General features: G+C 71.3%; 53 protein-coding genes. 20 read left to right on the forward strand and 33 right to left on the reverse strand.

Features of this window, described 5'->3' with window-relative positions; genetic code table 11:
* Positions 1–197 precede the first annotated feature (197 nt).
* From cutA to O7632_RS26390, 3 genes are read right to left on the reverse strand one after another with little or no spacing between them, the layout of a single operon-like run.
* Positions 198–518, reverse strand: coding sequence for a divalent-cation tolerance protein CutA (cutA, locus tag O7632_RS26380; RefSeq protein ID WP_278118133.1), 321 nt, complete (start codon positions 516–518; stop codon positions 198–200).
* Positions 519–527: 9 nt separating this feature from the next.
* The gene (locus O7632_RS26385; protein ID WP_278118135.1) at positions 528–1,586 is read right to left on the reverse strand and encodes a 1-acyl-sn-glycerol-3-phosphate acyltransferase; all 1,059 of its coding nucleotides are present in this window, start codon (positions 1,584–1,586) and stop codon (positions 528–530) included.
* Positions 1,586–2,422, reverse strand: a complete 837-nt coding sequence (locus tag O7632_RS26390; RefSeq protein WP_278120415.1) for a patatin-like phospholipase family protein — start codon at positions 2,420–2,422, stop codon at positions 1,586–1,588. The genes O7632_RS26385 and O7632_RS26390 overlap by 1 nt, the downstream gene beginning before the upstream one ends.
* Before the next feature lie 239 nt (positions 2,423–2,661).
* Between O7632_RS26390 and O7632_RS26395 the strand changes: the two genes are divergently transcribed.
* Positions 2,662–4,236, forward strand: coding sequence for a serine/threonine-protein kinase (locus tag O7632_RS26395; RefSeq protein ID WP_278118137.1), 1,575 nt, complete (start codon positions 2,662–2,664; stop codon positions 4,234–4,236).
* 90 nt (positions 4,237–4,326) lie between these two features.
* Here O7632_RS26395 and O7632_RS26400 read toward each other — a convergent pair whose 3' ends face one another.
* From O7632_RS26400 to O7632_RS26455, 12 genes are all read right to left on the reverse strand, one after another.
* A complete protein-coding gene (locus O7632_RS26400) occupies positions 4,327–5,670 on the reverse strand; it encodes an ABC transporter ATP-binding protein (protein ID WP_278118139.1) in 1,344 nt (447 codons plus the stop codon).
* Positions 5,671–5,758: 88 nt separating this feature from the next.
* The gene (locus O7632_RS26405; RefSeq protein WP_278118140.1) at positions 5,759–6,811 is read right to left on the reverse strand and encodes a hypothetical protein; all 1,053 of its coding nucleotides are present in this window, start codon (positions 6,809–6,811) and stop codon (positions 5,759–5,761) included.
* 79 nt (positions 6,812–6,890) lie between these two features.
* On the reverse strand, positions 6,891–7,106 hold the full coding sequence (locus tag O7632_RS26410; protein ID WP_123605212.1) for a hypothetical protein: 216 nt from the start codon (positions 7,104–7,106) through the stop codon (positions 6,891–6,893).
* A gap of 17 nt (positions 7,107–7,123) precedes the next feature.
* On the reverse strand, positions 7,124–10,630 hold the full coding sequence (locus O7632_RS26415) for a cyclic nucleotide-binding protein (RefSeq protein ID WP_278118144.1): 3,507 nt from the start codon (positions 10,628–10,630) through the stop codon (positions 7,124–7,126).
* A gap of 125 nt (positions 10,631–10,755) precedes the next feature.
* Complete coding sequence (locus O7632_RS26420; RefSeq protein ID WP_278118146.1) at positions 10,756–11,241, reverse strand: SRPBCC family protein; 486 nt, start codon at positions 11,239–11,241, stop codon at positions 10,756–10,758.
* Positions 11,242–11,288: 47 nt separating this feature from the next.
* The gene (gene tnpB, locus O7632_RS26425; protein WP_278118148.1) at positions 11,289–12,671 is read right to left on the reverse strand and encodes an IS607 family element RNA-guided endonuclease TnpB; all 1,383 of its coding nucleotides are present in this window, start codon (positions 12,669–12,671) and stop codon (positions 11,289–11,291) included.
* A complete protein-coding gene (locus O7632_RS26430) occupies positions 12,668–13,246 on the reverse strand; it encodes an IS607 family transposase (protein WP_278118150.1) in 579 nt (192 codons plus the stop codon). Before O7632_RS26430 ends, tnpB begins: the two co-directional genes overlap by 4 nt.
* A gap of 138 nt (positions 13,247–13,384) precedes the next feature.
* On the reverse strand, positions 13,385–15,136 hold the full coding sequence (locus tag O7632_RS26435; protein ID WP_278118152.1) for a trypsin-like peptidase domain-containing protein: 1,752 nt from the start codon (positions 15,134–15,136) through the stop codon (positions 13,385–13,387).
* Between the two features lie 62 nt (positions 15,137–15,198).
* Positions 15,199–16,761 carry a HAMP domain-containing sensor histidine kinase gene (locus tag O7632_RS26440; RefSeq protein ID WP_278120417.1) on the reverse strand — a complete coding sequence of 521 codons (1,563 nt, stop codon included), beginning with the start codon at positions 16,759–16,761 and terminating at the stop codon, positions 15,199–15,201.
* 14 nt (positions 16,762–16,775) lie between these two features.
* Positions 16,776–17,477, reverse strand: coding sequence for a response regulator transcription factor (locus O7632_RS26445; RefSeq protein WP_278118154.1), 702 nt, complete (start codon positions 17,475–17,477; stop codon positions 16,776–16,778).
* A 116-nt stretch (positions 17,478–17,593) separates the two neighbouring features.
* Entirely contained in the window at positions 17,594–18,670 is a 1,077-nt protein-coding gene (locus O7632_RS26450; protein WP_278118156.1) for a lysophospholipid acyltransferase family protein, read from the reverse strand.
* A complete protein-coding gene (locus O7632_RS26455; RefSeq protein ID WP_278118158.1) occupies positions 18,667–19,440 on the reverse strand; it encodes a GNAT family N-acyltransferase in 774 nt (257 codons plus the stop codon). Before O7632_RS26455 ends, O7632_RS26450 begins: the two co-directional genes overlap by 4 nt.
* Positions 19,441–19,543: 103 nt before the next feature.
* On the opposite strand from O7632_RS26455, the gene O7632_RS26460 reads away from it, so the two are divergent.
* From O7632_RS26460 to O7632_RS26490, 7 genes are all read left to right on the forward strand, one after another.
* Positions 19,544–20,275, forward strand: coding sequence for a hypothetical protein (locus O7632_RS26460; protein WP_278118160.1), 732 nt, complete (start codon positions 19,544–19,546; stop codon positions 20,273–20,275).
* Positions 20,276–20,342: 67 nt separating this feature from the next.
* Complete coding sequence (locus O7632_RS26465; RefSeq protein WP_278118162.1) at positions 20,343–21,254, forward strand: ABC transporter ATP-binding protein; 912 nt, start codon at positions 20,343–20,345, stop codon at positions 21,252–21,254.
* The gene (locus tag O7632_RS26470; protein ID WP_278118164.1) at positions 21,251–22,078 is read left to right on the forward strand and encodes an ABC transporter permease subunit; all 828 of its coding nucleotides are present in this window, start codon (positions 21,251–21,253) and stop codon (positions 22,076–22,078) included. The genes O7632_RS26465 and O7632_RS26470 overlap by 4 nt, the downstream gene beginning before the upstream one ends.
* Positions 22,079–22,315: 237 nt before the next feature.
* Positions 22,316–26,296, forward strand: a complete 3,981-nt coding sequence (locus O7632_RS26475; protein ID WP_278118166.1) for a multifunctional oxoglutarate decarboxylase/oxoglutarate dehydrogenase thiamine pyrophosphate-binding subunit/dihydrolipoyllysine-residue succinyltransferase subunit — start codon at positions 22,316–22,318, stop codon at positions 26,294–26,296.
* A 13-nt stretch (positions 26,297–26,309) separates the two neighbouring features.
* On the forward strand, positions 26,310–26,489 hold the full coding sequence (locus O7632_RS26480) for a DUF6104 family protein (RefSeq protein ID WP_278118168.1): 180 nt from the start codon (positions 26,310–26,312) through the stop codon (positions 26,487–26,489).
* Between the two features lie 105 nt (positions 26,490–26,594).
* Positions 26,595–28,733: a phosphate acetyltransferase gene (gene pta / locus O7632_RS26485; protein WP_278118169.1), complete on the forward strand. Its 2,139-nt coding sequence runs from the start codon at positions 26,595–26,597 to the stop codon at positions 28,731–28,733.
* Complete coding sequence (locus O7632_RS26490) at positions 28,733–29,845, forward strand: acetate kinase (RefSeq protein WP_278120419.1); 1,113 nt, start codon at positions 28,733–28,735, stop codon at positions 29,843–29,845. The genes pta and O7632_RS26490 overlap by 1 nt, the downstream gene beginning before the upstream one ends.
* A gap of 42 nt (positions 29,846–29,887) precedes the next feature.
* On the opposite strand, the gene O7632_RS26495 is transcribed toward O7632_RS26490, so the two are convergent.
* Complete coding sequence (locus O7632_RS26495; RefSeq protein WP_278118170.1) at positions 29,888–30,052, reverse strand: hypothetical protein; 165 nt, start codon at positions 30,050–30,052, stop codon at positions 29,888–29,890.
* 92 nt (positions 30,053–30,144) lie between these two features.
* On the opposite strand from O7632_RS26495, the gene O7632_RS26500 reads away from it, so the two are divergent.
* Both O7632_RS26500 and O7632_RS26505 read left to right on the forward strand, forming a co-directional pair.
* Entirely contained in the window at positions 30,145–31,167 is a 1,023-nt protein-coding gene (locus O7632_RS26500) for a chlorophyllase (RefSeq protein WP_278118172.1), read from the forward strand.
* A gap of 124 nt (positions 31,168–31,291) precedes the next feature.
* A complete protein-coding gene (locus tag O7632_RS26505; protein ID WP_278112971.1) occupies positions 31,292–32,650 on the forward strand; it encodes an IS4 family transposase in 1,359 nt (452 codons plus the stop codon).
* A 33-nt stretch (positions 32,651–32,683) separates the two neighbouring features.
* Here the strand turns inward: O7632_RS26505 and O7632_RS26510 are convergent, their stop codons facing one another.
* On the reverse strand, positions 32,684–33,637 hold the full coding sequence (locus O7632_RS26510) for a zinc-binding dehydrogenase (RefSeq protein ID WP_278118174.1): 954 nt from the start codon (positions 33,635–33,637) through the stop codon (positions 32,684–32,686).
* A 156-nt stretch (positions 33,638–33,793) separates the two neighbouring features.
* Here O7632_RS26510 and O7632_RS26515 point away from each other — a divergent pair, with 156 nt between their 5' ends.
* A complete protein-coding gene (locus tag O7632_RS26515; RefSeq protein ID WP_278119920.1) occupies positions 33,794–34,927 on the forward strand; it encodes an IS701 family transposase in 1,134 nt (377 codons plus the stop codon).
* 190 nt (positions 34,928–35,117) lie between these two features.
* Here the strand turns inward: O7632_RS26515 and O7632_RS26520 are convergent, their stop codons facing one another.
* On the reverse strand, positions 35,118–35,423 hold the full coding sequence (locus O7632_RS26520) for a DUF1707 domain-containing protein (RefSeq protein ID WP_278118176.1): 306 nt from the start codon (positions 35,421–35,423) through the stop codon (positions 35,118–35,120).
* 149 nt (positions 35,424–35,572) lie between these two features.
* Between O7632_RS26520 and O7632_RS26525 the strand changes: the two genes are divergently transcribed.
* Complete coding sequence (locus tag O7632_RS26525) at positions 35,573–36,562, forward strand: hypothetical protein (RefSeq protein WP_278118178.1); 990 nt, start codon at positions 35,573–35,575, stop codon at positions 36,560–36,562.
* Positions 36,563–36,659: 97 nt separating this feature from the next.
* Here O7632_RS26525 and O7632_RS26530 read toward each other — a convergent pair whose 3' ends face one another.
* Together O7632_RS26530 and O7632_RS26535 are read right to left on the reverse strand one after the other, a co-directional pair.
* Positions 36,660–37,817 carry an NADP-dependent malic enzyme gene (locus O7632_RS26530; RefSeq protein WP_278120420.1) on the reverse strand — a complete coding sequence of 386 codons (1,158 nt, stop codon included), beginning with the start codon at positions 37,815–37,817 and terminating at the stop codon, positions 36,660–36,662.
* A gap of 155 nt (positions 37,818–37,972) precedes the next feature.
* A complete protein-coding gene (locus tag O7632_RS26535) occupies positions 37,973–38,347 on the reverse strand; it encodes a S24/S26 family peptidase (RefSeq protein WP_278118180.1) in 375 nt (124 codons plus the stop codon).
* 56 nt (positions 38,348–38,403) lie between these two features.
* Here O7632_RS26535 and sodN point away from each other — a divergent pair, with 56 nt between their 5' ends.
* The gene (gene sodN, locus O7632_RS26540; protein ID WP_278118181.1) at positions 38,404–38,811 is read left to right on the forward strand and encodes a superoxide dismutase, Ni; all 408 of its coding nucleotides are present in this window, start codon (positions 38,404–38,406) and stop codon (positions 38,809–38,811) included.
* A 137-nt stretch (positions 38,812–38,948) separates the two neighbouring features.
* On the forward strand, positions 38,949–39,362 hold the full coding sequence (locus O7632_RS26545; protein WP_278118182.1) for an ATP-binding protein: 414 nt from the start codon (positions 38,949–38,951) through the stop codon (positions 39,360–39,362).
* A 3-nt stretch (positions 39,363–39,365) separates the two neighbouring features.
* Here O7632_RS26545 and O7632_RS26550 read toward each other — a convergent pair whose 3' ends face one another.
* Complete coding sequence (locus tag O7632_RS26550) at positions 39,366–39,800, reverse strand: hypothetical protein (protein ID WP_278118184.1); 435 nt, start codon at positions 39,798–39,800, stop codon at positions 39,366–39,368.
* Here O7632_RS26550 and O7632_RS26555 point away from each other — a divergent pair.
* Positions 39,799–40,749 carry a diacylglycerol kinase family protein gene (locus O7632_RS26555; RefSeq protein WP_278118185.1) on the forward strand — a complete coding sequence of 317 codons (951 nt, stop codon included), beginning with the start codon at positions 39,799–39,801 and terminating at the stop codon, positions 40,747–40,749. The two genes, O7632_RS26550 and O7632_RS26555, sit on opposite strands and share 2 nt — an antisense overlap.
* A 424-nt stretch (positions 40,750–41,173) precedes the next feature.
* On the forward strand, positions 41,174–41,431 hold the full coding sequence (locus tag O7632_RS26560) for a WhiB family transcriptional regulator (protein WP_278118186.1): 258 nt from the start codon (positions 41,174–41,176) through the stop codon (positions 41,429–41,431).
* A gap of 136 nt (positions 41,432–41,567) precedes the next feature.
* On the opposite strand, the gene O7632_RS26565 is transcribed toward O7632_RS26560, so the two are convergent.
* The 6 genes from O7632_RS26565 to O7632_RS26590 form a co-directional block, all read right to left on the reverse strand.
* Positions 41,568–42,347: a CbiX/SirB N-terminal domain-containing protein gene (locus tag O7632_RS26565; protein ID WP_278118187.1), complete on the reverse strand. Its 780-nt coding sequence runs from the start codon at positions 42,345–42,347 to the stop codon at positions 41,568–41,570.
* Positions 42,329–43,090: a phosphoadenylyl-sulfate reductase gene (locus O7632_RS26570; RefSeq protein ID WP_278118189.1), complete on the reverse strand. Its 762-nt coding sequence runs from the start codon at positions 43,088–43,090 to the stop codon at positions 42,329–42,331. Before O7632_RS26570 ends, O7632_RS26565 begins: the two co-directional genes overlap by 19 nt.
* Complete coding sequence (locus O7632_RS26575) at positions 43,087–43,251, reverse strand: hypothetical protein (RefSeq protein ID WP_278118190.1); 165 nt, start codon at positions 43,249–43,251, stop codon at positions 43,087–43,089. Before O7632_RS26575 ends, O7632_RS26570 begins: the two co-directional genes overlap by 4 nt.
* 22 nt (positions 43,252–43,273) lie before the next feature.
* Positions 43,274–44,965 carry a nitrite/sulfite reductase gene (locus O7632_RS26580; protein WP_278118193.1) on the reverse strand — a complete coding sequence of 564 codons (1,692 nt, stop codon included), beginning with the start codon at positions 44,963–44,965 and terminating at the stop codon, positions 43,274–43,276.
* 303 nt (positions 44,966–45,268) lie between these two features.
* The gene (locus O7632_RS26585; RefSeq protein WP_278118195.1) at positions 45,269–46,792 is read right to left on the reverse strand and encodes a PAS domain-containing sensor histidine kinase; all 1,524 of its coding nucleotides are present in this window, start codon (positions 46,790–46,792) and stop codon (positions 45,269–45,271) included.
* A gap of 75 nt (positions 46,793–46,867) precedes the next feature.
* The gene (locus O7632_RS26590; RefSeq protein ID WP_278118196.1) at positions 46,868–47,950 is read right to left on the reverse strand and encodes an SIS domain-containing protein; all 1,083 of its coding nucleotides are present in this window, start codon (positions 47,948–47,950) and stop codon (positions 46,868–46,870) included.
* A 194-nt stretch (positions 47,951–48,144) separates the two neighbouring features.
* Between O7632_RS26590 and O7632_RS26595 the strand changes: the two genes are divergently transcribed.
* Positions 48,145–49,938 (forward strand): tetratricopeptide repeat protein, encoded by a 1,794-nt coding sequence (locus O7632_RS26595; RefSeq protein ID WP_278118197.1) that lies wholly within the window; start codon positions 48,145–48,147, stop codon positions 49,936–49,938.
* An 80-nt stretch (positions 49,939–50,018) separates the two neighbouring features.
* On the opposite strand, the gene O7632_RS26600 is transcribed toward O7632_RS26595, so the two are convergent.
* The 6 genes from O7632_RS26600 to O7632_RS26625 all read right to left on the reverse strand — a co-directional run bounded on the left by O7632_RS26600 (position 50,019) and on the right by O7632_RS26625 (position 54,209).
* The gene (locus O7632_RS26600; RefSeq protein ID WP_278118199.1) at positions 50,019–50,234 is read right to left on the reverse strand and encodes a biotin/lipoyl-binding carrier protein; all 216 of its coding nucleotides are present in this window, start codon (positions 50,232–50,234) and stop codon (positions 50,019–50,021) included.
* Positions 50,235–50,582: 348 nt separating this feature from the next.
* Complete coding sequence (gene rsrA / locus O7632_RS26605) at positions 50,583–50,864, reverse strand: mycothiol system anti-sigma-R factor (RefSeq protein ID WP_278118201.1); 282 nt, start codon at positions 50,862–50,864, stop codon at positions 50,583–50,585.
* A 5-nt stretch (positions 50,865–50,869) separates the two neighbouring features.
* Positions 50,870–51,526 carry a sigma-70 family RNA polymerase sigma factor gene (locus tag O7632_RS26610; protein WP_278118203.1) on the reverse strand — a complete coding sequence of 219 codons (657 nt, stop codon included), beginning with the start codon at positions 51,524–51,526 and terminating at the stop codon, positions 50,870–50,872.
* A gap of 475 nt (positions 51,527–52,001) precedes the next feature.
* Positions 52,002–52,679, reverse strand: coding sequence for an alpha/beta family hydrolase (locus O7632_RS26615; RefSeq protein WP_278118205.1), 678 nt, complete (start codon positions 52,677–52,679; stop codon positions 52,002–52,004).
* 122 nt (positions 52,680–52,801) lie between these two features.
* Positions 52,802–53,194, reverse strand: a complete 393-nt coding sequence (locus tag O7632_RS26620; protein ID WP_278118207.1) for a WhiB family transcriptional regulator — start codon at positions 53,192–53,194, stop codon at positions 52,802–52,804.
* Between the two features lie 253 nt (positions 53,195–53,447).
* A complete protein-coding gene (locus O7632_RS26625) occupies positions 53,448–54,209 on the reverse strand; it encodes an SOS response-associated peptidase (RefSeq protein ID WP_278118209.1) in 762 nt (253 codons plus the stop codon).
* Positions 54,210–54,257: 48 nt separating this feature from the next.
* Between O7632_RS26625 and aroA the strand changes: the two genes are divergently transcribed.
* From aroA to hisN, 3 genes are all read left to right on the forward strand, one after another.
* The gene (gene aroA / locus O7632_RS26630) at positions 54,258–55,559 is read left to right on the forward strand and encodes a 3-phosphoshikimate 1-carboxyvinyltransferase (protein WP_278118210.1); all 1,302 of its coding nucleotides are present in this window, start codon (positions 54,258–54,260) and stop codon (positions 55,557–55,559) included.
* Positions 55,560–55,748: 189 nt separating this feature from the next.
* Complete coding sequence (locus tag O7632_RS26635) at positions 55,749–56,807, forward strand: ribosome small subunit-dependent GTPase A (RefSeq protein ID WP_278118212.1); 1,059 nt, start codon at positions 55,749–55,751, stop codon at positions 56,805–56,807.
* A gap of 59 nt (positions 56,808–56,866) precedes the next feature.
* On the forward strand, positions 56,867–57,658 hold the full coding sequence (hisN, locus tag O7632_RS26640; protein ID WP_278118213.1) for a histidinol-phosphatase: 792 nt from the start codon (positions 56,867–56,869) through the stop codon (positions 57,656–57,658).
* The last annotated feature ends 13 nt before the right edge of the window (positions 57,659–57,671 follow it).

The raw sequence follows: 57,671 nt of genomic DNA on the forward strand, positions 1-57,671 counted from the left end.
CGGCGGCGGCCGAGACAGAGTGCGGATACTCAGCTTCGATCGGCCGAACGGACCAGGTACCGGGCCGGGCGGCAGAGCCATCGACCGCTCAACACCGGGTACCGAGTCGGGCAGGTACCGGATTGTCCGGGTACCGGGGCGCCTGGGGTACCGGACCGGCTCGGTACCGGATTGTCCGGGTACCGGGGTCGGCCGGGTCAGGGCCGGGTCTGTTCGTGGACCCAGCGGGCGTAGTCGGGATTGCCGGCTTCGATGACGGCGACGAGAATTTCCGGTACGTCGTACGGGTGCGCGGTCCGCAGATAGGCGACCAGCGGATCGCTGCGGTCGATGGCCGTCTTGAACTGGACCGACCACTCCTTGGTCGTCTCCACCCGGCCGTCCCACCAATAGGTGCTGGCCAGTGGTCCACCGACCTGCGCGCAGGCGGCGAACCGTCCGGCGACCGCCGAGGCGGCCAGCACGTCCGCCACTGATCTGGCATCCACCACCGTCGTGACAATGGAGATTTGTTCCACGGGCGAACCCTACGCCGTGAAGGTGTCCGTGTGGTGCTGCTCGATCCACGCGTCGATCCGGGCCCACCAGTCGAACAGCCACTCGATGCGTTCGTCGCGGCCGGCCGGGATCTGCTCCGGCGGCACCGACCAGAATCGCATCACGATCCGCTTGTCCATCGGCAGTTCCCGCCACACGTCGGCGATGGTGAGCATCCGGTCCAGGCCGGTATGCGCCACGAAGATGACGCCGGCGTCCGGGGCGGCGTCGAGGGCCGCCAGCAGGCCGCCGGGGCGGGGCGCGAGCACGTGCCGCATGGCTTGCGCGCGGGCGGCCATGCCGTGCAGACCGAGCGCGTGCAACCGGTCGATGGCCCGGCTGCGCCGGCCCGGGGTGAAGTTGCCGCCCTCGGGGAAGATGACGAACGCGTCGTTGGCGTCGAGCCCGGTGGCCAGGTGCGTCACCTGGGCCTCGACCGACTCACCGCCGTTACGGCCGTCACCGCCGTCACCGCCGTCGCGGCCGGCACGGCCCGGCGCGATGAACCGGTTGGGCAGCCGGTTCAGCAACACGTCGATCGCCGGATCCCACTGCAGGGTGTCCTTGAGCACGATGCGCGGCTCCCGGTCGAACCAGTTGACCAGGCCGTGGATCAGGATGAACGAGTCACCCGGTCCGGCGTGCCGGCACACCACCAACTCGGGACGGCCGGGCAGCGCGGTGTCCGGGTCGGTGCCGACCACCTCGATACGCAGCCGCAGCGCCCAGCGGGCGTGCCAGAAGAAGAACGTCAGGAACCATCCGGTGAGGACGTAGTGCGCCCGTTGGAACGCCGGTGAGCGGATCTTCCAGCCGCAGCCCGACGACACCCACAGGGCGAACAGGGCGACCAGCGCCGCCGCGTCCCAAAGCAGGTAGACCAGGGCGAGCCAGAACAGGCGGAGCACCCGCAGCCGGCCGGGCACCAGCAGCGAGGCGGCGGCCACCAGGACCGTCCAGACCGGCAGGGTGGTCACCACCACGACGGCGAGCAGCAGTACGGCGGGTCCGAACAGGACTCGGCGTACCCACCGGGGTGGCAGTGGCATCAGCAGCCGGTCACGTTCGTCTTGAGGTACCGCCGCGACGCGGTGTAGGCGCGGCTGATCCGTCGACCGATCGCGGTCATGTCGCGGTAGGCCCAGGGTGTGTCATCGCGTGGCTCTCCCCCACCGGTCGGCAGCACGTGGACCTCCACATCGTCGGGCAGCGCCGCAAGTTCGCGGGCGAACCGGTGCCGGCGGGCGATCTCGAACGCGACCTGCGCCACCTCCCAGGGCCGGCGCGGTGGGCTGAGGGGCCGCTCGATCCGGCCGACCTGCAGGACGAAGACGCGCTTGGCGCCGGCCTCGACGGCCTTGCCGATCGGGATGGAGTTGACGATGCCGCCGTCGATGAAATGCTCGCCGTCGATCTCGGTCGGCGGCAGCAGGCCGGGCACCGCCGCCGACGCGAGCACGGCCGGCACCAGCGGTCCGGCGTCGAACCAGTGTTCGGCGGCCCGTTCGATGCTCGCCGCGCAGCACTGGAACGGTACGGTCAGGTCGGCGAAGGTCGCGGTGTCGGCGAGTTCGCGTTCGAGCAGCCGGCGCAGCGGGCGCGGCGAGTGCAGATGGGTACGGGCGGCGAACCGGCGCAGTTGGCGGGCCATCGAGTCGCCGTACACCTCGCTGGCCTCCGGGGAGGCCCAGAGCCGGACCAGTCGCAGGGTGACCGCTTCGGTCGGGTCGGCGGCGACCAGCACCCCGTTGACGGCGCCGATCGACGTGCCGATCACCAGGTCGGGTCGGATATCCGACCGAAACAGGGCGCGCAGCATGCCGACCTCGACGGCGCCGAGCACACCGCCGCCGCCGAGCACGAACGCCACCGGGCCGCTGACCATGGCGTCCATCCTGGCACGTCCGGCACGGTGGCTCGGATCACGTCGGCCCGGCCCGGCCCGCCGGGCTCATCTCCCGATAACGGGCGAACCGGTTGCTGCCCGGTATTAGCAGCTAATAATCAATTGACAGGTATGTCAGCTTAAATAATAAATGTTTACCTGTTTAACGTGCCGTTGACAGGACGTGCCAATTCGCGCAGCCTGATACGACCTCCACTCCCCAGGCAGGTGCGACAACGATGGCATCGCTGCACGCCGGCGAACTGCTCGCCCGCAGGTACCGTCTCATCGATCGGATCGGTGCCGGCGGCATGTCCGTCATCTGGCGTGCCCGCGACGAGGTGCTCGACCGGGTGGTCGCGATCAAGGTGCTCGCCGCCTCACTGGCCGCCGACGCCCGGTTCCGCAGCATGGTCCGGGAAGAAGCCCGGTCCGCCGCCCAACTGATCCACCCGCACGTGACCGCCGTACACGACTACGGCGAGGCGGTCGGCACGGACGGCACCGTCACCGCGTTCGTCGTCATGGAACTGCTCGCCGGCGAGGAACTCGACGCCCGGCTGACCGCCGGCCCGCTGCCCTGGCCCGAGGCGGTGGAAGTCTGCGCACAGGTGGCGGAGGCGCTCGCCGCCGCGCACCGGCTCGGCATCGTGCACCGCGACGTCACCCCGGCCAACATCATGATGACCGCGGTCGGTGCCAAGGTCCTCGACTTCGGCATCGCCACTCACGTCGGCGCACCCGACGAGGACGAAGAAGGCGAAACCTTCGGCACCCCCGCGTACGTGGCACCGGAACGCCTCGACGGGACACCCGCGCAGCCCGCCACGGACACCTACTCCCTCGGCGTCCTGCTCTACGAGACGCTGACCGGACGGGTCCCGTACCCGGCCGACACCTGGGAGGACCTGACCCGCGCGCTCGACCACGACATCCCGCCGTTGGCGGTACCCGGACTGCCGGCTCAGGTGGCCGAGATCTGCCTGCGGTGTCTGGCCCGTGACCCCCTCGACCGGCCGACCGCACACCAGGTCGCTGTGACGCTGCGCGACCAACTGCTGCCGGCCGATCCGCAGGCGGCCACGATGCTCTCCCCGACCATCACCCTGCCGACGGTACGCGCCGACCGGCCGGCCGCAGTGCCGGCCGGCAGACCCGCCGGGGTGGTCATGGCCACGGAACGGGCACCGGCGGCGAGCGCGCCGGCAGTGGCCGGCCCGCCCCCACCGACGGCCGAACCGGCAGCCGTACCGAGGGCCGAGCCACCCCACGTCGGGCGACCGCGGTGGCTGTCACCGACGACGGCCGTCCTCGGCACGCTCGGCGTGCTCGGCGCGGCGGTCGTCGTCGCCGTCCTGCTGGTGCAATCAGGCGACGACCACCCCGCGCCGCTGGCCGGACCGTCGTACAGCAGCGCCCCGGTCGCACCCACCGGCCCACCCGCCACGCCACCGCCGACCCCCTCGGCGCAACCGACGGTCGGCCCGACCACCGCCGCCCCGACCACGGCCGCCCCGACGACCGTGACCACGCCGGCCACCGTACCCACCGTCACCGAGGCGATCAGTCAACTCGGCCAGGTCATCGACGAGGGACTGGCCGAAGGCGCGATCCGCCGCGACGCCGGCCTCGACCTGCAGAATCTGGTCCGCAACCTGCGGGTGGCGCTGACCAGCGGATCCGTCGACATCGACAGCGAGGTGGACCACGTGCGGCAAAAGGTGGCGGTCCGGGCCAACGAGGGCGCGATCACCTACGCGTACGCGGCGGAGCTGGACTCCGCGCTCGACCAGCTGGCCGGTGCCGCGACCTGACCCGGCCGCCTGACCTGGTGGCTCAGCCTGACCTGGTGGCTCAGCCTGATCCGGCGCTAGCCTGGTCCGGTGCTCAGCCTGATTGGTGGCTCAGCCTGATCCGGTGGCTCGACCGAGTCGGATCCGGTCACCGGACCGGTCGAACAACAACAGCCGGTCGAGATCCACCGCGAGCGTCATCGTGTCGCCCGGTCGGGGTCGGCCGGGCGCGGGCACCCGGACCACCACGTCGCCGTCGGTGACCGCGCTCACGCCGTCGGCCTCGGGTTCGTACACCGGGTAGAAGCCGTACTCGGTGCGGGCCGTGGCCGGCGGACCGGCCCGGCGGTGCTGCGGGACGATCCGGGCGATCGCCTGCCGCAGATGATGACCGGTCGGCGGATCCTCGGCCAGCAGCTCGGCCAGACGCACATCGGGATCGGGCAGGTCGAGACGTGTCTCCGCCCCGGACGTCGGCACACTGCCGGTGTCCACCCGGGCCAGCGACTCGTGGCCGAGGTTCTCCACGGAACGGACCGTGCCGCGCAACGTGGTCTGCGGCGGTACGGCGGACGTGACGACCGACAAGGCGTCGGCGCGCAGCGCCACCGTGACCCGCTCGGTGTGATGATCGGCCAGCCCGGCGAGCCGGGCGTCGTCCACCGGCAAGTCGAGCACCTGCGCGCCCAGGTCGACGACCAGCCGCTCCGGCTCGGCGTACACCGCGCCCTGCAACAGGCTGGTCCTCGGGTTGCCAAGGAAGGCCGCCACGAACACGTTCGCCGGATCACCGTAGACCTCCGCCGGCGGGCCGATCTGCTGCAGCCGGCCCCGACGCAGTACGGCGAGCCGGTCGGCCATGGTCAACGCCTCGGTCTGGTCGTGGGTGACGTACACGGTGGTGACGCCGAGCCGACGGGCCAGCGCGGTGACGTCGGCCCGCAGTTCCGCCCGCAGACCGGAATCCAAGTTGGACAACGGTTCGTCGAGCAGGAAGGCCTTCGGCTCCCGGACGATCGCCCGGGCCATCGCGACCCGCTGCCGCTGCCCCCCGGACAGCGCCGCCGGCAGGCGGTGCAGGTGCTCGACGATGCCGAGCTCGGTGGCGACCTGACGAATCCGTCGATTCACCGCCGGCCCGTGCCCCATCCGCAACGGGAACGCGATGTTCTGCGCCACGGTCAAATGCGGATACAGGGCGTAGTCCTGGAAGACCATCGCGACGCGGCGCTGCTGCGCGGACCGGCCGTCGACCACCTGCCCGTCGATACGCACATGCCCGGAGGTGGGCTCTTCGAGACCGGCCACCAGCCGGAGGATGGTCGACTTGCCGCACCCCGTCGGCCCCAGCAGGACCAGCAACTGGCCGGACTGGACCGTGATGTCGACCCGGTCCACGGCCACAGTGCCGTCATCGAAGACCTTGGTCAGCTCCTCGGTGGCGATAGCGACCATGCGATCACCTCCCGCCCCTATCGTCAGGGGCGAACAGGCATCGGCGCCAGTCCCTGTCGGCAGAAGGTGGACGACGGCCGTCGAGCGGTCAGCGCAGCTCCTCCGGCAGGTCGCCGAGGTTGCCGCCGATCAGCCCACCGCCAGCGGAACCAGCCGGCCGGGACGGCGGTGCCGGCGGCGGCTGCGGTGCCGGCGGCGGCTGCGGTGCCGGCGGGGGGTGATCGACGTGGCGGTCGAGCCATCCGTCGCCGTCGTCGTCGTAGTGGGTCTGGTCGAAGAAGCCGTCCCCGGTGGTGTCGTAGGAGGCCGATTCGACCAGGCCGTCGGCGTCGGTGTCGTGGCCGACGAAGTCGACCCGCCCGTCACCGTCGCGGTCGACCAGGATGTCGGCCCCGCCGTCGGCGCGGCCACGCACGATGTGCTGGTCCCAACGCCCGTCGCCGTCGGCGTCGACGCGGGTCCGGTAGCCCTCCGGCACCGGCGGCTCGGCCGGACCGAACCCATCTGCTGGCGGATCGGCCGGACCCGACCCACCCGCCGGCCACTCGGCCGGACCGAATCCGCTGGTCGGCACCGACGCCCGGCCCGACCAGGTCGCCGGACCCGGCTCGGTGCCGAACCCGCTGGTCGACGTCGGCGCGGCACCGAACGCCGTGTCGTCGGGCTGCCGCAGCATCGCGCCGATCTCGGCGCCGAACCCGCCGATGCCGCCACCCCCGCCCCCGCCGCCCCCGCCGGAGCCGCCGGTGGGCATAGGCCCCGCCGAGGAACCCATCCCGCTCACCGCTGGCGCCGCGCCGAAACCACTGGCGGCCTCCTGCTCCCCCGGGCCGCCCGCCGCCGGGCCCGGCCCCATGCCCTGCTCGGCCGGTGCCGAGCCCGAGGCGAATCCGCCCAGCCCGTCGAACCCGCCCAGCAGCCCGGTCACCGGACTGAGCAGACCAAAGGCGCTCGACTGGTTGGCCCGGGTCTCCACCGCGCTCGCGCCGGCACTGGTGGCACCCGACTGGGTCCGCAACAACTCGGCCTCGTCCGCGGTGAGCTGATATCCGGCGAGTACGGCGTCCGGGTCGGCCGCCAGCGTCGCGGCGAAGCCGGGATCGGTGAGCAGCCTTTCCAACACGGTGTCGAAGTCACTCATCGTTGAACCCCCTCATCGATGATGTCCGACCAGGGTATGCCAACGTCACCAGCTCGGCGGCGGGGCGAGTCAGGGCCGCTCAGTCGAGCTCCGGCATCGGCACCGGCTGCGGGCGCGGCCGGCAGGTCCCGCATTGCAGGGCGTCCTCCACGACCAGCCCTTCCGCCCGGCCCCGGCGCTCCGACCGGTGGACCTCCAGCAGGTACGGCCCGAACCGGGCGTGGTCCTCGCAGACCCCCCGGCCGCAGAACCGGCACCCGCCCCGGGCCGCCTTCGGGCAGAACCAACACAACACTTATATCTCCACTCGGGTCATCTGATCTCCGCGCCAGCGGCGGTCGCCCGACACGGGGCGACCGAGATCTTCGTTTCGATCGGCGAACTGGTCCTGCCCTGCCGGTCAGTGGCGATCACAGTGATCGCCAGTGATCCACCAGAGTTCGGCTCACCGGAGTAGTCGACCGGACCCACCGCACCGTAGTAGACCGGGCCGTCCGGGTTCATGCTGGTGCCGCCTTGGGCGAATCCGCTCCAGGAGAGCACCACGTTGACGCCGGGAGGATCCCCGGCGACCCGCACAGCGGCGCCGGCGGTCGTCGAATTCGGCCCGCCACACGGAGCACCGCCGGCGTCTTGTCCGATTTCCCCGCTGGGCTCGTTCACCCAGGAGATCACCAGAGGAGGCGGGGGCGTGGTCGGCGGCGCGGTCGTCGGCGGCGGGGGCGTGGTCGGCGGCGCGGTCGTCGGCGGCGGGGGTGTGGTCGGCGGCGCGGTCGTGGTCGACGGCCGAGGCGACGGCGACGGCGACGGCGACGGCGACGTACTCGGCGACGGGTCCGGCGCGGGCGGCGCGGTGGTCGGGCCGGGCACCGGCGGTGGGCTCGGGCTGAGCCCCGGCGTCGGCACCGGCTGGCTGGTGGCGGAGAGATCCGGCGACGGACTCTGCACCGTCGGCGCCTCCGGGGTCGGGGTACCGGCGGCAGGTGGCTCGCTGGCCGTCCCGCCCGGCGGGTCGATCACCGCGCCGTCGCCACAGCCGAGCCGCTCACCGGTGGCCTGCTGGGTCACCCCGTTGCGGCGTACCTCACCGATCGCGACCCGGACCTGCCCGGAGTTGACCGCGAACCAGGCCTCACCCCGGTTCGCCATCTCCTCGCCCCGGCTGGTCACGGTGAACGCCAGCGGCCGGAACGCGGCCGAGGTGCTGGCGGTGTCGGCGAGAACGCGCCCCCGGTCCAGGGTCAGTTCCGCGTTCGGTGCGACGGGCCGCGTACCAGTGCTCCACAACGCCCCGACCTCGGCCCGGACGCCCGCGCAGAGCACGGTGGCCGCGCCGCCGCGGAAAATCAACTCGCCGGTCGACCGATCGGCCACCTCGACGCGGTGGCCGGCACCGACGTACATCGCCGCCCCGTCGCGCAGCGTGACCGGTTCGCCGCCGGTCACCACCCGGACCGTGCCGCGCTCGACGCGCAGCAACGCCCGGTCGGCGGGCATCTCCGCCCAGGCCGGACCGGGCAACAGGTTCGTCCCGGTGATCAGCAACGCGAACAGCAGCAGGAGCAGGACCAGCCACCACAACCGGCGTTCGAACCGCCCGTCCACCTGGTCGTCACCGCCACGCGGCGGCGGTCCCGGCGGTGCCGCCAGCGGTGGATAGTCACCGGCCGGATGCACCCCGCTGGCCGGGGCGGCACCCTGGATCGCCGCCGCCGACGCCTCGGCGACTTGGGCCGGTGCCGCGCCGAGCAGCATCGGCAGGCCCGCCACCGCCGGCAACTGCCACAACCGGACCGGGGTACGGGTCACCGCCACCGCCTCCGGGGGTTCGGCACCCACCGGACCGATCATCGTGCCGCGACGCAGCTCGGTGCCGTCGGCGAGGGCGATCACCCCCGACTCCACCACGACGGCGTCATGCGGGCCGAGGAGCCGGACCGGGGCACCGGGCGGCAACCCGACCGGCCGGGCCCGGGACACCAGCCCGAGACGGTCCTCCCCGGTGAGTCCGGACAACGCCGGGGTCTCGGCGAACAGCGCCTCGGCGGCGGTCCGCTCCGCCGGCGGCGGTCCGGGCAACGGACCGATCACGCCAGCCACGACGGACGGCGGCAAGGCGAGCAACGTGGTACCGGCCGTATGCCAGCTCAACGCCGCCGGCCGGCCGGTGAGCACGCTCGCCAACCCGACCAGGCCACCCGGCCCGAGCCGCTCCCGGACGGTTCCGGCCAGGTCACCCAGGGCCCGGCCCTCCACCGCGCCGTCGACCACGACGAACACCGCCGGCTGCGCGGCACCGGCGGCGACGAGCTGTTCCCCGGTACGGGGATGCACCCAACGGGCCCGGGACGCCAACCGGCCCAACGCCTCCGGCGGCAGGACCCGCAGCGCGCTGGACCGCAACGCGTCGAGCCGGCGTGGGGTGTCCGAGGCGTGCCGGCGTTCGGCCCACCTGACCCGTAGCCGCCGGTAGCGCCGGGCCAGCCAGCCGACGGCCAGGTAGACCAGTGGCGCGGCCAGACCAGCGACCACCGCGACCAGCAGCATCCGGGCCGGCCAGCCGGACCGCCACAGCCCGGTGACCAGGCCGGCGACCCGGTCGGTCCAGATCCGCCAGAAAAGGTTGACCGCGATGACCAGCCAGAGGATGGCCAACATCCCGTAGAGCGCGACCAGCCGGCCCTCCCGGTCCAGCTCCGCCCAGCGCGGCCCACGGCGACGCAGCCGGCCGGTGACGAACGCCAGCCCACGGGCCCGCAGGTTGGGGATCTCCAACCAGTCCATCAGCAGGTAGTAGCCGTCCAACGCCAAAAACGGGTTGAGGTTGAACAGGGCGTTGAGATACCAGGCGAAGGCGAGCTTGAACGTCCACGGCGCCGCCGCCGGAAAGAGGAATCCGACGATACCGGCGATACCGGCCAGGACCAGCCCGGCGGCGGGCCCGGACGCGGTGGTCACCAGCCGGGAGCGGCGGTCGGCCATCCACACGTCGGTGGTGTCCACGAAGACCGACGGGATGCCGAAGTAGATCAGGAAACCGGCGGCCGGGACCCGCCGGCCGGCGTGTTTGGTGGCCAGCGCGTGGCCGAGTTCGTGGCAGGCCAACGCCAGCACGTTCAACCCGAGCAGAACGGCGGCACCGGCGACGTACGACCCGCCGGTGAGAAAGACCGACTGGTCGCCACGCCACCAGGTCCAGCAGAACAGTCCGAAACCGAACACCGCGAGTACGCCGAGCACGATCGCCGCCGCCCGGGTGAACAGCAGCCGCCCGCCGCCCCGGTAGAGCGCGCCGACCAGCGGGTCGACGTTGGCCAGTACGGTACGGCGGCCCTGCGCGGCGGCCAGCAGTGTCCGGCCGGCCCGGACCGGCCAGGGCCGGCGGTGCACCCGGTCCAGCGGCCGGAAGGCGTCCACCGGCAGCTCGGCGAGCATCCGGTTGCCGGCCAGGTCGGCGACGACCCGGGTCACCTGGTCCGGGGCGAGTCGGCCGGCGATCCGGGCGAACTCGGCGACCAGCCGGGCCACCGTACGGGTGCCGTCCATCAGCTGGGCGAGCCGCCACTCATCCGGCGTCAGCCGCAGGTAGCGGGCACCGCCCCGGTCGTCCGGGGACTTGAGCATGACGTACGGCACGTCGCGGACCGAGACAAGTTCGACGTACTCGATGCCGGAGCGCAGCACCGGGCGGGCCCGGGCAGGGTTGAGCCGTTCGACCACGGCCGCCCACAGTCCGGGGTCGGCCGGTGCGACCGGTTGCCCCGGCGCCCGTCCGGCCAGGGCCTCCCACACGCTCATCCGGGTCTCGACGACCGTCACTGCCTGCTCCTCCGCGACTGTTCGCGGCTGCAGGTTAGACCGGAACGCCACTCGTACGCGACTGCGGGACCGCTATCGGACAGCATGTCCCGTGGAAATAGTCTCGTCGATCGACTACGCCGGGGTCAGTCACTCATCCTTTCGGTCAGCGTACGCGCCCGGAACACCTGCACCCGCCTGGCCGTACGCACCACATAGGATCGCAACAGGGTAGGCATCCGGAGACGGACGGTGACGGTCACCCGGGAACCCGTGGCCGCCGGACTGGTAGCCGCCGGACCGGTGTGGTGCGGTGCCACCGTCATCACGAAGCGGACCGAGACCCACGCGGGACTGCGTACCTCCAGCACCAGTTCCCGGCCCGGCACGGTGGCGGTCTGCCGGACCCGCAGCACGTTGTCGTACCGCAGCGGACCGGCGATGGTGAACCGTTCGACCGCGACGTAGCGCAGCACCGCCCGGCCGGCGTCGTCGGTCTCCGCCACGACGTCGCGGACCGCGACGATCAACGGCGACAGGCCGATGTGGTTGGTCGGCTCGGCCAGGTGCGCGTACACCCGTTCGGGCGGCGCCGCGACGGTGAACTCGTCGGTGAAGGTCTCCGTCCGCACGGCGCCGAACGTAGCGAGCGGCGAGCGGCGTGACCAACCGTTACCTTTCAGTGTGCTTGAGCAAGCACACGGTTGGTAGTCCCGCCTTGCGGTGGGACGGTCCCGGTCTGACCGGCGGGTGCCGTGCCGGGTTCACGCTTCTCGGCCACCTGCCCGCGTACGCGGGTCTTCTGGTCGGCTCCACGTGCTGCCACCAGGCCACTCCCGGCGGTGGTGTCGAACACAGCCGCGAGCGCGGCCAGGTTACGGGCGGCGTTGCGGTCCCGGTCGATGACCAGACCACACGCCGCACACTGGTACTCACGCTCGGACAGGGCCAGCTTGGCTTTCACCGTGCCGCAGGCCGAGCAGGTTTTCGAGGACGGGTACCAGCGGTCGGCCGCCAGCAGCCAGCCGCCGTTCCATCCGGTCTTGTACGCCAGCTGGCGGCGGATCTGCGCGAATCCGGCGTCGGCGATGTGCCGGGCCAGCCTGCGGTTGGCCAGCATCCCGGCCACGTTGAGGTCTTCCACCACGACCGTGCCGTACGTCGTGGCGAGCCGGGTGGTGAGCTTGTGCAGGCCGTCACGGCGCAGGTTGGCGACGCGGGCGTGAGCGCGGCCGAGCCGGCGCGCGGCCCGTTCCCACCGCTTCGACGGACGTCGCCCGTTACGCCGATCCGGACCGGTCTTCCGCGACAGCGCCCGGCCGAGCGTGCGCATCCGCCGCCGCGCGGCGAGCAGGTGCCGTGGGTTGTCGACCAGCTCGCCGGTGGACAACACCGCGAGGTGCGTGATCCCGACGTCGACACCGACCACCGAGTCCGGCCGGGCCGGGCCGCGTGCGGCGCGTTCGACCTCGACGGTGAACGATACATGCCAGCGGCCGCCGTCACGGCGCACTGTTGCGGACATGACCCGGGCGGTGCCGTTGTCCAGACGGCGGGCGAGTTTGCGGGCCGACTCGTGCAGCTTCAACCGGCCCAGACGCGGAAGCACCACATGTTTGCGGTCCGGCTCGACGCGGATCGCGCCGGTGGTGAACCGCACGCTCGGGACGCTGCGGCGGCGGGACCTGAACCGGGGGAAGCCGACCGGGCGGCCGGTCCGCACGCCGTTGCGGGAGTCGGCCCAGTTCTTCAAGCCACGGGCGAGCGCGTCGAGGCCGGTGTTGAACGCCTCCTTCGAGCACTCCCGCCACCACGGCGCCACGTCGTTCTTCACGGCGTTCCACGCCTTGCGCAGCGCGGGCAACGACCACGACCCTGCCGGGGTGAGCCGATCCTCGGGCACACCGTACGAACGCTCGGCAGCCCGCTGGTCCATCACCGCCTTCACCCGAGCCAGGGCCCAGTTGTGCGCCACCCGCGCCGCCCCGGCGTGCCCGAGCACCGCGCGTTCCTGACCCGGGGTGAGGTCCAGAGCAAACCGGTACGCCTGAATCGTCTTCACACCGGGTCCCCGGTCGCGGCCTCGACCGCCCGGCGGACCCGGTCCACGGCAGCACGACCGCCGTACAGCCGGGCACACAACGACGTCAGGATCTCCGTCACATCACCGACCAGATCGTCATCGACCCCGGCCGGATCGACCACGAGCAGACGCCGGCCCTGCGCGGCCAACGCGGCCTCGACACACTCGGCACCGAAACGCGCGAACCGGTCCCGGTGCTCGACCACGATCGTGGACACCGACGGGTCGCGCAGCAGGGCCAGGAACTTCTCACGATGCCCGTCCAACGCCGAGCCGACCTCGGCCACCACCCGGTCCACACCGAGCTTGCGCCCGGTGGCCCACACCGCCACCCGCGCGACCTGCCGGTCCAGATCCGCCTTCCGATCGGCCGACGACACCCGCGCGTACACCACGGTCTGCCCGGTAGCGGCCGGCGTACCAGTGACCGGCTCCCCGACCATGATCAGACGGCCGATCCGATAGGTGGGAACGGGCAGCGTCCCGGACTCGTAACGCCGACGTGCCGTCGCGTACGAGATTCCGGTGACCGCTGCCCATTCCTTCAAATTCAAGATGCGAACTATAGCCGACTAATGAGCACTAGTGAAGACCGAAAGCCAACAGTTGTCAGCCCCTTTGGTCACACCACCCGCCGCTCTCTGTGAGGGGAGGAAGGCTGTCTGGCGTGTGCGCCGTCGACGGCGCTCGCGCTACGGGGCTTCGGCGAGCGTGGCGGTGGTCGTCCGTTCCTGGTCGTCGCGCAGGTAGGTGATCTCCACTTCCTCACCGACCGTGCCGGCCTGGACGGCGGCGACCAGATCGTCGGCGTCGGTGATCGCGGTGTCACCGACCCGGGTGACCACGTCACCACGGGTCAGACCAGCCTGGTCCGCCGGGCTGTCGGGCTCGACCGCCCCGATGACCGCGCCACCGTCCTCGCCGCCGGTCACGTTCACCCCGAGGTACGGATGGACGACCTCCTCACCGGCCATCAGCGTCTCGGCGACTTCCTTGGCCCGGTTGCTGGGGATGGCGAAGCCGACCCCGATGTTGCCCTCACCCTGGCCCGAGGTGGCGATGGCGGTGTTGATGCCGATCACCTCACCGTTGGTGTTGACCAGCGCGCCACCGGAGTTGCCCGGGTTGATCGGGGCGTCGGTCTGCAGCAGCCCGGACATCGAGGTCACCTGGCCGCCACCGCCACCGAACGGGTTCTGCTGCTGACTGCCGCCGACCTGGATGGTGCGGTTCTGGGCGCTGATGATCCCGGCCGTCACCGAACCCTGCAGCCCGAGCGGGCTGCCCAGGGCGAGCACGGTGTCGCCGACGAGCATCGCGCTGCTGTCGCCGAAGGTGGCCGGGGACAGTCCGTCGACCCCTTCCACCTTGACCACGGCCAGGTCGGTACGCGCGTCGGTGCCGATCACCGAGCCCTGGGCGGTGCTGCCGTCGGCGAAGACGACACTGACCGCGCCGCCCTGTGCCGACTCGATCACGTGGTTGTTGGTGAGGATGAAGCCGTCGGTGTTGAGCACGACGCCGGATCCCTCACTCGAACCGGTGGAGATCGACACCACGCTGTCCTGCACGGCCTCGGCGATCCCGGCGAGCGACGACCGGTCGACCACCGGCGCGGCGCTGCCGCTGCCGCCGCTGGTCTGTACGGCCGGCGTGGCACCGTCGTCGAACACGGCGACGACCGCTCCGCCGACGGCCCCGGAGCCGAGCATCAACGCGAGCACCACGGCGCCACCGATCACCGTACGGGCGACCCGGCCGCCCCGGCGTTGGCCGGCGGCTTCGGCCGCCGCGCCCGGCGGTGGAGCCCAGGTGACGCCGGGCTGGCCGTAGCCGCGTCCGGGGTAGCTCTGGCCGGGGTAGCCATGTCCGGCGTACGGCTGGCCGGGGTAGCCCTGGCTCGTACTCCACTGGCCGCCGTACGGGACCTGTGCCTGGCCCGGCGTGTACTGGCCGGCAGCCGGGCGGGCAGGTGCGTACGGACCGGACGACGGCGCACCGGCTGCCTGGTGCGCCGACGCGGGCACCCCGGTGGTCGGCCCATTGGTCGGCCCAGCGGTCGGCGCGCCCGAGGCGGGAATTCCGGCGCTCGGCGCGCCCGGTGATGGTGGCGCTGCCGGCTGTGGCCTCGACTCAGCCGGCCCGGCGGCCTCAGGCCGGGACCCGCCGGCGCGCCCAGGCCCGGCGGCGTCCGCCCCTGGCGGGGCCGGTGGGCCGGCGTACGGCTGGTTGGTCGGTGTCCAGTCCGTGGTGCCGCGCGCGGCGGTCGCGGCCGGCCGGTCCTGCGGTACGCCCATCGGGCGCTGGCCCTGCGGCTCACGCGCCGGGCTTTGGCTCTGGCTCGGGCCCGGCGCGGACGATGACGGCGGCGACTGCCATGGGCTCGCCGACGGTTGAGCAGTGCCCGCCGGCTCCGCCTGCGGTGTGGACTCGTGCTCGCTCATGACCTCAGCTTGCCCTCCGGCTCTTTGATCCGCCTGGTTCCCCGCTGAGGTTTCGCTGAAAATCATGATTCGTCGCCGTCGATCAGTCCGGCGGCGGCGAGCGGTAGGCGGACCCGGAACGTCGCCCCCTCGCCGGGGCTGCTCTCTACCTCGACCATGCCCTGATGGGCGGCGACCAGGGCGGCGACGATCGCCAACCCGAGGCCGGTCCCGGCCGGGCGCTCGGCGCTGCGGGTCCGGGCGGCGTCGGCCCGATAGAACCGCTCGAAGACCCGTTCGGCCTGCTCGGTGGTGAGCCCCGGTCCGTCGTCGACGATCTCGATCACCGCGAAGCCGGGCAGGTCGGCCCGCAGCCGGAGGGTCACCACCGCCTCCGGTGGGGTGTGGTTGACGGCGTTGGCCATCAGGTTGCCGATCACCTGCCGCAGCCGGGCGTCGTCGCCGAGCACGACCAGCGTTCCGGCTCCCGGGGCGATGTCCAGCTCGATCCGCCGCTGCGGGTCGACCGCCCGCGCGGCCTGCACCGCGTCGCCGGCCAGCACCGGCAACTCCACCGGGCCCAGGTCGAGCGGGCGCTCCCGGTCCAGTCGGGCCAGCAGCAGCAGATCCTCCACCAGCAGACCCATCCGGGCGGCCTCGTCCTCGATTCGGCGGACCAGCCGGGACGCTTCCTGGGGAGAGGCCGCGACCGCGCCCTGACGGTAGAGTTCGGCGAAGCCCCGGATGGTGGTCAGCGGCGTCCGCAGTTCGTGCGAGGCGTCGGCGACGAACTGCCGCATTCGTTCCTCCGAGCGGCGGGCCCGGGCCTCGGAGTACTGCGCGGCGACCGCGGCTTCGCGGGCGGCGATCTCGGCGCGCCGGGCCGCCCATTCCGAGGTCGCCCGGGCGGTGAACGCCGCCTCGATCTGGCTGAGCATCGCGTTGAGGGTCCGGGACAGCCGGCCGAGTTCGGTCTGCGGCACATGTGCCCCGGGTTCCGGGTCCGGGACCCGGCGGCTGAGATCGCCGGCGGCGATCGCCGATGCTGTCTGTTCGATCTCCACCAGCGGTTTCAGGTTGGTCCGGACGATCGCCGCGCCAGCCAGCGCGAGCAGCACCAGGACTCCGCAGCCGACCATGATGTCGATCCAGACCAGCCGGCTGACCGCCCGGTCCACATCGGCCAGGCTCTGCCCGACGGCGATCATCTGACCGTTGGGCAACGCCGCGTAGAGCATCCGCCAGCGGGGCACGCCGTCACGGGCGTGCACGGTGAACGGCCCGCCCTGCAGTGCGACGAATCCCTCCCGGTCCGTCGGCCACCGGGGCAGGTCGCTACTTGGTAGCCGTTCCGCGTCGTACAGCGGGGTCTTCACCGCGCCCTGATCGTCGGTGAGGATGACCAGATAGTCGGTGGGCAGCGAGACGGTGACCCGCACCTGCTGTTGCTGCAGCTGCTGCTGCGTCGGCAGATCCTGCACCTGACCGACGAAGACACCGAGGTCGGAGTCGATCTGGTCGATCAGGTAGCTACGCAGGAACACCGCGCTGCTCACGCTGATCACCAGCAACGCGGTGAGCACCATCGTGAGCACGGCCGCGACGAGCTTGACCCGCAGCGGTACGCCGCGTAGCCAGCCCATCATCGGCGGCAGCCGGTTCACGCCGCCGGTTTGCGCAGGACGTACCCGACCCCGCGGAGGGTGTGGATGAGGCGGGGCTGGGTGGTGTCGACCTTGCGCCGCAGATAGGAGATGTAGGACTCGACGATGTTGTCGTCGCCCCGGAAGTCGTAGTTCCACACGTGGTCGAGGATCTGCGCCTTGCTCAGCACCCGGTTGGCGTTGAGCATCAGGTATCGCAGCAGCTTGAACTCGGTCGGTGACAGCTGCACCCGGTTGCCGGCCCGGTAGACCTCGTGGGTCTCCTCGTCGAGTTCCAGGTCGGCGAAGGTGAGCCGGGAGGTGACCGGGTCGCCGCTGCTGGTGCGCCGCAGCACCGCCCGGATCCGGGCGGTGAGTTCCTCCAGTGAGAAGGGTTTGGTGACGTAGTCGTCGCCGCCCAGGGTCAGGCCGCGGATCTTGTCGTCGGTGGCGTCGCGGGCGGTGAGGAAGACCACCGGGGTACGGGTGCCCGCCTCCCGCATCAGCCGGATCACCTCGAAGCCGTCCAGGTCCGGCAACATGACGTCGAGGACCACCAAGTCGGGCCGCCGATCGCGGGCGGCGCTCAGGGCCGCGCTGCCGCTGGTGGCGGTCGTGACGTCGAATCCGGCGAAACGCAGACTGGCGGACAGGAGTTCGAGGATGTTGGGATCGTCCTCGACGACGAGTAGCTTCGCCTCGGTCTGCGGTGCGGCCATGAGCGCATCTTCCCCGGTCGGGCTGGGCCGCGCCTGTAGGTCGGCTGACAATAAGCTGAAAGCGGACTCGGTGCGACGTGTCCGTGGCGGGCCAGCGCCAGGTCAGGCCTCCGGCCTCAGCGGGCCAGGTCGAGCGCCGCCCGTACCGGCTCCGACGCCGGATCCGCCAGGCGGGCCGGATCCGCCAGCCGGGCCAGGGCTCGGCGGTACGGCACCCGGGACGGCGATCGTGGTGCCGGCGACAGCGGTGCCCCGCAGTCCACCCGTACCACCAGGTCACGCAGGCCGATGATCCGACGCGCGGACGGCCACAGCGCCTCCTCGCCGATGAACGCCGCCGCGCCGGTCGGCGTGACATCTGTCGGCGTGGCACCGGTCGGTCTGGCACCGGCGACGCCGCGCTCGGCCGGGCGACCGACCTGGAAGTGGTAGGTCAGGGTGAGGGGCACCACCGGGGCCCCGGCGTCCACGGCCGCCTGGAACATCGCCGGCCGGAACGGTGCCGGGCGCGGCGCACCCGAGCGGCACCGGCCGCCCAGCGGCACCTGGCCCGCCGTACCGCAGGTCGTCGTGCCCTGGGGGAAGACGGCGACCAGGTCACCGGCGCGCAGCGCGTCGGCGACGTCGGCGACCGTCCGCGGCAGCGCCCTCGGCCGGTCCCGGTCGATGAACATCGTTCCACCGGCACGGGCCAACGCCCCGATCAACGGCCAGCGGCCGACCTCGTGCTTGGCCAGCATCCGGGCGGGCGCGACCGCCAGGATCGCCAGCGTGTCCAGCCAGGAGACGTGGTTGGCGGTGAGCAACGCCGGTCGGTCCAACGGGCGGCCGGCGCGGACCAGCCGTACGCCGAGCGCGTGCAACAGCCGGCGTGCCCACCAGCCGCCGACGACCGGGCGCAGCCGACGGGCGAGCAGCGGAAGCAGCACCAGCAGACCGGCGCCGGCCAGGAGCAGGATCAGCGCCCCGGTCAGCCGGGCCGCGCGACGCAGCCGGCCGGCCCGGGGCAGGGCGTCGGGTAGTGGCAGGCAATCGGTGTCGCAGCCGGACCGGGGCCGCCACAGGGTACCCGGTACGCCGGCCACGCTGGTCCGGCCGGTCCCGTCGGTCCGGCCGGTCGGGCTGGTCCGGCCGGTGCCGTTGGTTCCGTTGGTCCGGCCGAGGGCGCCGAGCCGGACGGTCGCAGTGGTCATCGGGACGTCTCCAGGAAGTGTCGCAGGTAGCGGGGATCCATCCGGTCCAGCGACAGCAGGACGTAGAAGTCGGCCGTCGCGAACTCGGGGTCGTAGGCCGGTTCGCCGCAGACCCAGCCGCCCAAGCGCAAGTAGCCGCGCAGCAGCGGCGGCATCGCCGTCCGACCTGCGGGCGCGGCGACGGTCGCGGAGTCGAGCTCGGCGAGCCACGGGCGGCGGGGCCGCAGCCGCAACAACGGTGGGGCCAGGTGGTCGGTGCGGACCTGCTGCCAGACCGCCAGCGCGGTCGCGCCGCCGTCGTGCAGTGGTACCGACGCGCAGCCGCCGAGCCAGCGCAGGCCGCGCTGACGCAGGTAGCGGGCGATGCCGGTCCAGATCAGGTTGATCACCGCGCCGGTCCGGTGGTCCGGGTGCACGCAGGACCGGCCGGCCTCCACCAGATGCTCGTCGAGCAGCCGCAGCGGACGGGTGTCGAACTCGGCGTCGGCGTAGCGCCGGCCCAGTCGGGCGACCCGGGCCGGTGGCAGCAGCCGGTAGGTGCCGACCACCGCGCCGCTGAGCTCGTGGCGCACGATCAGGTGGTCGCAGTGGTCGTCGAACTCGTCGACGTCACGGTTCGGGTCACCGCCGGTCAGGCGGGCGCCGAGCTCTCCGGCGAACACCTGGTGCCGCAGCCGTTGCGCGGCGGCGACCTGATCGGCGTCCTCGGCGAGCGACACGGTGTATCCGCTGGTCCGGCTCGGTGCGGCAGCGGTCAGTAACACGGCCATGGATTGTGTGTAAGGGGCGTCGGAACCGGCGACGTGTCGGCCACGGATGGCACCGATGTCGATCGGGTGAACGGCGGTGGCGGCCGGCTGCGAGGATGGTCCGGTGATCATCCCCGCCCGGTTCAACGGGCCGCCCGGCTCCGCCAACGGCGGCTACGCGGCCGGCCTGTTCGCTCAGGCTCTGCTCGGTGCCGCGGCGACCGAGGTGGTCGCCGACCGGCCGGTACGGGTGACCCTGCGGCGGCCGCCGCCGCTGGACGTGGAGCTGTCCCTCGTTCCCGTCGACGGCGAGGCGCTGCGGGTCCACGCGCCAGCGGGGTCGGACCCGGTAGGGGAGCTGATCGCCGAGGTCGAGGCGACCGGGCCGGGCGGCTCGGCACCGGTGGCGCCGGTGAGCGTCGCCGAGGCCGAGTCGGCCGGTACGGCGTACCCCGGCTTCGTCGACCACCCGTTTCCCGGCTGCTACGTCTGCGGCCCACGGCGCGCGGACGGCCTGCGGATCTTTCCCGGCCCGGTGGCCGACGGGCGCAGCGCCGCGTCGTTCGTGATGCCGGACGACCCGACCGTGGCGACCGTGTGGGCGGCGTTGGACTGCCCCGGCGGCTGGACGGTGCTCGCAGTCGGCCGGCCGTACGTGCTGGGGCGGATCACCGCGACTGTGGCCGCGCTGCCGACCCCAGGACAACCGTACGTAGTTGTCGGGTCTCTGATCGCGACCAGCGGGCGCAAGGCCGAGGTCCGCACCGCCCTCTACGGTCCAGCGGACGAGCTGCTCGGAGCCGCCGAGGCGACCTGGATCGCGGTGCCCCCGCCGACCCAAGGCGAGCCGGTTTGACCTCACGGCCAGTTACCGTGACGCTGTTCGGCGGCGCGCGCACAAGCGTCATGACGGAAGGAGCCACATGTCGGATGGACGCATCGTCGTCTCCGGGCTGACCAAGCAATACCGCAACGTGCGGGCGGTCGACGACCTGTCCTTCACCGTGGAGCCGGGGCGGGTGACCGGATTTCTCGGACCGAACGGGGCCGGCAAGACCACCACGCTACGGATGATGCTCAATCTCGTCACGCCGACCAGCGGCGGCGCCACCATCGGCGGTCAACGGTACGTCGACCTGGCCGATCCGCTGCGGCACGTCGGTGCCGTCCTGGAGGCGTCCAGCGCGCACAAGGGCCGGACCGGGATCCACCATCTGCGGGTGATCTGCGCCGCCGCCGGGTTGCCACTGCGCCGCGCCGAGGAGACGCTCAGCCTGGTCGGGTTGACGCCGGCCGCGAAGCGCAAGTTCAAGGGCTACTCGCTCGGTATGCGTCAGCGGCTGGGGATCGCGGCGGCGATGCTCGGCGACCCGAAGGTGCTGATCCTGGACGAACCGGCCAACGGCCTGGACCCGGAGGGCATCCGCTGGATGCGGGACCTGCTCAAGTCCTTCGCCGGACAGGGCCGTACCGTGCTGGTCTCCAGTCACCTGCTGGGCGAGATGCAGTTGCTCGCCGACGACGTGGTGATCATCGCCGCCGGCAGGCTGGTCCGGCACGGCCCGGTGGCCGAGGTGATGGATTCGATGTCGGGCACCCCGACCGTACGGGTCCGCACGCCGCAGGCGGAGCGGTTGACGCCGGCGCTGACCGAGGCGGGTGCCACGGTGCGACCCGCACCCGACGGCGCGCTCCTGGTGTCCGGAGTGGACGCCCCCACGGTAGGGCGCACCGCCCTGGCGCAGGGCGTCGAACTGCACGAACTCAGCACCGAGCGCCCCGACCTGGAACGGGTGTTCCTCGATCTGACCAGCGCGAAGGCGGCCATCCGATGAACCTGGTACGCAGCGAGCTACTCAAGATCACCACCACCAGCACCTGGTGGGTCTTCGGCCTGATCTACCTGCCGTTGTGGGCGGTCACCCTGCTGGTCAACTACGTGCAGACCAGTGTGCTGTCCGACCCGGGGCGGTTCGGCCCGACGACGCCGGAGAACGACGAGGTGCTCAGCGTGGTCAGTGAGGCGCCGGCACTGGCAGCCAACCTCTACACCAACGGCCAGTTCTTCGGGCTGCTGGTCGTGATGCTGCTCGGCGTGATCGTGGTGACCAACGAGTACTTCCACCAGACCGCGACCACGACCTTCCTGACCAGCCCGCGACGCACCGAGGTGGTGCTGGCGAAGCTGGCCGCCGCGTCGCTGCTCGGCTTCGTCTTCTGGCTGATCACCACGGTGCTCAACCTGATCGCCGGCGCGCTGGTGCTGGCCACGTTCGACATCGGTACGCAGTTCGGCTCGGCCGTGGTCTGGGAGGCGGTCGGGCTCAACGGCCTGGCCTACCTGCTGTGGGCGATCTTCGGGGTCGGCTTCGGGGTGCTGATCCGCAGTCAGCTCGGGGCCACCGTCTCGGCGATCCTGCTCTACCTGGGCGGCTACCTCGGCACGGCGATCATCCTGGCCACACTGGCGTCCCGGTTCGGTGACTGGGTCAGCGATCTGCAGTGGTTGGTGCCCTCGATCGCGTCCCAGTTGATGGTCGCCGGCACCGATCTGCCGGACAGCCCGCCCCGGTGGACCGGCGCGCTGATCCTGATCGGCTACGCGCTGTTGACCGGGTTCGTCGGTACGGTGATCACCCGACGGCGCGACATCTCCTGACCGGGTCCCCGTCCGGCAGACCGACGCGGGCGCGGCATGCGTCGGACAGGGCCGGACGGGTGGGCCGGTGTGGGTGGGGCCACTGGGATCGGCGTTGTGAAAAGTGACACGGGGCGCGTGCGACAATGCCGGCCATCGGTGCACGGCGTAGCCTGGAAGCCGTCTTCCACCAGTGCCCCGATCCTGGCGGGCGTACCCGCGTGACAACCCACCGCGTGAAAGAGGCGATTACCGGCCGTGTCGACCCAGCAGACTTCGCAGGACAACCCGCTGGCGGGTTTCGGCCCGAACGAGTGGATCGTCGATGAGATGTACCAGAAGTACCTCGCCGATCCCGGAAGCGTCGACCCGGCCTGGCACGACTTCTTCGCCGACTACCGGCCCGAACAGGCCGCCACCGCGCCCGAGGCGACCGCCTCGGTGACGCCGACCGAGGCGACCGCGGAAGCGGGCGCGTCCGGCGCGACGCGCGCCGGGACCGACGCGCCGGCCGCACCGACCTCGGCACAGCAGCCGGCGGCGGCCGGCGCGGCCGACGCCACCCCGGCCGGCGGGAGTGTGACCCGCAGCACCCCGACCCGCGCCACGGCGGGCGGTTCGGCCGCGGAGAGCACCCCGGGCAAGAAGGCCACGGCCGGGACAGCGGCGGTGACGAAGTCGGCCGCCGGCCCCACGGCGCCAGCCGCCGGCAAGAGCACCGAGCCGGCGACCAAGAGCACCGCGAAGGCAGCGGCGACCGCCCCGGCACCGGCCACCAAGGCCACGGCGAAGACGGCCGACCGGGCGGGCGCGAAGACCACGCCGGCCAAGACCGGCGGCACCTCGACCGGTGTTGACGCCGGGGGCACCCGGCAGGTCACGTTGCGGGGCGTCGCCGCCCGGATCGTGCAGAACATGGACGCGTCGCTGGCGGTGCCGACCGCGACCAGTGTGCGCGCCGTTCCGGCGAAGCTGCTGGTAGACAACCGCATCGTGATCAACAACCACCTGGCCCGGGGTCGCGGGGGCAAGGTCAGCTTCACCCATCTGATCGGGTACGCCATGGTCCGCGCGCTGGCCGAGCGCCCGGAGATGAACAACTCGTTCGCCGAGGTCGACGGCAAGCCCACGGTGGTGCAGCCGGAGCACGTCAACCTCGGCATAGCGATCGACCTGGCCAAGCCGGACGGCTCGCGTACCCTGGTCGTTCCGTCGATCAAGGCCTGCGAGCAGATGGACTTCCGGCAGTTCTGGCAGGCCTACGAGGACGTGGTCCGTCGGGCCCGGCGCAACGAACTCACCATGGAGGACTACGGCGGGACGACCATCTCGCTGACCAACCCGGGCGGGATCGGGACGGTGCACTCCCAGCCCCGGCTGATGGTCGGGCAGGGCACCATCATCGGCGTCGGCGCGATGGAATACCCGGCCCCGTACGCCGGGATGTCCGAAGCCACCCTCGCCGACCTCGCCGTCAGCAAGATCATCACGCTGACCAGCACCTACGACCACCGGATCATCCAGGGTGCGCAGTCCGGCGAGTTCCTCAAGGTGATGCACGAGCTGATCCTCGGCGAGCACGGCTTCTACGACCAGATCTTCACCGCGCTGCGGATCCCGTACGAGCCGGTGCGGTGGATGCGCGACGTCGCGGTCAGCTCCGAAGGGCAGATCAACAAGACCGCCCGGGTCAACGAACTCATCCACGCCTACCGGGTGCGCGGGCACCTGATGGCCGACACCGACCCGCTCGAATTCAAGATCCGCAAGCACCCGGACCTCGACGTACTGCAGCACGGCCTGACCCTGTGGGACCTGGACCGCACCTTCCCGGTCGACGGCTTCGCCGGACAACAGCGGATGAAGCTGCGCAGCATCCTCGGGGTGCTGCGGGACTCGTACTGCCGCCGGGTCGGCGTCGAATACATGCACATCCAGGATCCCGAGGAACGGCGCTGGATCCAGGAACGGGTCGAGCGCGGCTACGAGAAGCCCTCGGCCGACGAACAGAAACACATCCTCAACCGGCTCAACGCCGCCGAGGCGTTCGAGACGTTCCTGCAGACCAAGTACGTCGGGCAGAAGCGGTTCTCGCTCGAAGGCGGCGAGTCGCTGATCCCGCTGCTCGACGAGGTCCTGCAGTCATCGGCCCGGGCCAACCTCGACGAGGTCGTCATCGGGATGGCCCACCGGGGTCGGCTCAACGTGTTGGCGAACATCGTCGGCAAGCCGTACGAGAAGATCTTCTCGGAGTTCGAAGGGCATCTGGATCCCAAGTCGACCCAGGGCTCCGGCGACGTCAAGTACCACCTCGGTCAGGTCGGCAAGTTCACCACCCCGGACGGCGAGCACGGCATCACCGTCTCGGTGACCGCCAACCCGTCGCACCTGGAGGCGGTCGACCCGGTGCTCGAGGGCATCGTCCGGGCCAAGCAGGACCGGATCGACCTCAAACTGGAGGGCTACACCGTGCTGCCACTGCTGGTGCACGGTGACGCCGCCTTCGCCGGTCAGGGCGTGGTGGCCGAGACGCTCAACCTGTCGCAGCTGCGCGGCTACCGTACCGGCGGGTCGGTGCACGTGGTCGTCAACAACCAGGTCGGCTTCACCACCGCACCCGAGCACAGCCGGTCCTCGCTCTACTCGACCGACGTCGCCCGGATGATCCAGGCACCGATCTTCCACGTCAACGGCGACGACCCGGAGGCCGTGGTCCGGGTGGCCCGGCTGGCCTTCGAATACCGCCAGGCGTTCAACAAGGACGTCGTGATCGACCTGGTCTGCTACCGCCGGCGGGGCCACAACGAGGGCGACGACCCGTCGATGACCAACCCGCTGATGTACGCGATCATCGACTCCAAGCGCAGCGTGCGCAAGCTCTACACCGAGGAGCTCATCGGCCGGGGCGACATCACCGTCAGCGACGCCGAGGAACTGCTTCGCGACTATCAGGCCCAGCTGGAGCAGGTCTTCAAGGCCACCCGTGACGCGGCGGCGTCGGCCACCAGTCGGCTGCCCAGCCGACAGCCCGAACCGGAGCCGGAGGTGGCCACCGCCGTCACCGCCGCCGCCGTCGCGGCGGTCGGTGAGGCCCACGTCAACCTCCCCGAGGGCTTCACCCCGCACCGCCGCATCCAGCAGCTGCTGGAACGGCGGGCCAAGATGGCCGTCTCCGGCGACATCGACTGGGGCTTCGGCGAGATCATCGCCTTCGGCACCCTGCTCGCCGACGGGGTGACCGTCCGGCTCGCCGGCCAGGACTCCCGGCGTGGCACGTTCGTGCAACGGCACGCCTCGGTGGTCGACGCCCACACCGGCCGGGACTACCTCCCGCTGTCCAACCTGATCAGCGACGACGCGCGGTTCTTCGTGCACGACTCGCTGCTCAGCGAGTACGCCGCGATGGGCTTCGAGTACGGCTACTCGGTGGAGAACCCGGAAGCGCTGGTGCTCTGGGAGGCGCAGTTCGGCGACTTCGTCAACGGCGCGCAGTCGATCGTCGACGAGTTCGTCTCCTCCGGCGAGGTCAAGTGGGGGCAGCGTTCCGCGCTGACCCTGCTGCTGCCGCACGGCCACGAAGGGCAGGGCCCGGACCACACCTCCGGGCGGCCCGAGCGCTACCTGCAGCTGTGCGCCGAGGACAACATGCGCATCGCCATCCCCACCACCCCGGCCAGCTACTTCCACCTGCTGCGGCGTCAGGCCCTGTCGCCCAAACGCAAGCCGTTGGTCGTGTTCACGCCGAAGTCGCTGCTGCGACACAAGCTCTGTGTGTCCAGCGTGGAGGAATTCACCACCGGGACCTTCCAGCCGGTGCTGACCGACCCGGTGGCCGCCGCCCGGCCCGAATCGATCAAGCGGGTGCTGCTCTGCTCCGGCAAGATCTACTACGACCTGGTGCAGGCCCGGACCGAGCGGCACGCGGTGACCGGCGGCAACGGCCAGGTCGACACCGACACCGCCATCATCCGCATGGAGCAGCTCTATCCGCTGCCGGTCGACCAGATCCGGGCCGCGCTGGCGGCGTACCCACAGGCGGAGGACTTCGCCTGGGTCCAGGAGGAGCCGGCCAACCAGGGCGCGTGGTCGTTCGTCGCGCTCAACCTGCTGGAGCACCTCGACGGCGTACCGCTGCGGCGAATCTCGCGGCCCTCGGCCGCCGCGCCAGCGGTCGGCTCCACCCGGCTGCACGACGTCGAGCAGGCCACGTTGATCGACGCGGCGTTGCCGCGCCGCTGATCGGGAGCGGGACATGTACTTCACCGACCGGGGCATCGAAGAGCTCGCCGACCGACGCGGCGAGGAAGAGGTCTCGATCGTCTGGCTGGCCGAGCGGCTGCGTGACTTCGTCGACCTGCACCCGGAGTTCGAGACCCCGGTCGAGCGCTTCGCGACCTGGTTGGCCCGCCTCGACGACGAAGACGACGAGTAGGAAGAACCACGGCGCTAGGAAGAACCACGGCGCCTGCCGCTGGTCGCCCCGGGCCGGGACCAAGGTCACCAGACCGGCACGGCCGCCGCCTTGTAGTTTGGGGCGGTGGCGCGAAGTGTCTACCTGGCCGGTCTCGGCCCCGGTGGTGGCAAGTCCACCGTCGCGCTCGGCCTGGCCGAGCTGTTGTCCCGGCGGGTGGAACGGATCGGGGTGTTCCGGCCGCTGGTCGCCGGGGACCGTCCCGACCCGACGCTGCACCTGCTCAGCGAGCGGTACCGGATCGAGCTGCCGCAGGAACAGCTCTACGGGGCCACCTACGCCGAGGCGGCCGGGCTGGTCGCCGACGGGCGGCGGGAGGAGCTGATCTCCCGGATCGTCGGGCGTTACCGCGAGCTGGAACGGCAGTGCCCGGCCACGCTGGTCATCGGCAGCGACTTCGACGACGCCGCCGACAACGGCGGACTCCCCCGTGAGCTGGCGTTCAACGCCCGGCTGGCCACCGAGTTCGGCAGCGTGGTGGTGGCGATCGTCGACGGCATGCGCCGGGACGCAGGTGAGGTCGCCGGGGCGGTCCGCTCGGCGTACCACTCGCTGACCGAACTCGGCGCGACCGTGCTGGCCGTGATCGTCAACCGGGTGACCGCGCCGGGCGTGCCGCCGGCGCTGCCGGTACCGGTCTACGCGATCGAAGAGATCCCGGCGGTGTCGGCGCCGACCGTCGCGGAGGTCGCCGAGGCCCTCGACGCGGCCGTGCTGGCCGGTGACGAGACCGCGCTCAACCGCGACGTGCTCGGCTTCGTGGTCGGCGCGGCACACGTACCGGTCCTGCTGGACCATCTCACCGACGGCGCCCTGGTGATCACCCCCGGCGATCGGGCGGATCTGCTGGTCGCGGTCAGCGCCGCGCACGCCGCCGGGCTGGTCTCGCTGGCCGGCGTGGCGTTGACGCTCGGGGAGAAACCGGACCCCCGCGCCATGCGCCTCGTCGAACGGCTCGGCACCAACCTGGCCGTGCTGCGCGCCCCGGCGGACAGCTTCCACGCCGTCGCCGCCGCCGGCCGGATCTCCGGCCGGCCCAGCCCCGCCAACCCCCGCAAGGTCGAGGCCGCGCTCGGCGCATTCGAATCCAGCGTGGACACCGCCGAGCTGGCCCGCCGGCTGGACGTCACCCGATCGGCCCGGGTGACGCCGATGATGTTCGAGTACGAGCTGATCGACCGGGCCCGGGCCGACCGCCGCCGACTGGTGCTGCCGGAAGGCACCGACGAACGGATCCTGCGGGCCACCGAGATCCTGCTCCGGCGCGGCGTCGCCGACCTCACCCTGCTCGGCGACGTCGACGACATCGCCCGGCGGGCCCGCGAACTCGGCGTACAGATCGACGGCGCGCGGCTGATCGACCCGGCCACCAGTCCGTGGCGCGACGACTTCGCCGCCACGTACGCCCGGCTGCGCCGACACAAGGGCGTCACCCTCGACCTGGCGCACGACGTGATCGGCGACGTCAACTACTTCGGCACTCTCATGGTGCACGCCGGGCATGTCGACGGCATGGTTTCCGGAGCCACCCACACCACGGCGGCCACAATCCGACCGGCGTTCGAGATCATCAAGGCGGTGCCGGATGTGTCGGTCGCCTCCAGCGTCTTCTTCATGTTGCTCGCCGACCGGGTCCTGGTCTACGGCGACTGTGCGGTCAACCCCGACCCGGACGCCGAGCAGCTCGCCGACATCGCGGTCAGTTCCGCGCAGACCGCCGCCCGGTTCGGCATCGAACCCCGGGTGGCGATGTTGTCCTACTCCACCGGCACCTCCGGCAGCGGCGACGACGTCCGCAAGGTGGCGACCGCGACCGAGCTGGTCCGCAAACGTCGCCCCGATCTGCTGGTCGAAGGCCCGATCCAGTACGACGCGGCGATCGACCCGAGCGTGGCGGCGACCAAACTGCCGGGCAGCGACGTCGCCGGCCGGGCCACCGTCTTCGTCTTCCCCGATCTCAACACCGGCAACAACACCTACAAGGCGGTGCAGCGCTCGGCCGGCGCGGTGGCCGTCGGCCCCGTCATGCAGGGTCTGCGCCGCCCGGTCAACGACCTGTCCCGAGGAGCCACCGTGCCCGACATCGTCAACACCGTGGCGATCACCGCGATCCAGGCCGCCGCCGACCCGGCCGGTGATCAGCCCGCCGGTGACCGGGCCGTGGGCGACCGAGCCGCCGCCGACCGCACCGCCGGTGACCGGTGATCGCCCGCGTCCTGGTCCTCAACTGCGGCTCCTCGTCGCTGAAGTACCAGCTGTTCGACGGTGACCAGGTCGTCGACAAGGGGATCGTGGAACGGATCGGCGAACCGGGGGGCGGGCCGGCCGACCACGCCGACGCGCTGCGGACGATGGCCGACCGCGTCGACCTGTCCGATCTCAGCGGCGTCGGGCACCGGGTCGTGCACGGCGGGGTGCGGTTCGCCGAACCGACGCTGATCACCGACGAGGTGGTCGACGAGATCGAACGGCTGGTGCCACTCGCCCCGCTGCACAATCCGGCCAATCTGACCGGTATCGCGCAGGCCCGCCGGCTGCTGCCGACCGTGCCGCAGGTGGCGGTCTTCGACACCGCGTTCCACCGCACCCTGCCGCCGGAGCAGGCCAGCTACGCCATCGACACCGACACCGCCGAGCGGTACGGCATCCGCCGGTACGGATTCCACGGCACCTCGCACGCGTACGTGTCCCGCCGTACCGCCGCCCTGCTCGGCCGGGACCCGACCGAGGTCGACGTGATCACCCTGCACCTGGGCAACGGGGCCAGCGCCTGCGCGGTCGCCGGCGGGCGCAGCGTCGCCACCTCGATGGGCCTGTCACCGCTCGAAGGGCTGGTGATGGGCACCCGCAGCGGCGACCTCGATCCGGCGGTCGTGTTCCACCTGGAGCGGGTGGCCGGTTGGTCCACGACCGAGGTGGACCGGCTGCTCAACCAACGCAGCGGGCTACGCGGTCTGTGCGGGGCCGGCGACATGCGAGAGGTGCTGCGCCGCCGCGACGACGGTGACCCGGCGGCACGGCTCGCCGTCGACATCTACTGTGCCCGGATCCGGTTCTACGTCGGCGGCTACCTCGCGTTGCTCGGCCGGCTCGACGCGGTCGCCTTCACCGCCGGGGTCGGCGAGAACGCCCCCGCCGTACGGGCCGGCGCGCTGGCCGGACTCGACGGACTCGGCATCGCGGTCGACCCGGACCGCAACGCCGGCCGTGGCGAGCGGATGATCTCCCCGGCGGGGTCGCCGGTCCAGGTGTGGGTGGTCCCGACCGACGAGGAGTACGAGATAGCCCGGCAGACCCGGACGGTGTTGGCCGGCTGAGAACGCCGACCGCCGGTCAGGCCAGCGACCAACCGGCCGTGGTCAGACCAGCAGCCAGAGGCCGACCACCACGACGACGACCGCAGCGGCCGCGACACCGATGATCAACGGCAGTCGGGACGGCTGGTCGGCGGCCGGCGGCGGGGCCGTCTGGAAGGCGCGGAACGCCTCGGTGTTGCCACTCGGGTCGGCGTACTCGTCAGACATGACGAAGACCCTAGCGAAGACGTACGACCACGGCCACGACCGGCCGGCGCGAGCCGGTGGTCGACCGGTCGGATACCGGTAACAATCGTCCAATGCACGTCTCCCGCCGGTCCGGCACCGGCCCGCTGACCGGTGGTGTGATCACCGCCGGTCTGATCACCGCGTCAGTGGTCGCGTTGGTGGCCGGCTGCGGTACCGCGCCCGAGCCGGCTCCGGTGTTCAACGCCCCGGTGACGGTGGAGCCCACGCCGGCGGGGTCCACCCCGGCGGAGTCCAGCCCGGCAAATTCCAGCCCGGCAAATTCCAGCCCGGCGGCGGGACGGACGGCGCCGACGGACGAACTCGACGTCGACAGCCGTACGCTCGACCTCAACCGCGACGGCGACCGCCCACTGCCGGTCACCGTCTGGTATCCCGTCACCGGTGCCGACACCACGACCGAGCGATTCCCGGTGGTCCTGTTCAGCCACGGGCTGGGCGGGAACCCGGCGGACTACGAGGCCATCCTGACCGCCTGGGCGGCGGCCGGGTTCGTGGTCGCCGCGCCGACCTACCCGTACACCAGTCAGGGCGGTTCCGGCGGCAACGCGCTGGACGTGCTCAACCAGCCGGCGGACGCCTCGTACGTGCTGGACGAACTGCTGGCGCTCGACGGACGCGACGGGGATCCGTTCGCCGGGCGGCTCGACGTCGAGCGGGTCGCCGCGGCCGGTCACTCGGCCGGAGGGATCACCACCGTCGGGCTGTTCACCGCGGCCCGCGACGAACGGTTGGACGCCGGGATCGTCCTGGCCGGCAGCGCGCTCGGCGTCGGTTCGGCGTTCAGCGGTGCCGCCGCGCCGCAACTGTTCATCCACGGCGAGCTCGACGAGGTGGTCTCGTACGCCTCCGGCAAGGCCGCGTACGAGCGGGTGCCGTGGCCGAAAGCGATGCTGACGCTGCCCGACGGCGATCACGGGCAGTCGCTGCTGCGGCCTGGCAACCCCGCCTACGACGTGGTGCTCGGGAGCAGCACCGACTTCCTCCGCTGGACCCTGTACGGCGACGACGGTGCCCGCCAGCGGCTGACCGAGGCGCCACCGGCCGGGTTGGCCGTCCTCGACGACCAGCTCTAGCGCCAACGCCGCTCGGTTAAGCCGTTGCGGCAGCGGTCAAGGGTGTGTCGGTCGGACATGGGAAAGCGGAGTTCCTGTAACGAGGTGAGTCACTCCAAGACGCCTCGAGACCAGGAACTCCGCTTTGGTCGATCAGATTGCCATAACTCGGACGGTGCGGGTAGCCGCAGGTGTGTTCGCGCCGGGTCATCTGGGTGAGTTGACCCAGTTCCTGCCCTTCGAGATGGTCGATGAGGTCCTTGCCGCGACCCGTCGTACCCAGCAGCGGATCCGGCTACTCCCGGCCCGGGTCGTGGTCTACCTCGTCCTCGCAGGCTGCTTGTTCGCCGAACTCGGCTACGGGCAGGTGTGGCGGAAACTGACCGCCGGTCTGACCGGGCTGGATCTGACCGAACCGGCCTCAGGCACGTTACGGGAGGCGCGTCAGCGGCTCGGGTCGACGCCGTTGCGGGCCCTGTTCGATCTGCTGCGCGGCCCGGCGGTCACCACGGCGACGCACGCCGTGCGGTGGCGGGGCCTGCTGGTGACAGCGATCGACGGGACCACGATGTCGGTCGCCGACGCCGAGGCGGTCCGGGTCCGTTACCGCAAACAACGGGGTAACCACGGCGGCGCGGGCTACCCGGCACTACGGCTGAGTGTCCTGCTGACCTGCGGCACCCGCTCGATCATCGACGCCGTGTTCGCTCCACTCGGCACCAGCGAACTCGACCAGGCCCGCTCCCTGGCCCGGAGCCTGGCCGCCGGGATGCTGCTGTTGGCCGACCGTAACTACGCCGCCGCCGACCTCATCCAGACACTCGCCGCCACCAGGGCCGACCTGCTGATCCGCTGCAAGAACGGCCGCCGCCTGCCGGTGATCCGCCGGTACCACGACGGATCCTGGCTGTCGACCATCGGCACGGTACGGGTGCGGGTCGTGGACGCTGAGATCAGCGTCCAGACCATCGACGGCGTCCGCACGGGCGGCTACCGGCTGATCACCACCCTGCTCGACCCACGCACCCACCCGGCCGGCGAACTGATAAAGCTGTACCACCGCCGGTGGGAGGTCGAAACCGCCTACCTGGAGATCAAATCCAGCATCCTCGGCGGCCGGGTCCTGCGCGCGCGTACTCCCGACGGCATCGACCAGGAGGTCTACGCCCTGCTGGTCGTCTACCAGATCCTGCGTAACGCCATGACCGACGCCACCGACAGCCGGCCCGGCACCGGCCCTGACCGGGCCAGCTTCACCACCGCCCTGAACGCCGCCCGCGACCAGGTCACCCACGCCGCCGGCGTCCTCGCCGACACCGTCATCGACCTGGTCGGCGCCATCGGTCGTGCGGTTCTGGCCCACCTGCTACCTGAGCGTCGGATCCGGGTGAAGACCCGCATGATCAAACGCTCGAACTCCAAGTACCAAGCCCGCGGACCCAACGTAGACCGACGCAGCTACAAAGCCACCATAGCCATCGATATAATCACAAACACTTGCTAACCATCCACCCGCCCTAACCGAGCGGCGTTGGATCTAGCGCTGGTGGTCCAGCACAATCTTGCCGAACGCCTCCCCGGCGTGCAGCCGCGCGAAGGCGTCCCGGGCCTCGCTCAAGCCGTACACGCTGTCGACGACCGGGCGGATGCCGCGCGTGTCGCACAGCCGCAGCAGCTCGCGCAGCTCGTCGGCGCTTCCCATCGAGGTGCCGAGGATCTCCAGCTGCATCGCGAAGACCCGGCGCAGGTCGACGGCGGGCAGGTGGCCGCTGGTGGCACCGGAGACGACGATCCGGGCACCCGGCGCGGCGGACTTCATCGAGTGGTCGAAGGTGGCCGCGCCGACGGTCTCGATCACCACGTCGACCCGCTCGGGCAGCCGGGCGCCGGGGGCCAGCGCGGTGGCACCGAGCGCGGCGATCCGGTCCCGCTTGGTGGCGTCCCGGCTGGTCGCGTAGACCCGCTTGCCCAACGCGACGGCGAGCAGCACCGCAGCCGTCGCGACTCCCCCGCCCGCGCCCTGGACCAGCACCGAGCGGGCCTGGTCGACCCGGCCCCGGGTGGTCAACATCCGGTACGCGGTGAGCCAGGCGGTCGGCAGGCAGGCCGCGTCGGCGAAACTGAGCCCGGCGGGCTTGGGGATCAGGTTCGCCCGGGGTACGGCGACCCGGTCGGCGAACGTGCCAGGGTGGTTCTCGGACAGGATCGACATGCCCCGTGGGTCCGCCGGATCCGGCACCACCGGGTACACCACGACCTCGTTGCCGGCGTCGTCGACGCCGGCCGCGTCGCAGCCGAGGATCATCGGCACCCGGTCGGCCGGCAGCCCGACTCCACGCAGTGACCAGATGTCGTGGTGGTTGAGGGAGCTGGCCCGGACCTCGACCACCACCCAGTCGGGGTCGGGCGGCGTCGGATCGGGCCGCTCGCCCACGACGAGGGCGGCGAGCGGGTCGGCGGCGTCGATGGTCGAGGCGAAGGCTGCTCGCATGATCCGACGCTAGCAGTCTGGTAGGTCCGTTCAGCGCAGCGACGCGAGCGCGCCCTAACCGGGCTCAGCGCGACGGCACGAGCGCCCTAATACTGCAACGGCGGGTCGTTGCTTCGGCTGCTGATCGTTCGTTGGTTGACTGTGGTGGATGCGCAGGTGGTCGGGTCGTGGGATGCCGGGTTGGAGGAGTTGTTCTTCCGGTTCGCACATCGGTTTGAGCGGGTGGAGCCCCGGCGGCGGGCGTGGGCGTATGTGCGGGGGTTGTTGGCGCCGTTGGAGCGGCGGAACGGGTGGACTCTCGCGGAGCAGGCTGGGCATGTGTCGCCGGACGGGTTGCAGGGCATGTTGTGCAGCGCGGCGTGGGACCGGGACGCGGTCCGCGATGACGTGCGCGACTACGTCGTGGAGCGGATCGGCGATCCGGCCGGGGTGCTTGTCGCCGATGAGACCGGGTTCATCAAGAAGGGCCGCGCCTCGGCGGGAGTCCAGAGGCAGTACTCGGGCACGGCGGGCAAGACCGAGAACTGTCAGATCGGCACGTTCCTGTGCTACGCCACGGCGCGGGGTCGGGCGTTGATCGACCGGGAGTTGTACCTGCCGAAGTCGTGGACCGATGACCGGGACCGGTGCCGGGCGGCGGCGATCCCGGAAGAGGTGGGGTTCGCCACGAAGCCGCAGCAGGCACAGGCCATGGTGGAGCGGGCGATCGAGGCGCGGGTGCCGTTCTCGTGGTTCACGGCGGACGAGGCCTACGGGCAGAACCCGGGCCTGCGGGGCTGGCTGGAGGATCAGGACATCGCCTATGTGATGGCCACCCGCTGTGACGACGAGGTGCCCTCCGGACTGCGCACCACCCTGCGTGTCGATGAGCTGGTCGCGAGGGTGCGTGCGGGCGCGTGGCAGCGCCTGTCGTGCGGTGATGGCGCGCGCGGGCCACGCCGCTACGACTGGGCCCGGGTACCGATCCGGCGCACCTTCGCCCACGGCCGCCGCGGCTGGGTCCTCGCCCGACGCTCGATCAGCGACCCTGGCGAGATCGCCTACTACGTCTGCTTCGGCCGACGCGGCACCCGACTGCGTGAGTTGGTGCGGGTCGCCGGCAGTCGCTGGTCGGTGGAGGAGTCGTTCCAGACCGCGAAGAACGAGGTCGGCCTGGACCAGTACCAGGTCCGCCGCTACGACGCCTGGTACGCCCACATCACCCTCGCGATGGCCGCCGCCGCGTTCCTCGTCGTCACCCGCGCCGCCGAGGCCGCAAAGGGGGCACCACCCCAAGCGAGCGCAGCCTGATCCCGCTGAGCAGCAACGAGGTCCGCCGCCTGTTCGCCCACCTCGTCCTCATCGGGCGTACCGCAGCTGATCACGTGCTGCACTGGTCAACCTGGCGCCGCCGTAGGCAAGCTCAAGCGAAAGCCTCCCACTACCGCAAACGACTCGAACCGCCATAAGTCACGACCCGCCGTTGCAGTACTAACCGGGCTCAGCGCAGCAGCAGGAGCGCGGTGAGCAGGACCAGCGCGACTCCGGCGATGAGGAACGCGACGGCCAGCTGGGGCGCGGTCGCCGGGCCGGTCGGCGCGGCAGCGTCCGACACGGCCGCGTCCGGCTCGGCCGGCAGGTCCGCCAGGATCGTGGCGAGTTCGCCGTGTGTCCGGGCGAGCAGGGTCCGGGTCACCCGATCGGCGTGCTCGTCGAGGCTCAACCGCCCGGCCGAGGTGTGTCGCTCCAGGCACCGTACGACCCGCTCACGGTCGGCGTCCGAGGCACGCAGGTCGGGGCGGTCCATGTGTGGCAGCCTAGGCCCGTCCACATCGGCGCGGGAACCCACACGGGACGGCAGGAGGGTCGGCAGGACGGTACGGCACGACAAGGACAGCAGGACAGGACGCTACGGAAGGGACGGTGCGCTGCCACGCCAGCCGGTACGGTACAGCCGTGTCGACCTCTCACCCGGGTGGCGGTGCCACCCCCGCGATGAACCTGCTCGTGATCGAACGAATCCTGCGTGACCGAGACGGCATCTGGCAGCAGATCGTCGACGAGCGGGACCTGCGGTCGCTGATCAGCCAGATGGTCAGCAGCTCGGCGCTGAGCCTGGCGCTCTACGGAGCCGTGCTCGGTGCCTCGTACGGCTGGCAGCAAATCCTCTCCTCGCTGGTCAAACTACCGCTGCTGTTCCTGGCGACGCTGGCCATCTGTCTGCCCACGCTCTATCTGTTCAACCTGGTCTTCGGTGCCCGGCTGTCGATGATCCAGGCGGTGGCGTTGATCCTGGTGTCCATCACGGTGACCGCCGCGCTGAGCCTGGCGTTCGCGCCGGTGAGCCTCTTCTTCTTAGTCACCGCGCAGAGCTACGAATTCTACAAGCTGCTCAACGTCAGCATTCTGATACTCACCGCCATCGTCGGTCTCCGTTTCCTGGTGGCCGGCATGCGGGCCCTCAACGACCGTCAGCAGCGGCTGACCGCGGTGGCCGTACCAGCGGCCATGCCCGCGCAACCGGCGCTCGTACCGGCCGTGCCCGCGCAACCGGCGCCCGTACCCGCACAGACGGCACCCGCCGCCGTACCCGCACAGCCGGCACAGGTGCCCGCCGTGCCCGCGCCGGTCGGGCCACCCGGACCCGGTGCGGCCGGGACCCAGGTCGGGATGGTCCCGGCGGTGAACGGCATGCCCGACCGACCGTACCTGCCGACGCCGCCAGCGCTCCTTGGTCAGCCGGTCGGGCCGGCGGGGCAGCGGCCGGCCAGCATGGGTCTGGTCTACATCTGGATCATGCTTTTCGGGTTCGTCGGCACCCAGCTCGCCTGGACCCTGCGGCCCTTCTTCGGCGATTCCGGCAGTCCGTTCGCGTTGTTCCGCGAAGTCGGCGGCACCTTCTACGCCGATCTGTTCCACACTATCGGCCGCCTGTTCGGCGGCTGATCCCACAACGTCGGCCGCCTGTTCGGCGGCTGACCGGTCACGCCCGACCCCGGGCTGGGCGGGCGGGTCGGTCGACGCCGCCCGCCCGCCGGCCAGGTCAGCGGCGGGCGACCCCTTCCCGACGGGCGGCGGCGGCCACCGCGGCGGCGACCGCCGGGGCGACCCGTGGGTCGAGGGCCGACGGCACGAACGCCTCCGGCTGCAACAGGTCGGCGACCACGGCGGCGATGGCGTCGGCGGCGGCCACCTTCATGCCCTCGGTGATCCGGGTGGCCCCGGCTTCGAGCGCTCCCCGGAACACGCCGGGGAAGGCCAGCACGTTGTTGATCTGATTGGGAAAGTCGCTGCGGCCGGTGGCGACCAGGGCGGCGTACCGGTGGGCGATCTCCGGATGCACCTCGGGCGTCGGGTTGGCCAACGCGAAGACGATGCCGCCGGGGGCCATTCCGGCGACGGCCGGCTCCTCGATCTGTCCGCCGGAGAGGCCGATCAGCACGTCGGCGCCGACCAGCGCCTCGGTGATGCCGCCGGCGCAGGCGGCGGTCATCGCGGCGAGTTCGGCCTTGACCGCGCTGAGATCCCCCCGGTCGGCGTGGATGATGCCGCGCGAGTCGCAGACCACGGTGTTCGCCGGGTCGACTCCCCCGGCGATCAGCATCTTGGTCACCGCCACGCCGGCCGCGCCGGCGCCGCTGACCACCACCCGCAGGTCGCCGAGTTTGCGGTCCAGCAAGGTGGCGGCGTTGCGCAACGCGGCCAGCACGACGATTGCGGTGCCGTGCTGGTCGTCGTGGAAGACCGGGATCGACAAGGCGGCGTCGAGCCGCCGTTCGATCTCAAAGCAGCGCGGCGCGCTGATGTCTTCCAGGTTGATGCCGCCGAAGGACGGCGCCAGCGCGGTGACGGTGGCCACGATCTCGTCGACGTCGCGGGTGTCCAGGCAGATCGGCACCGCGTCGACGTCGCCGAACTGCTTGAACAGCACCGCTTTGCCTTCCATGACCGGCATGGCGGCACGTGGCCCGATGTCGCCGAGGCCGAGCACGGCCGTACCGTCGGTGACGACCGCGATGGTGTGGGAGACCCAGGTGTATTCGTCGGCCAGGGCCGGATCGGCCGCGATCGCCTCGCAGACCCGGGCCACCCCGGGGGTGTACGCCAGGGACAGGTCGTCCCGGCTGGCCAGCGCGACGGTCGACGCGATCGCCATCTTGCCGCCTCGATGCAGGTCAAAGACCCGATCGGAAACCGCCACTGTAGACATAGCAGACATGGTGACTCCTTCAGCCAACGAGCAGGGAAAGTCGCCGGCTCGGCGCGAGGTCAGCGTTGACCGGCGAGGCGCTGCGGGGGTCACCCGGATTACGTGTCGACCATAGTGTCACACACCGTGCCCGACTACGCGGCGGATCATACTCCCCGGTGGCCGAGTCGCCGTGGCAAGGGCCAGTAGCGCAGGAGCACCCGACCGTGCACGTCGGCCACGCCGTAGGCCCGCGAGTCGTCGGCGATCAGATCGTTGTCGCCCCGGATCCACCAGCCGCCGTCCTGCGCGCGGACGACGCGTTTGACCACCAGCAGATCGGGCCGGCTGCGGAAGGTGGCGACCACGAGATCGCCGGGTCGGATGGCGCGTCCGCCCCGGCGGACCAGCAGCGCGTCGCCGTGTCGCAGGGTGGGCACCATCGACGGTCCGTGCACCAGGACCGCGAACAGTGGCGAACGCACTTGCACCTCCCCCGGTCTGGCGGCGGAATGCGCGATAGGGTCGGCGGGGAGGATCATTCTCCACCTTACGCGTGCCGACGATCGTGCAGTCGGCCAACCTACGGAGGGTCCTGATGCGACTTCCACGCATACTTACTCCGCGCACGGTGGTCAGCGCCCACTGCGATCTGCCGTGTGGCGTCTACGACCCGGCGCAGGCCCGGATCGAGGCCGAATCGGTCAAGGCGATCGCCGAGAAGTACCAGGCGAACACCGATCCGGAGTTCCGTACCCGGGCGCTGCTCATCAAGGAGCAGCGGTCCGAGTTGGTCAAGCACCACCTGTGGGTGCTCTGGACCGACTACTTCAAGCCGCCACACTTCGAGAAGTACCCGCACCTTCACCAATTGTTCAACGAGGCGACCAAGCTGGCCGGCGGGGGCGGCGGGACCAAGGCCTCGATCGACCCGGCGAAGGCCGACGAGCTGCTGCAGAAGATCGACGAGATCGCCAAGATTTTCTGGGAGACCAAGCAGGCGTGATCAGCGGTTTCGGCCGGCACCCAGTCGGGTGCCGGCCGGGCAGACATCGGGTGGATCACGATGGCGCGCGACGAATCGCGGCGGATGAGGCGCGCTGATCGATATCAGCCGGTAGAGTCCACGCGGGGGTATGCCGGATGAGTCCGCTGGTCACACAATCCGAACCGACGGTCGACGACGACGTCGTGCTGCTTACCGTGCCTGCGGACGGCGGCTATCTCAGCGTGCTGCGGACCGCGACGGCCGGGCTGGCCGCGCGGCTGCACTTCGCCCTCGACGAGATCGAGGACCTGCGGATCGCGGTCGACGAGGCATGCGCCATGTTGCTCGCGGTAGCGGTCCGCGACGCCGATCTGGAGTGTCGGTTCTCGGTGACCGACGACGCGCTCACCGTCGAGGTGACCGTCCCGACGGTACGCGGTGCCGCGTTGCCGCCCGAGTCGTCGTTCGCCTGGAAGGTCCTGCGGGCGCTGACCACTTCGGCGTCGGCGACCGCTGCCAGCGGTCGTGCCACCATCACGTTGCTCACCCGCCGGGCGGGAAGTCGCTGACGGTCAGTCCAGCCCGAACGCCTTCGTGGTGGGCGGGCTCACCAGTAGTACGCAGACCGCCAGGCCGAGCACGATCAACGGCCCACCGAGCCAACCCAGGCCACCTGTGATCATGTAGTAACCGACGGGCAGCAGCATCAGCTGCAGCACGATGGCGGGTGCCCGCGCTCCGGCCCGGCCCTGCCACAGCGCCCGTGCGAGCAGTCCGAGCAGCACCGTGCCGCCGCCGGCGAACCCGGTCACGATCAACGCCGACACCAGGTCGGTGGCCGTACCGGTCAGATCCTGGTAGGCCAGGTACACGGTGACCGCGCCCAGCGCCACGGCCTCGCCGGTCAGCAGCCCCACCGCCCACCGCAACGTCGCCGGCCGGGCCACCGAGTCACTCGTCACGGCGTGACGATACCCGTGCCGGTGGCGCGATACAGTGCCGCCCATGCGCGCCCTCCTGGTGGTCAATCCCAAGGCCACCACCACCAGCGAGCGCACCAGGGACGTGATCGTCCGGGCGCTGCGCAGCGAAGCCGACTTGTTCGTCGAGTACACCCGCCGCCGTGGGCATGCCATGGCGCTGGTCAGGCAGGCCGCCGCAGACGGTTTCGACGCGGTGGTCACCCTGGGCGGCGACGGTACGGTCAACGAAGCCGTCAACGGCCTGATGACCTCGTCACCGGCGCTGGCGGACGGCCCCGGGTCGACCGCGGATCGACTGCCGGTCCTGGCGGTGGTGCCGGGTGGTTCGACCAACGTGTTCGCCCGGGCGATCGGTCTGCCGAGGGAGTGGCCGGAGGCGACGAGCGTGCTGTTGGAAGGTCTGCGGGTCGGTCGTTTCCGGACCATCGGGCTGGGCCGCGCCGACGACCGGTACTTCACGTTCTGCGCCGGGCTCGGGCTGGACGCGGCGGTCATCCGGCAGGTCGAACGAGCCAGGCTACGCGGCCGCAAGTCGACGGTCGGTCTCTACCTGCGGTCGATGATCAGTGAGTACTTCATCGGAATGGACCGGCGACGCCCGGCGATCCATCTGGAGCAGCCGGGTGAGCCGGACGAGTACGAGTTGGCGACGGTGGTGATCCAGAACACCGCCCCGTGGACCTTTATCGGGGATCGGGCGATCAATCCCAACCCGAACGCCTCGTTCGATCTCGGATTGGACGTTCTCGCCCTGCGCCAGTTGCACATACCCAGTACGACCCGGACGTTGGCTCAGGTGACGGCGCGCGCACCGGAGCCACACGGACGCCAACTGGTTCGATTGCACGATTTGTCCGAATTCACGCTATCCGCAACTCAGCCGCAGGCCTTCCAGCTCGACGGCGACTATCTCGGCGAGCGGACAAAAGTCCGTTTTACTGCGATCCGCGACGCCCTCCGGGTCGTGCACTGACACGCTCCGTAACAGAGCTTCGGCTGCGGAGCGTGACGACAGCCACGGAAGACACGTGGCAGAAATGCCAGCAGTGCAGGGCGGACCGTACTACATTGATTATCGACTGTCGCACTCCGGGTTGCGGTGAGCGCTAGAAATAGGACAAACAGGTCGTGACGTTGCTCACGGAGTTGGACTTTTTCTCAGCGCTACTCTTGACATCACCGGAGTTCGTGAAAGTATTCACAAGCGGACCGATTCACCCGGGACGTTGCCTGGATGCGCTCGCCACGCGGCAGCTCGGAGCAACGTTCCACAGGCTCACGCCTGCTCACGCGCTGCCGATCCGACGGATGCATTCCGTCGCGACCGGTTTCGCGGGCGCATAAAGAAACACCGGAGCATTTACCGCCACCGATCCAGAATGAGGAGTGTTGCCGCCATGGACTGGCGTCACCATGCTGTCTGCCGCGACGAGGACCCGGAGCTGTTCTTCCCGATCGGGACGTCCGGCCCCGCGATCCTGCAGGTCGAGCAGGCCAAGGCTGTCTGCCGGCGCTGCTCCGTGACCGACGAGTGCCTGCAGTGGGCACTAGAGTCCGGGCAGGATGCCGGTGTCTGGGGCGGGATGAGCGAAGAGGAGCGGCGCGCGGTCAAGCGCCGCGGTGGCCTGCGGGTCCTTCGCGCTCAATCGGCCTGATCACCACACCACGACATCAGTCGGAGGGCTCCGGAGCTTCGCTCCGGAGCCCTCCGACGTCCGTTCGACGTCCGTTCGACGTCGGCCCATCCCTAGCCGTCGGCCCACCGGGAGCACGCCGACACCCGACGGGGACCTACGCCGACACCAGTGCGCCGGCCCGGTCGACCCGGGACAGCACCAGCCGGGCGATGTCGACCGATCCCGCCAACGGGGCTGCGGCCCACACCGCGCCAGCCTCCCGCGCCGAGGACACCGCCGTCTCGTACAGCAGACCAGGGGCGAGGAAGTACGCGGCGACCGCCACCCGGCGAGCGCCGGCCCGCCGGAGCGCCTCGACCGCGGCGCCGGCGGTGGGCGGCGCGGCGGAGGCGTAGCCGACCGCACACGGCACACCCAGGGTCGCGCCGAACGCGGCAGCCGTGGCCGCCACCGTCTGCCGAGCCGGCGCCGACCGGGTACCGGCAGCGGCCAGCACCACCGCGTCGAACCCTGAACCGGCCTGCGCCAACCGTCGGGACAAGCCAGCGATCAGCAGCGGATCCACCGCTGTGGTGCCGACAGGCGGGCCGAGCACCTCGGTGATCGTCACCGGGATCCGGAGTCCGTCCGCACGAGCGTCGGCCACCGTCTGTGGGATGTCCACCCGACCGTGGAACGCCTCGGTCAGCAGCAGTGGCACCAGGCTCACCCGTGGGTAGCCGGCGGCCTGCAGGTCGGCCAGCACCCGGCCGGGCCGTGGTCCGGCGTGGTCGAGGTAGGCCGCCCGGACATCGGTGCCCGGCCGGGCCGCCGCGACCGACCGGACCAGCGCACGAGTCGCCGCCGCCGCCTGCGGATCCCGACTGCCGTGTGCCACCAGCACGATCGGATTCGGCACAGGTGTGAGCGGACCGGTCACAAGTGCAGGCCGCACTCGGTCTTGTCGAACATCGCCCACCGCCCCGCGCGGGGATCCTCCCCCGCCGTGGTCCGTCGGGTGCACGGCCAGCAGCCGAGCGAGGTGTAGCCCTGCTTGAACAGGTCGTTGACCGGCACGTTCCAGCGGGAGATGTAGGCGTCGACGTCGGCCTGGGTCCACGCGGCGATCGGGTTCACCTTGACCCGGCCACGCCGGGCGTCGAAGCCGACCACCGGGGTGTTGGCCCGGGTGGGTGACTCGTCGCGGCGCAGCCCCGCCGCCCAGGCGTCGTAATCGCCGAGGGCCCGCTCCAACGGCTCGATCTTGCGCAACGCGCAGCACTCGTCCGGTGCCCGGTTGAAGAGCCGGGGCCCGTACTCGCCGTCCTGCTGGCCGACGGTCAGCCGGGGCCGAATCGACCGGACGTTCACCCGCATGGTCGCCGCGACCTGATCGCGCACCCGCAACGTCTCCGGAAAATGCAGCCCGGTGTCGAGGAACACCACGTCCACCCCGGGCGCTACCCGGGAGACGATGTGCGCCAGGACACCGTCCGCCATCGAACTGGTCACGCAGAACCGGTCGCCGAAGGTCTCCACCGCCCAGCGGGCGATCTCCTCCGCCGGGGCACCTTCCAGCTGCCGACCGGCCCGCTCCGCGAGCATCCGCAGCTCGGCGGGATCCCGGCGGGTCGGCGGACGGTCCGCGTCCGGGCCGACCCGGATCAGGTTGAGGTCTGCGGCAAGCACCGGGCTCATCGGGACACCACCCCTCGGGCCAGCAATCCGGTGAACTTCACGATGAACACCCGGGCACAAGCGTGGCACTCCCAGGCGGTGTGCGCATCTTCGTGCGGGCGGAGATCCTCCTCACCGCAGTACGGGCAGTAGAGCGGCGCCGCGCGCATCTCGGTGCTCATGACCACACCTCACCTCGCTCGTTCAACGCAACTCCTCCTCGTCGACCCGGACGGCCCACTGGGCGAACGCTTCGCCGTCGGACCGACCAGCCAGGTAACGCCGGACCACGCGTTCGACGTACTCGGGAAGCTCGTCGGCGGTGGTCTTCAGGCCGCGCGGCTTACGGCCGAACCCGGCCGTCTGTCCCTGCGCCATGCCCAGCCCACCACCGAGATGGATCTGGAATCCCTCGACCTGCCGGCCGTCCGGACCGACCACCAGCTGGCCCTTGAGCCCGATGTCGGCGACCTGCGTACGGGCGCACGCGTTCGGACAGCCGTTGATGTGGATCGAGATGTCGGCGTCCTCGGCCAGGCCGGCGGCCGACAGCCGCTGCTCCAACCGGGCCACCAGTTCCTCGCCGCGCCGCTTGGTCTCGACGATCGCCAGCTTGCAGTACTCGATGCCGGTGCAGGCCATCGTGCCGCGCCGCCAGGTCGACGGCTGAGCCTCCAGACCGATGGCGCGCATGCCGGTGACCAGCGAGTCGACCCGCTGCGGCGCCACGTCGAGGACCAGCAGCTTCTGGTACGGGGTGAGCCGTACCCGGTCGGAGCCGTGCTCGGCGACCAGATCGGCCAGGGCGGCGAGTTGACTGCCGGAGACCCGGCCCACCACCGGGGCGGCACCGACGTAGCGGCGGCCGTCGGCCTGGGCGTGCACCCCGATGTGGTCGATCGGCTTGGCCGGCAGGTCCGGGGCCGGACCGTCCAGCAGGGTGCGGCCGAGGTATTCCTTCTCCAGCACCTCGCGGAACTTCTCCGGCCCCCAGTCGGCGACCAGGAACTTCAACCGGGCCCGGTGGCGCAGCCGACGGTATCCGTAGTCACGGAAGATGCCGACCACACCGGCCCAGACGTCCGGTACCTCGGCCAACGGCACCCACACTCCGAGCCGCTGGGCGATCATCGGGTTGGTCGAGAGCCCGCCGCCGACCCAGAGATCGAATCCGGGGCCGTGCTCGGGGTGCTCGACCCCGACGAACGAGATGTCGTTGACCTCGTACGGGGTGTCGGCCAGCCAGGAGATCGAGGACTTGAACTTGCGCGGCAGGTTGGAGAACTCCTTGCTGCCGACGTACCGGCGGACGATCTCGTCGATCGCCGGGGTCGGGTCGAGCTTTTCGGCGGCGGCCACCCCGGCCACCGGGCTGCCGAGCACGATCCGGGGGCAGTCGCCGCACGCCTCGGTGGTTTCCAGTCCGACGGCTTCGAGCGCCTTCCAGATGGCCGGCATGTCCTCGACCCGGATCCAGTGCAGCTGGATGTTCTGCCGGTCGGTGATGTCGGCGGTGTCCCGGCCGTACCGCTGGGAGATGTCGGCGATGGTGCGCAGCTGAGCCAGGTCGAGCTGACCGCCGTCGATGCGGACCCGGAGCATGAAGTACTCGTCTTCCAGCTCGTGCGGCTCCAGCACGGCGGTACGACCACCGTCGATGCCGGCCTTGCGCTGGGTGTAGAGGCCCCACCAGCGGAACCGGCCACGCAGGTCGGCCGGGTCGATCGAGGCGAAGCCCCGGTGGGCGTAGATGTTCTCGATCCGGGCCCGCACGTTGAGTGGATCGTCGTCCTTCTTGGTCCGCTCGTTGGGGTTGAGCGGCTCACGGTGTCCAAGCGCCCACTGTCCCTCGCCGCGCCGGCGGCCGGGTCGGGTCGGGGTGCTGTTGCGCGCCATCTCGGCGTCCTCCGTGTCTGCGGGTGGTCTGCGGAGGCGGCACGGACGCCGGGGCCATCTGGAGATGGCCGGGCCGATGGAGCGCGATGGCCGGCGCGGTGCCGCCCGGAACCGGAAAAGTGGTCGGGCGTGCTCAGCTAGCCGGACAGATGGCGCTGCGGACGCGACCGTAATCGACGTGGCGGCGGGCCACGAAGCGGCGCTCAACGGCAGCGGTCATGTACGGTATGCTGCCACATCCGTAGGCATCAGACCAGCGTACGGTAGCCGTCGTCCCACATGACGGGCGACGTGTGGTGGCCCTCACCGGCGGGCGAGCGGCACCGCCAGGACGGCCTCGGTGCCACCACCGGCACGATTACGCAATTCGATGCTGCCCCGCAGTTCTCCGGTGGCCAACGCCCGGACGATCTGCAGCCCAAGCCGGCCGCCGCCCTCGGCGTCGAAGTCGGCGGGCAGCCCCTGGCCGTTGTCGGCCACCGTCACGTGCAGCTGTTTGCGGAACCGGTGTGCCGAGACCACCACCTCGGCCGGTTGCACGGGACTCGCCGACGCCGACGCGTCGGCCGATGACGGGAAGCCGTGCTCGACCGCGTTGAGCAGCAGTTCGTTGAGCACCATCACCAGCGAGGTGGCGATCTCGGCCGGCAGCACCCCGAAGCTTCCTTCGCGATGCATGACCACCCGGACCTCGGTGCTGGCCACCTCGGTCGCGGCGCTGGCCACCCGGTCGACGATGCCGTCGAACTCGACCGCCTCGTCGCTGGACATGGAGAGGGTCTCGTGCACCAGCGCGATCGAGGCGACTCGACGTACCGATTCCTCCAGGGCCGCCCGCGCCGCCGGCTGCTCGACCCGGCGGGCCTGCAGTCGCAGCAGCGCGGCCACCGTCTGCAGGTTGTTCTTGACCCGGTGATGGATCTCCCGGATGGTGGCGTCCTTGGTGATCAGGGCGCGGTCCCGGCGGCGTACCTCGGTGATGTCGCGGACCAGGACCAGGGCTCCGATCGGCACACCGGCCGGCATCAGCGGCAGCGCCCGGGTCAGCATGGTGGCGCCCCGGGCTTCGATCTCCTTGCGGGCCGGTGCCTCCCCGCGCAGCGCGGCGAGGATCCGGTTGGCCGCGTCGGTGCCTTCCAACGGGTCGTCGGCGAGTCGGTGCGCCAACGCCGCGAGGTCCTCACCGACCAGATGCGCGGCGAATCCGAGCCGACGGAACGCCGACTGGGCGTTGGGGCTTGCGTAGGTGACCTTGCCGCTGGCGTCCAGCCGGATCAGCCCGTCACCGACCCGGGGCGCCGAGGTGGTCTCGCCCGGATGCCGGACCGGCGGGAAGGTGCCGTCGGCGACCATCTGGGCCAGGTCGTCGGCGGTGGTCAGGTAGTTGAGTTCGAGCTGGCTGGGGGTGCGGGCGGTGGAGAGGTTGGTGTCCCGGCCGATCACGGCGATGATCCGACCCGGCTCACCGTCGGCGGCGCGTAGCAGCACCGGCATCGCCTCGTGCCGGGCCGGGGTGTTGCCGTACCAGACCGGGTCTCCTTCCCGCCAGATCCGGCCCTGGGCGTACGCGATGGTCAGGTGCGCCACCTCCGGGCCGTCGACGGTTCGGCCGACCTGGTCGTCCTGGTATGCCGTCGGGGCGGTGGTCGGCCGTACCTGCGCGACGCAGAGGAACGCGCCGATCGTGTCGACCGGCACCCACAGCAGCAGGTCCGCGAAGGACAGATCGGACAAAAGCTGCCATTCACCTGCCAGACGGTGCAGATGGTCGATGTCGACCGGCCGCAGGGTGGTGTGTTCCTCGACGAGATCACGAAGGGTGGACACCCCCGTAGCCTGCCATGCCCCGAGGTCGTACCGACAGCCGTCACCCGGTCGGTACGGGCCCTGCCCGCCCGCCGCTCACCGGGTAGCGGTCACCTTGGCCAGCCCGCGTGGCGCGTCCGGATCCTCCCCCCGGGCCACCGCCAGCGCCAGCGCCAGCCGCTGCGCCGGCAGGATGTCCAGCAACGGGGCGTACCGCTCGTCGACCCGGGGCAGCACGATGGCCGCGGCCGGCGCCGGATCGGTCACGTCGCCCGACGCGGTGCCGGCCGAGCCGGTACCGGCCGACGTGACCCCGGCGCCGATGGTCAACACGTCCGCCCGCCGCTCGGCGAGTCGCCGCAGCACCTCGCGCATGGCGGACCCGCCGGGGCCGGTGCCGACGACCGCGATCACCGGCACGTCCGGGTCGGCCATGGCCAACGGCCCGTGCAGCAGGTCGGCGCCGGAGAAGGCCAACGCCGGCAGGTACGAGGTTTCCATCAGCTTGAGGGCGATCTCCCGGGCGGTCGGGTAGGCGTAGCCACGGCCGGTGGTGACCAGCTGGGCCGCGAACCGGTAGCGCGGGGCCAGCTCGGTAGGGACGGGATCGGCGAGCACCCGCTCGGCCAGTTCCGGCAGGGCGTCGAGCGCGGCCCGCTCGTCGGCCGGCAGCGACCCGTCGCCGGCGCGGATCCCTTCGATCAGCATGAGCAGGGCGAGCAACTGCGCGGTGTACGTCTTGGTGGCCGCGACCGCGCGTTCGTGCCCGGCCGCGATGTCGATCGTCAGCTCGGCCGCCTCGGCCAGCGGCGAGTCCGGCTGGTTGGTGACGGCCACGGTCGTCGCGCCACCGGCCCGGGCCACCCGTAGTACCTCGGCGAGATCGGGTGAGCCGCCGCTCTGGCTCACCCCGACGACGAGCGCGTCGCGCAGGTCGGGACGGGCACCGAAGAGGGTGACGGCGCTGGGCGAGGCGAGTCCGGCCGGCAGGCCGAGCCGGATCTCGGTGAGGTACGCCGCGTACAGCGCGGCGTGGTCGGAGGTGCCACGCGCGGTGAACACCACATGCCGGGGGCGGCGCCGGGCCACCACGGCGGCGACGGCCGCGATCGGGTCCGCGTACGCGGGTTGGCGTAGCCGGGCGTAGCCGGCTGGCTGCTCCGCGATGTCGGCTGCCATCCCACTTCCCGGTCTCGTCACGGCCCGCCTCCCGAATCTGCTCGATGTAGCTCGATTGGCGCTCATTCTTGCACGCTTTTCGTTTCATGAGCAACGTAGTGAGCAGTAACGAGCAAGGGTGCCACGATAGCCGCTCCGTGCCCTAGGCTGCCGGAGCCAAGGGGGGACGATCACGCGACGAGGATCGGAAGAACGTGTCCGAGGGAATACACGACCCGCGTCTGGCCGCCGAGGGCGAACTGGCGCTGGCACGGCTGGCGCTGGAGGAAGGCGACTACCGACACGCCGCCGACCACGTCGCCGGCGCGATCACCCATGCTCCGACTCTGCCCGAGGTGCACGAGCTGCTCACCCGGCTGGCCGCGCGCACCAGCGGCGGACTGGAGCTGTTCCCCCTCGACGACCATGTGTTCATCGGCACCGTGGTAGCCCGGGCACATCTGCTGGCCGCCGCCGGCCGGCCCGGCGAAGGACTGGAGCTGCTGGCCGCCGCGACCAGCCACGCGCCGGGCGCGGACTGGGCCGGGGTGCCCTGGGTCAGCGCCGAGGAGCTGCCCGGCCGGCTGGATCCGGACCAGATCGCGATCGTGCTGATGCAGATCTGTGCCGGCGTACCCGATCCGGTCCCCACCGGCGACCGGCCCCCGCTGCTGCCGTACCTGCGGCTGGCAGACCACGCCACCGCCGCGCACCCGCACCACGGCCTGCTGCTCGGCGCCAGCTCGGCGCTGGCCCGCCGGCTCGGTGAGATTCCGACCGCCCTCGACTGGGCGACCCGAGGAGTCCGCGCCGAACCGACGAAACTCGCCGAGGTCTGGCTCGGGTACGCCTACCGCAGCGCCGGCCGGACCGCCGACGCGATCACCGCGCTACGCCGGGCCAGCGCCCACGACCCGGACGACCTGTCGATCTACGCCGACATCGCCGGCACCCTGGCCGACGCCGGCCGACTCGACGAAGCGATCACCTGGATCGAGCAGGCGCTGGCCCGTAACCCGACCTTCGGCTGTGCGGTGCACACCGCGTACCGGCTGCGTTACCAACGCGACGCCGCGCTGCACCACCTGATCGCGCTCGCCGACTTTCAGCGCGACCATCCCGACGACTCCCACGAACACCACGACCTGGCCGAGTGCTGCCACGACCGGCCCTGGCTGTCGCGGCTACCGGCCGCCGGCGGCACGGTCGTGGCGACCATCGAACGGGCCCTCACCCGGGGCCTGGTGCCGACCAGGTTGTCGCTGCGTCACCCGGAGCCGCCCAGCGCGATGCGCCTGCTCGGCACGGCCTTTCCCGGGCTGCCGGTCACGGTCGAACGAACCCCCGACCCCGACCCGCGAGTGCCGAGACGCACCTCGGTACGGCAGTTGTGGCGCTACGCCGGCTGGCAGGCCGATCCGGCGCTGGACCATCCCTCACCGGTGGCGTGCGAACGGATCCGGCAGGTCGCCCAACCGGTCTGGAGCCATCCGCCAGCGGCCTACGACAACGCGGTCGTACTCGCCACGCTGGACGTGGACGACCTGCTCGGTCTGCTGGTGCATCCACCGCCGCCGGCCGACCCCGACCTCGACCCGGCCGGCTGGCTCCGCTGCGTCCAGGTCTGGGCCTGCCTGGGGATGCTGCATCACCGCACCGACGAAGCGTGGGCGCTGTCCACCCGCCGCCGGGTACTCGTCGACGTGGCCTGGGGAGTCGAGGACTGGGCCGCCGAAGCAGCGATGTTCGCGCTGGTCACCGCCGCCTGGGTGGATCCGGAGGTACGGCCGGACGTGTCCCGGGTGGTAGCCGAGCGGCTCGCCGACGCGGTCGAGGTGGCCGGCTACCGCAGCGTGCCGATCCTCTGGTCGCTGGCCCAGCTGGCGCTGGCCACACCAGATCTCGACCCGGACACGACAGCCACCGCACGTCGGATCGTCGGTCGGTCGGCACGGGTCCCCCGCCAACGCCGACCCGGCCTGATCCGCCGGCTCCTCGGCCGGGGCTGACCCACCGGGCACTCGGCCGGGGCTGACCCACCGGGCACTCGGCCGGACCGCAGCCACCGGCTGACCAGCCGGGGTGGGTACTAGTCGATGACCGCGATCAGGTCACCTTCCTGAACGACGTCGCCTTCGCCGACGGCGAGCTGTCGCACCACGCCGTCGCACTCGGCCACCACCGGGATCTCCATCTTCATGGATTCCAGGATCACCAGAGTGTCTCCGTCGGAAACGGTGTCGCCGGTGGCGACCACCACCTTCCAGACGTTCGCCACCATCTCGGCCCGGATCTCCTCGGCCATCTGCCGGCCCTCCCTCGTCGGCCGGCCAGCGCCGGCCGTCCTCGTCCGCCCATCGCGATGTGCGAAAGGTATCCAACCATGTGCCCGCCGCGCATGCCGGTCAGCAGACCGGCCTAGCATCAACAGGTCAGCTCCCGGTCTACGGGAGACACCGTCCGACGGGAGGGCACATGGCCAAGAAGGCACGCAAGAAGAAGGCGCGCAAGAAGAGCGCGGCCAACCACGGCAAGCGCCCCAACTCCTGAGGTGCCAGTCGCCGGCCGGGACCAACGGGGTTCCGGTCGGCGGCCCGTGACAGGATCAGCGGCCGTGACCGGCGGCCCGTGACGGACCGCGCCGACCGACCGGTCAGTCCGGCAGATATTCGCGGGACTCGGCGTCGAAGGCGAACTCGCTGAGCTTGGCCCGCAGCCGCTCGCGCAGCTCCACGGGAGCCGTCTCGTTGCCGCAACACCGCGCGACCAGAGCCTTGACCTCCTGCTCGATGCCGTACTCGCGCAGGCAGGGAGAGCATTCGTCGAGGTGGTGCCGGATGAGCCGGCGTCGCTCGTCAGCGCATTCCAGGTCGAGGTAGAGGTAGACCTCGGCGAGTACCTGACGACAGTCCTGCTCGGATGAGTCAGCGCCCACGATCGTCACACCTCCTGGCTGGCTGCGGCGGGCTTGGTCGACCGGGAACGCTGCAGGCCGCGGTCGGCCGCGTAGCGCTCCAGCATGCCTCGCAGGTTGCGCCGTCCACGGTGCAGCCGGGACATCACTGTCCCGATCGGAGTGCCCATGATGTCGGCGATCTCCTTGTAGGAAAATCCCTCCACGTCGGCGAGGTAGACCGCGAGGCGGAACTCCTCCGGCAGCTGCTGCAGGGCGTTCTTGATGTCACTGTCGGGCAGCCGTTCCAGCGCCTCGGTCTCGGCCGACTTGAGCCCGCTGGAGGTGTGCGACTCCGCGGCTGCGAGCTGCCAGTCGGTGATCTCCTCGGTGGGTGCCTGCACCGGCTGGCGCTGCCGGCGTCGGTAGGAGTTGATGTAGGTGTTGGTCAGGATGCGGTAGAGCCAGGCCTTGAGATTGGTGCCTTCCTCGAACTGGTGGAAGGCGGAGAACGCCTTGAGGAAGGTCTCCTGGACCAGGTCCTCGGCGTCGGCCGGGTTACGCGTCATCCGGAGCGCGGCCGCGTACAACTGGTCGACGAACGGCAGCGCGTCACGCTCGAAACGTGTGCGCCGCTCGTCTGTCCGCTCGGATCGGGTCAACCCCTCGTCTCCCCTCGACTGTCCCGCCGAGGATACGCCCATTGCCGTACCCGCAGATGCGGTTCGGTGAGGTGTGCCCGTACTCACCGTGGCGCTGGTGCGCACGATGGCCGGACGCGCGGTGGCCGCCGGAGCGGCCCGGCCGGCTGCGGCCAGGGACTGCGTCGACCACTCGTCGGGTCGCCATGCGGGGGCGTCGCGCAGATGTCGGCCGATCGCCTGCTGACCGGCCGGCCTGATCGAACCCCGTGTCTCGGTTCGCACCGGTTCACCCCTTCGTCGCGTACTGCTTCCGGGGGATGTAACGCTGCGCGAACGGCAGGGCATTCCAGCCAGCTCTGCCACCCGTCCCGGTTCCGGTGACGACGATGGGCACCGGAACCGGGAGGGGCCTGGGATCTCCGCGGTGGTGTCGCCACCGCGGCTCGTCGCGGGCCGGCTCGGCGCCACGCACACCGGATGCAACGACGCCCGCCGGTCGAGGACACGGCCCCCGGCGCTGCCGGGGAGACCGCTCTCAGCGGCGGGCCCAGTCACGCGCCGCGAGCCAGTCCACCACCACCCCGGCCACGCCCTCCGGATCCCCCCGCAGGTCGTGCCGCTCACCCGGCCGTACCACCACGTCCCGGTCAGGGCCCGCTGGCGGTACGCCGAACGGGTCACGCTCGCCGTTGACCACCAGCGTCGGCAGGCCGGTCACCAGCTCACCGGCCCGGGTCCGCTCCGGACGGCCGGGCGGATGCAACGGAAACGCCAGAGCGATCACACCGGCCGCCGACACCTGGGCGGCGGTCCGGCAGGCCACCCGGGCGCCACTCGACCGTCCGCCGACGATCAACGGCGGTACGCCGCCGGAGGACCCGGCGACGGCGAAGTCGGCGGCCAACCGAGCCACGACCGCACGCCACGCCTCGTCGAGGTGGCCGGCGGGTGCCGGGGCGCGCCGACCGGCCACCCGGTAGGGCTGGGTCACCCTGGCTACCGCGACGGCGGCGCAGGCGGCCGCCGAGCAGAGCGCGGACAGGTCGGCGGCGGTGACGTCGCCACCGGCACCGTGCCCGAGCACCAACAGGCTCGCCAGCGGGATCGGCGGGACGACCAGGTCGATCCAGGCCGGGCCTCGTGGGGTGGGGACCGTCTGTCGGCGCCTGGACCAGCCCTGGTCAAACTCCGGATCGTCGTACCGCTGGGTCACCAGGGCATTGTGCCGCGCGCCCGTCGCCCGGCGGCCGGCGACGCCCGGGCGACCGCCCGCGAGGCGAACGGCCCAGGTCAGCCCGGCCCGGCCCGGCTCAGGTCAGCCCGGCCCGGCCCGGCTCAGGTCAGCGGGACGAGGCTGAGCAGGCGGTCGCGGACATCGCGGCCGGGCTGCGACCCGTCCGGCGGGATCTGGCCGGCCGGGGCCTGCCAGGCGATCTGCATCGCCCGCCGTTCCCGGGGCGTGGTGGCCCCCCACACTCCGTGCGCGTCGCCGGCGTCCAACGCCCAGGCAAGGCAGGGGCCCTGAACCTCACAGGTGCGGCAGAGTGCCACGGCCGGGTCCGCCGGCTCGCTCGGTGCCGGGAAGAACGTCTCCGGGTCGACGCTCTGGCACACCCCTCGGGTCCGCCACGCTTCGTCCAGACGTCGCTCGGCGAGCGCCCGAAGCAGCCGGGGGTCGCGACGTGCGGCCGCGACCTCGTGCGGGCGAGGCATTCGCGCCCGTGTCATTTACCCACCTCCCCCCCGTGGGATCAGAACATTGATCAAAGTCACTTGCTCGGGGTGAATCCGAATCCACTGTCGGCGCTGGTTTCTATCGCACTTTGCTGGGGACAGACAAGGGTCTGCATCGATTCTGGGAAAAATACGGCCGGGCGTTTCGGTCGCAACGCCAGCAAACCTCCACCCGAGTACCGAAGACGTCACCAGGAGTAGCAGACACTGGCCCGCCGCCCGTGTGGGAGCGATACCAGCCCGACGATCAGAACAGGGTCGGTTCGGCCGCTGGCCCCCCGCCGCCGAGTGGCGTGGTCGGCACGACCCGTTCGACCAGTCCGGCACCGTTGTGCCGGACGTTGCCGACGGCTGGGCCCACCGGCCGAATCTCGATGCGGTCGAGGTAATCGCCATCCGGAGGTGCCAGCAGCACGGTCGGGTCCACGTCCGGGTCCAACCATTCCGACCAGCGATTCACCGGCAACAGAAGCGGCATCCGATCATGAATCCCGGCGAGCCGGCCCGTCGCTGCCGTGGTGATCACGCTGCTGGTGATCAGTGGGTCCGTACGCCCCCAGACCGACCAGAGTCCGGCGAAGGCGAGGACCCCGCCATCGGCGGGTGTCAGGTAGTACGCCTGGCTGCGGCCCCGCCTGCCGCCGGCCGGCCGGACCCACTCGTACCATCCGTCGGCCGGCACCAGGCACCGCCGCCGGGCGAACGACGGCGCGAACGCGGAACTGGTCGCCACCGTCTCCGCACGCGCGTTGATCATTCGGGTGCCGATCTTGACATCCGCCGCCCACGGCGGCACCAAACCCCACCGAGCCGTGCTCAGCACTCGCCGCGCCGGGCCATCGGGCGGAGGCCCCGCACGGCCGGATCGCCGGGACAGCCGCACGATCGGCACCGGATCCGTCGGCGCCACGTTGTAGTCGGCCGCCACCTCGTCGCCGGTGTCGTCCAACGCCTCGAAGAGCGCGGTCAGGTCCGCCGCGCTGCGTGTGGTCGCGTACCGCCCGCACATGGTGCCCAGGTTAGACCCGCCCGGACCGGCTGTTGGCACACTGTACGGGTGCCCACGCTGACTGTGCCCCAACCGTACGAGCCATGGACCGCCCCCACCGCCGCCGGGCCGGTAGCCGCGACCCTGCGTCTGCCCGGTTCCAAGTCGATGACCGCCCGCGCCCTGGTGCTCAGCGCGATCAGCGCCACCACGGCCAGCGTCCGCCGACCGCTGCAGGCCCGCGACACCACCCTGATGGCAGCCGGGCTGGCGGCGATGGGTGCCGACCTGGACACCAGCTCCGTCGAGCGCTGGGCGGTGCGGCCGGCGACACTGCGGGGACCGGCACACGTCGACGTCGGTCTCGCCGGGACGATCATGCGCTTCCTGCCGGCCGTTGCCGGCCTGGCCGACGGTCCGGTCACCTTCGACGGCGACCCGCACGCCCGGTCCCGGCCGCTCGGTCCACTGCTCGACGGGCTGCGTACGGTCGGATTGCGCATCGACGCGGCGACCACCGGCGGCCTGCCGATCACCGTGCACGGCACCGGCCGGATCCCCGGCGGTGAGGTCGCCATCGACGCCTCGAAGTCCAGCCAGTTCGTCTCCGGTCTGCTGCTGGCCGCCCCGCGCTTCACCGACGGCGTGCTGGTCCGGCACGTCGGCGGTGACCTGCCCTCCGCTCCACACGTCCGGATGACCGTTCGGATGCTGCGGGCGGCCGGGGCGGCGGTCGACGACTCCGTACCCGATGTCTGGCGGGTCGAGCCGGGCGAGCTGACCGGCCAGGAGTGGGCGATCGAACCGGACCTCTCCGGTGCGCTGCCCTTCTTTGCGGCGGCCCTGGTCACCGGCGGTGAGGTCACCCTGAGCGACTGGCCGCAGCGCAGTGCCCAGCCGGTCGAGCTGCTGATCGAACTGATCGACCAGCTCGGTGGTCGCGCCGAGCTCACCTCGGCCGGGCTGACCGTGCGCGGCACCGGCACGCTGCACGGGATCACCGCCGACCTCCGCCAGGTCAGCGAGCTGACCCCGGTGATCGCCGCGCTGGCGACCCTGGCCGACGGGCCGTCCCGGCTGACCGGCGTGGCCCACATCCGAGGACACGAGACCGATCGGCTGGCCGCTCTCGCCGCCGAGCTGGGCGGTCTCGGCGCCGAGGTGACCGAGTTGCCGGACGGGCTGGAGATCGCCCCCAAGCCGCTGCGTGGCGGCCGGTTCCACACCTACGACGATCACCGGATGGCACACGCCGCCGCGGTGCTCGGTCTGGTGGTGCCCGGAATCGAACTCACCGACGTGGCGTGTACGTCCAAGACGCTGCCGGAATTCCCGACACTATGGACCACGACGGCCGGCGGCAGTCGCTGATCTGTCACGAGGCAGTCTGCGGTCCGCAGGCACCTGCGGGCTGACCGGCCGGCCAGCGGGCGACCAGCCAGCGGGCGACCAGCCAGCAGGCCACCGAACGGCGGCCGACCGAGCAGCGGAACGGCGACGAACGGAAGGGAAGCGGCCCTGGCGGGCAAGCGCAGAGAATACGACGAGGACGACGTACGGGTGCGCCCACGACGGTCCTCCCGTCCGCGCACCCGTACCCGACCGGCGCACGACGACGCGGTCGACGGATTCGTGGTCGCGGTCGATCGGGGTCGGTACAGCTGTGTGCTGACCCCGGCTTCCGGGTCGACACCGACGCCGACCGACCGGCGACCGGTGGTGACGGTCACCGCGATGCGGGCCCGCGAACTCGGCCGCAAGTCGGTGGTGGTCGGCGACCGGGTCGGACTGGTCGGCGACGTGTCGGGCACCACCGGGTCGTTGGCCCGGATCGTCCGGATCGACGAGCGGGTGTCCGTGCTGCGCCGGACCGCTGACGACGACGACACCACCGCCGAGGGACGGTTGGAGCGGGTCGTGGTGGCGAACGCCGACCAACTGGTCATCGTCAGCGCGCTGGCCGACCCGCCACCCCGGACCGGCTTCATCGACCGCTGCCTGGTAGCGGCCTACGACGCAGGAATCGAGCCGCTGCTCTGCCTCACCAAGGCCGATCTGGCCGGTCCGGAAGCGGTGATCGACTACTACCACGACCTGGATCTGGAGTACGTCCTCTGCCGCCCCGGCAGCGAACTCGACGAATTGCGCCAACGACTCGCCGGGCGGCTGTCGGTGCTGGTCGGGCACTCCGGCGTCGGCAAGAGCACGCTGGTCAACCGGCTCGTCCCACAGGCGCTGCGGGCAGTGGGAGCGGTCAGCGCGATCGGCCGGGGTCGGCACACCTCGTCGAGCGCGGTCGTACTCCGGTTGCCCGCCCTGCCCGCCGGGGCCGCCGAGGTCGTTGCCCGGCATCCGACCAGCGGGCAGGACCCCGGCTGGATCGTCGACACGCCCGGGATCCGCAGCTTCGGACTCGCCCACGTGTCCGCCGAGAGCCTGCTGCACGGCTTTCCGGACCTGGTCGACGGCACGCTGGAGTGCCCGCCCAACTGCGAGCACAGCGGCAGCGCGGAAGGCTGCCGGTTGGCCGGTTGGGTGGCCGACGGCAATGCCGACCCACGACGGTTGGCCTCCTACCGCCGGCTGCTGGACTCCCGGTCAGGGGAACCCGACAGCTAAAGATCTTGCGCATCGGGACACGCGACCGCTGCGCTCGGTAATCGACTACCTTTCCGGCCATGGCCCGGTACGCCGATGATCTGTCTCTCGCCCACCTGCTCGCCGACACTGCGGACTCGATGTCGATGGCCCGCTTCCGGGCGCTCGACCTGCACGTCGAAGCGAAACCGGATCTGACCCCGGTCTCCGACGCCGACACCGCTGTCGAGAAGGCGCTGCGCGCCACGCTCGCCCGTACCCGCCCCCGCGACGGCGTACTCGGCGAGGAATTCGGTGCCTCGGTCGCGGCGGCGGGCCCCGGCAACCGGCAGTGGGTCATCGACCCGATCGACGGCACCAAGAACTTCATCCGGGGCGTGCCGATCTGGGCCACGTTGATCGCCCTGATGGAAGGCGATCAACCGGTGGTCGGGTTGGTGTCGGCTCCGGCCCTGGGCCGCCGCTGGTGGGCGGCGACCGGTCACGGCGCGTACGCCGGACGGCACACCGCCGCCGCCACGCCGATCAAGGTCTCGGGTGTCCGCCGGCTGGCCGACGCGAGCTTTTGCTACTCGTCGTTGCCCAGTTGGCAGGAGTCAGGTCGGCTCGACGCCATGCTGGACATCATGCGGTCGGTGTGGCGCAGCCGCGCGTACGGCGACTTCTACGGATACATGCTGGTCGCCGAAGGCGCCGTCGACATCATGGTCGAACCTGAACTGTCCTTGTGGGACCTGGCCGCGCTGATTCCCATCGTGACGGAGGCCGGTGGCACGTTCACCGACCTGACCGGACGGCCCGGACCCGGCGGCGGCAGCGCGGTGGCGAGTAACGGCAAGCTGCACTCCGACCTGTTGCACCGGCTGGGCTGACCTGCCCGCACCG

It is taken from the genome of Solwaraspora sp. WMMD406 (assembly GCF_029626025.1).
Taxonomy (GTDB): domain Bacteria; phylum Actinomycetota; class Actinomycetes; order Mycobacteriales; family Micromonosporaceae; genus Micromonospora_E.

What these genes read in the sequence shown, in the direction of transcription:
- O7632_RS26500 (WP_278118172.1), top strand. Translation starts at nt 30,145, where the DNA reads ATGCACGTCTCCCGCCGGTCCGGCACCGGCCCGCTGACCGGTGGTGTG.
- O7632_RS26575 (WP_278118190.1), bottom strand. Translation starts at nt 43,251, where the DNA reads ATGAGCACCGAGATGCGCGCGGCGCCGCTCTACTGCCCGTACTGCGGT.
- O7632_RS26405 (WP_278118140.1), bottom strand. Translation starts at nt 6,811, where the DNA reads ATGAGTGACTTCGACACCGTGTTGGAAAGGCTGCTCACCGATCCCGGC.
- O7632_RS26600 (WP_278118199.1), bottom strand. Translation starts at nt 50,234, where the DNA reads ATGGCCGAGGAGATCCGGGCCGAGATGGTGGCGAACGTCTGGAAGGTG.
- O7632_RS26495 (WP_278118170.1), bottom strand. Translation starts at nt 30,052, where the DNA reads ATGTCTGACGAGTACGCCGACCCGAGTGGCAACACCGAGGCGTTCCGC.
- O7632_RS26555 (WP_278118185.1), top strand. Translation starts at nt 39,799, where the DNA reads ATGCGCGCCCTCCTGGTGGTCAATCCCAAGGCCACCACCACCAGCGAG.
- O7632_RS26510 (WP_278118174.1), bottom strand. Translation starts at nt 33,637, where the DNA reads ATGCGAGCAGCCTTCGCCTCGACCATCGACGCCGCCGACCCGCTCGCC.
- O7632_RS26385 (WP_278118135.1), bottom strand. Translation starts at nt 1,586, where the DNA reads ATGCCACTGCCACCCCGGTGGGTACGCCGAGTCCTGTTCGGACCCGCC.
- O7632_RS26470 (WP_278118164.1), top strand. Translation starts at nt 21,251, where the DNA reads ATGAACCTGGTACGCAGCGAGCTACTCAAGATCACCACCACCAGCACC.
- O7632_RS26400 (WP_278118139.1), bottom strand. Translation starts at nt 5,670, where the DNA reads ATGGTCGCTATCGCCACCGAGGAGCTGACCAAGGTCTTCGATGACGGC.
- hisN (WP_278118213.1), top strand. Translation starts at nt 56,867, where the DNA reads ATGGCCCGGTACGCCGATGATCTGTCTCTCGCCCACCTGCTCGCCGAC.
- O7632_RS26535 (WP_278118180.1), bottom strand. Translation starts at nt 38,347, where the DNA reads ATGATCCTCCCCGCCGACCCTATCGCGCATTCCGCCGCCAGACCGGGG.
- O7632_RS26610 (WP_278118203.1), bottom strand. Translation starts at nt 51,526, where the DNA reads ATGGGCGTATCCTCGGCGGGACAGTCGAGGGGAGACGAGGGGTTGACC.
- O7632_RS26580 (WP_278118193.1), bottom strand. Translation starts at nt 44,965, where the DNA reads ATGGCGCGCAACAGCACCCCGACCCGACCCGGCCGCCGGCGCGGCGAG.
- O7632_RS26550 (WP_278118184.1), bottom strand. Translation starts at nt 39,800, where the DNA reads ATGGGCGGCACTGTATCGCGCCACCGGCACGGGTATCGTCACGCCGTG.
- O7632_RS26620 (WP_278118207.1), bottom strand. Translation starts at nt 53,194, where the DNA reads ATGACACGGGCGCGAATGCCTCGCCCGCACGAGGTCGCGGCCGCACGT.
- O7632_RS26455 (WP_278118158.1), bottom strand. Translation starts at nt 19,440, where the DNA reads ATGGCCGTGTTACTGACCGCTGCCGCACCGAGCCGGACCAGCGGATAC.
- sodN (WP_278118181.1), top strand. Translation starts at nt 38,404, where the DNA reads ATGCGACTTCCACGCATACTTACTCCGCGCACGGTGGTCAGCGCCCAC.
- O7632_RS26480 (WP_278118168.1), top strand. Translation starts at nt 26,310, where the DNA reads ATGTACTTCACCGACCGGGGCATCGAAGAGCTCGCCGACCGACGCGGC.
- O7632_RS26625 (WP_278118209.1), bottom strand. Translation starts at nt 54,209, where the DNA reads ATGTGCGGGCGGTACGCGACCACACGCAGCGCGGCGGACCTGACCGCG.
- O7632_RS26390 (WP_278120415.1), bottom strand. Translation starts at nt 2,422, where the DNA reads ATGGTCAGCGGCCCGGTGGCGTTCGTGCTCGGCGGCGGCGGTGTGCTC.
- O7632_RS26560 (WP_278118186.1), top strand. Translation starts at nt 41,174, where the DNA reads ATGGACTGGCGTCACCATGCTGTCTGCCGCGACGAGGACCCGGAGCTG.
- O7632_RS26435 (WP_278118152.1), bottom strand. Translation starts at nt 15,136, where the DNA reads ATGAGCGAGCACGAGTCCACACCGCAGGCGGAGCCGGCGGGCACTGCT.
- O7632_RS26440 (WP_278120417.1), bottom strand. Translation starts at nt 16,761, where the DNA reads ATGATGGGCTGGCTACGCGGCGTACCGCTGCGGGTCAAGCTCGTCGCG.
- O7632_RS26395 (WP_278118137.1), top strand. Translation starts at nt 2,662, where the DNA reads ATGGCATCGCTGCACGCCGGCGAACTGCTCGCCCGCAGGTACCGTCTC.
- O7632_RS26445 (WP_278118154.1), bottom strand. Translation starts at nt 17,477, where the DNA reads ATGGCCGCACCGCAGACCGAGGCGAAGCTACTCGTCGTCGAGGACGAT.
- O7632_RS26465 (WP_278118162.1), top strand. Translation starts at nt 20,343, where the DNA reads ATGTCGGATGGACGCATCGTCGTCTCCGGGCTGACCAAGCAATACCGC.
- O7632_RS26570 (WP_278118189.1), bottom strand. Translation starts at nt 43,090, where the DNA reads ATGAGCCCGGTGCTTGCCGCAGACCTCAACCTGATCCGGGTCGGCCCG.
- O7632_RS26590 (WP_278118196.1), bottom strand. Translation starts at nt 47,950, where the DNA reads ATGGCAGCCGACATCGCGGAGCAGCCAGCCGGCTACGCCCGGCTACGC.
- O7632_RS26520 (WP_278118176.1), bottom strand. Translation starts at nt 35,423, where the DNA reads ATGGACCGCCCCGACCTGCGTGCCTCGGACGCCGACCGTGAGCGGGTC.
- O7632_RS26545 (WP_278118182.1), top strand. Translation starts at nt 38,949, where the DNA reads ATGAGTCCGCTGGTCACACAATCCGAACCGACGGTCGACGACGACGTC.
- O7632_RS26450 (WP_278118156.1), bottom strand. Translation starts at nt 18,670, where the DNA reads ATGACCACTGCGACCGTCCGGCTCGGCGCCCTCGGCCGGACCAACGGA.